Here is a 54,939-nt window from a genome sequence, read left to right as displayed (position 1 = left end):
GTCGACCTCGAGGACGCAGTGCCCGTCGGCGTCGACGGCGTCGCGGATCGCGGCGCCGGTCGCGTAGACCGGGCCGCCCTCGAGCCCGGTGCGGGTCACCATCGCGTCGCCGCGCGCCGGCCGGGCGGTGTGGCCGCGGACGCTCAGGGCCACGTGCTTGAGCGGAGTCCCCTCGAACCGCTCCGCGAACGTGCTCGTCCAGTCGACGCGCACCCCGACGTTCGCCGGCCGCAACGGTGTGACCGCCACGCCGCGCTCGGAGAACGGGCCGAGCCAGCCGCCGTCCGAGCCGAGCCGCGGCCACGACGCCCCGCCGAGCGCGAAGATCACCACGTCGGTCGTGACCTCGATCTCCGCCCCGTCGGCCCCGGTGAATCGCAGGCCACCGGGGTGCTCCGTCCAGCCGAGCCACCGGTGCCGCCGCTCGATCCGGACGCCGAGGTCGGCCAGGCGCGCCAGCCAGGCGCGGACCAGCGGGGTGGCGCGGAACGACCGCGGGAACACCCGCCCGCTCGACCCGACGAAGGTCGGCTCGCCCAGGCCGGCGCACCAGTCGCGCAGGTCCTGCGGGCCGAACACGTCGAGCATCGGCGCGAGGTGCTCGGCGGCGGCGCCGTACCGCGCCAGGAACGGGTCGCGATCCTCGGAGTGCGTGATGTTCAGTCCGCCGTGACCGGCCAGGAGGAACTTGCGGCCGGGCGAGGGCATCCGGTCGTAGACCGTGACCGTCACACCCTCGCGGGCCAGCACCTCGGCGGCGATCAGCCCCGCCGGCCCGCCGCCGATCACGGTGGCGGTGCTCATCGACCGGGCCGGGCCGAGCGGGCGGGGTGCACGCGCTGACGGTAGCCCACCCGGTCAGCCGCCGTGCTGCCCGGGACCTCTCGTCCGCTGCACCGTGAGCTCGTAGGTGACGTCGACGACGGTGTTCTGGGCCGGGTCGGCCGCCTCGATGACGCCTTCGATGTGGACGGTGTGCGCGCCCGGCCGCAGAGACCGCAGCGTCACGTAGTAGCCGGCGTCGACGCAGGGACCCAGGAGGAACGGGCCGTCGGGCAGACCCGGCACGCCGAGCGCGGCGAACAGGTTGTCGTCCGGCATCGGCACCGAGAAGAGGCGCGACTCCTCGTAGCGGAGCTCGCTGCGGCGCAGCACGGTGCCGTCCACCGTCACGCGCAGCCCCGTGGCCGCGTCCTTGAACCCCGCGACCTGGGCCCGCAGGTACTCCTCGGTCCGTTGCTCGGGCGGGTCGTCCGGGAACGCGAAGGCGCCGAGGTTCACCACGGGGAACACGACCTTCTTCCCGTACGGGATCGTGCACTCGCGGGTGACGGGGCCGACGAGCGAGCCGGCGAGGAACCAGGTCCGGCCGCGCTGCCCCTCGTCGCAGAACTCGCCGGTCGTGTCCGTCAGCGGGTTGGTCGCAGCCGGCTGCGCGAGGGCCCACTGCCAGAACTCGGCTCCCGTCGTGCCGTACCGGTGGTCGCTGCGGTCGTGGGCCAGGGCCGGGCCGGCGGGCGCGACGAGGGCGAGGAGCAGGAGCGCCAGGACCAGCACGCGTGCTCGGGTCCTGCGGGGTCGGTGCATGAGGAACGTCATCGTGTCCTCCCAGGCCACGTCGACGGGACCTGCGTCCGCCCAGCGTCGACCCGTTCCGCCGCGGTGGTCAACCCCCTAGCGTGGCTCCCAGCGCCGGAGGGAGACGACGATGTCCGAGCCGCCCGTGATCCCGTCCCCGGCCGTGCGCGCCCAGATCCTGGCCACGGAGCACTGGAGCCTGCTGGGTACACGCAGCACCCTGTGGTCCGAGGTGATGAGCCGGATCACCATCCACCTGACGGTCGTCTCGGCGTCGCTCGTGGTGCTGGCGCTCGTGGCGCAGACCTCCGGGTTCGGCACCCCGTTCCGGATCCTGTCGATCGGGCTCGCGTCGGTCGCGCTGATCCTCGGCACCCTGACGGCCGTCCGCGTGATGAACGCGAGCCACGACGACAGCGCCCTCATCCTCGGCATGAACCGCATCCGCGCGGCGTACGTGGCCCTCGACCCGGGCGTCGCCGAGTACCTGGTGACCTCGTGGGGCGACGACCGGGCCGGGCTGATGCGGACCTACACGATGGGCCTGCGCCGGTCGACGCTGAGCCACGTCATCGGGAGCACGTCGATGTTCGTGAACGTGGTGAACGCGCTGGTCGCCGGCACCCTGGGCGCTCTGGTCGCGAACGCGGCCGGAGCGTCTGCCGCGGTGACAGCCGTCGTCGGCTCCCTCTGCGGCCTGGCCTACCTCGGCGCGTGGATCGAGTACGGCCGTCGCACCTTCACCGACCCCGGCGCCGGCGTCACGAGGACTGGTTGATCCGGACCATGTTCCCGGACGGGTCCCGGAACGCGCAGTCACGCGGACCCCAGTCCTGCTGGATCGGCTCCTGGAGCACCTCGGCGCCGGACGAGCGCAGGGTCTCGAAGGTGGCATCGAGGTCGTCCGTGCTGAAGACGAGCATCGGCAGGACGCCCTTGGTGAGCAGCTCCTGCATCACGTCGCCGTCCGCCTGGGAGCGGCCGGCGTGCGGGTCGGACAGGACGATGCCGAGGCCGGGCTGGGCGTCGGTGCCGAGGGTCACCCAGCGGTGCTCGCCGGAGGACACGTCGTTCTGGACCTTGAGGCCGAGGGCGTCGCCGTAGAAGGCGATCGCTTCGTCGACGTCGTTGACGGTGACGTTGGTGTACTGGAGTGAGATCGTCATGGAGACGACGTTAGGACGCCGCCTCGGCGGGCGCTTCTCTGATCCTGCTCGATGTCCTGCTCGATCCGTCCCGAGCCGGCCGCGTGTGCGTCTTGACCACACAGGTGGGCATCGCCTTGACCGCCGCGTGCTCGTGCCGCCGGTAGGCCGTGGGGCTCTCGCCGACGATCTCGGTGAACCGCGAGCTGAACGAGCCGAGCGACGTACACCCGACCGCCATGCACGCGTCCGTGACGCTCATGCCCGCGCGCAGCAGCGCCATCGCGCGCTCGATCCGGCGGGTCATCAGGTAGCTGTAGGGCGTCTCGCCGTAGGCCGCACGGAACTGCCGGGAGAAGTGCGCGGGGGACATCAGCGCCTTCTGGGCCATGGTCGGGACGTCGAGCGGCTGGGCGTAGTCGCGGTCGATCAGGTCCCGGGCACGGCGCAGGTGAGCGAGGTTCTCCAGCTCCTGCGGGGTCATTTTCCGACCGTAGCATCAGGCTCCGACGGCGTCTCGGGGCTGTCGGACGGCTGCCGTCGGGCGATCGCGAGGACGTGCCGGCGCTCGAACGTGACCGCGTCGCCCGCGTGCAGCCCGCGCAGCTCGGCGGGGTCGGACCGCAGGCTCCCGACCAGCTCCTCGTCGCCGACGGCGGTGACACGAACCCAGACGCGCTCCTCGAGCCCGTCGCGCGGCACGACCACCAGCTTCACCGCGTCGCCGACCTCGAGGGCCGACGTCGCCTCGGCCCCGGGCACCCGGGCGTGCCGGTCGACCGCGTCGGCCAGGGTCCACGGGGTCGAGCGTCGGAACAGGTTCACGCCGGGAGCATAGGTCGGCTCACCCGCGCGGCAGGACGGTGAGGACGCGCACCAGGTGGTCGTGGAACTCGGTCATGAACGCGCGCAGGAACTCGGCGGTCGACGCGTCGTGGACCGCGCCGTCGGGGGTGAACACGTCGGGCGAGTAGTGGATGTACGCCTCCGGGGACGTCATCTGGCGCGCGTTGCAGAAGCTGAGCACCGCGCGCAGGCTCTGCTGGCCCACCGCGGTGCCGATCTGACCGATGGACGCACCGATGACCGCGGCCGGCATGTGGTCGAACGAGTTCTGCCCCCAGGGTCGCGACGCCCAGTCGATGGCGTTCTTCAGGGCGCCGGGGATGGACCGGTTGTACTCCGGGGACACGAACAGGACCGCGTCCACCGCGCCGATGGACGCCTTGAGGGCCGCGGCCTCGGGCGGGTAGTCCGCGTCGAAGTCCGGGCTGTACAGAGGCAGGTTGCCGATGGGGAGCTCGACGAACTCCAGGTCGTCCGGCGCGAGGCCGATGAGCGCCTTGGACAGGATCCGGTTGATGGACGTGGACGAGAGGCTTCCGACGAAGTAGCCGACCGTGTAGGTGCGAGCCATGGTGTGTGTTCCGTTCCCGGCGACCGTGCGGCCGTCGACGTCGACGAGTGCACGAACCTGACGCGCTCCACGCTACGTCCGCGGCGCTCTGAGTACATTGCGAGACGCAGGCGCTCCGGAGCCGATCCGAGGAACCACGATGGTCGTTCGTCGCAGGGCCGCACTGACCCTCGGTCTGCTCGCCGCGGTCGCGACCGCCGCCTGCACCCCGCCGGAGCCCGAGCTCGCCGGCGAGCACGTCGACGTCGTCGGGCTGTGGAGCGGCCCCGAGCACGACGCCTTCGCGACAGTCGCGTCCACCTGGGAGGACGACACGGGCGCGGTCGTCGACTGGCAGGGCTCGCAGGACATCGCCCGTGACCTGGCCACGCGCCTGGAGGCGGACGACCCGCCCGACCTCGCGGTCCTGCCGAACCCCGGCCTCCTGCACGACCTGGCCGACGAGGGGGCGCTGGTCCCGCTGGACGCCGACCAGTTCGACGAGGACTACTCACCCGCCTGGATCGACCTCGGCAGCGACGGCGGCGAGCTGTACGGGGTGTTCGCCAAGGTCTCGAGCAAGGCGACGATCTGGTACTCCCCCGACACCTTCGCGGCGGGCGGCTACGACGTCCCCCGGACGTGGGACGCCCTGACGTCGCTGGCCGACCAGATGGTCGCGGCGGGCGTCAGCCCGTTCTCGGTCGTCGCCCCCAGGGGCCCGGCCAGCGGCTGGGCGCTCACCGACTGGATCGCCCAGCTGGTGCTCGGCGCGTGCGGTCCGGAGCCGTACGACCGGTGGGTCGCCGCCGAGATCCCGTGGACCGACGCCTGCGTCCGCGGCGCGTTCGACCGGTTCACCGCGCTCGTCACCACCCCGGGGTACGTGCTGGGCGGCACCGAGGCGATCCTCACGACCAGCGACGCCGACGGGGTCCTGCCCCTGTACACCGACCCGCCGACGGCCCAGCTGTACTCCATGGCCTCGTTCGCCCAGGGGTTCATCACCGCGGCGTACCCGGACCTGGTCCCGGGCGACGGCTACGACTACTTCCCGTTCCCCGCGGTCGATCCCGGCAACGCGGGTGCGATCACGGTCGGCGGCGACGTCGTCGTGCTGATGACCGACACGCCCGCCGCCAGGTCGTTCCTCGCGTACCTCGCGGGCGCCGACGCGCAGACCGCCTGGGTGGAGCTCGGCGGCTACACGTCCGCCAACCGGAACGTCCCGCCGGACTCCTACGCCGATCCGGTCGCCCGCTCCCTCGCCGAGCAGCTCACGCAGGCGGCGGTCACCCGCTTCGGCGCCGGCGACCTCATGCCCGCGGAGGTGCAGCGTGCCTGGTGGGCGGGGATGCTCGAGCTCGTCGAGGACCCGACGACCCTGGACGCGCTGCTCACCACCCAGACGCAGCTCGCCGCCGAGGCACGGTGAACGGTCAGCCCGCCAGCGCCCGCACCGTCTCGATCGTGTCCGCCTCGGCCGCCGACTTGTCGTCCCGGTACCGGACCACCCGGGCGAAGCGCAGGGCGAGTCCACCCGCGTACCGGCTCGACCGCTGCAGCCCGTCGAACGCGATCTCGACCACCTGCTCCGGCCGCAGGTGCACCACCCAGTCGTTCAGGGCCGACGTCGCCAGCTCGGTGAACCGCTGCGTCTGCCACCGCAGCATCTCGTCGGTCATCCCCTTGAACGTCTTGCCCAGCATCACGAACCCGTCGCCGTCGCGGGCGCCGAGGTGGATGTTCGACAGCAGCCCGTGCCGGCGTCCGGACCCCCACTCGACCGCGAGCACGACGAGGTCGAGGGTGTTCCGCGGCTTGACCTTGATCCACGCGGCCCCGCGCCGGCCGGCCTCGTAGGGGGCGTCGGCCGCCTTGATGACGACGCCCTCCTGCCCGGCACGCACCGTGTCCGTGAAGTAGGCCCGGGCGACCTCGACGTCCTCGGTGACCGCCCTCTCCACCACGGAGGCACCCGCGACGGCGTCGAGCGCGTCGAGCCGGCGAAGCAGCGGGGCGTCGACCAGGTCGGCGCCGTCGACGTGCAGGCAGTCGAAGAAGAACGGGGTCAGCGTGACCGCGGCCGCTACGTCCGCGTCCTTGGAGGCCGAGCGCGCCGACGTCTCCTGGAACGGTCGCGGCCGACCGTCCGGACCGACCGCCAGGGCCTCCCCGTCCAGCACCAGCTCGGAGGCCGGCATGGCCCGCACCACCGCGACGATCTCCGGCACGCGGTCGGTGATCTCGTCGAGGCTCCGCGTGAACACCCGCACGTCGTCGCCCTGCCGGTGCACCTGGATGCGGATGCCGTCGAGCTTGCTGTCCACCACCACGGGTCCCGGACCGAGGCTCGCCCAGGCGCCGTCGACGTCCGGGGCGGACTGCGCCAGCATCGGCCGAACGGGCCGCCCGACCACGAGCGTGAACGCGGCGAGCGCCGCCGCCGGGTCCGCCGACGTGAGCGCGGCGACCGCGACCGGCTCGGTGTCCCCGGCCATCATCGCGGCCCGGCGCACCGCGTCCGGGGGCACGCCCGCAGCCTCGGCGACCGCGTCGAGCACCAGCGCGTCGAGCGACCCCTGCCGCAGCTCCCCGGAGACCAGCCCGCGCAGGAGCCGCTGCTCGTCGGGCGTGGCGGCCCCGAACAGCGCCGCCGCCTGCGCGCTCCGCGCGGTGCCCGAACCGGGTCCGACCAGCAGCGACATCGCCTCGAACGCCGCGTCGACCTGCGCGACCGTGAGGCTCGGGGCGTCAGCCGGATCCGGCAGCGAGGTCAGCGACCGCCAGCCGAGGCCGGTCCGTCGCTGCCGCAGCTGACCGCCCAGGTACCGCGACACGACGCCGACGTCCTCCGCCGGGGTGCGCCGCAGCAGGTCGACCAGCAGCGCACGCTTGGCCAGCCGCGACCGCGTGGTGGCCAGGGCGGACGAGGTCGTCGCGAGGTCGGCGAAGAGCATGTCGGCATCTTCCCGCCGGACACCGACACGCGCGCGTCGCGACTCAGGCGTCGATGCCGCCGTCGACGTACAGCCAGCGGCCGTCCTCGCGGACGAACCGGCTGGTCTCGTGCAGCCGGCCGCGCTGGCCGATCGCGGTGCCGTCCTCGAGCCGGTAGTGGGCGACGAACTCCACGGTGCCGGTGTCGTCCCACGGCCCGCCCGCGTCCGTGCGCAGGATGTCCAGCCGGCGCCACACCATGTTCACGTCGAGCTCCAGCTCGTCCGGCCGGGTGCTCGGGTGCCAGGTGGCCAGCAGGTAGTGCGTGGCCCGGGTGGCGAAGCCGGTGTAGCGCGAGCGCATGAGGGCCTCGGCCGTGGGTGCACGGCGCCCGTCGGAGAGGTACTGGCCGCAGCAGTCGCCGTACGTGTCACCGGACCCGCACGGACAGCGGTCGTCGTGGTCGCTCATCGGTCTCCCGCCTGGTCGTCCGGGCGAACCTAGCAACAGTTCCCCGGGCTCGCAGAGGCCGCCCAGGTCTTCCACGGCGGAGAGTGTGAGCAGACCGATTCGCTTCTCACGTTCCGGTCAGAGCCATAGTGCCGTACGGTTGTGCCTGTAGTCGCAGTGAATCGCTTGTCATGACGGCCAGGGAAACTTGGCAGGACGTTCTCGAGGACCACCTCGGAGACGGACGACGAACACCGTGAATACCGGTCCCGGTCACCCGGGAGTTGTCCATACCGCACGTGAGAGAAGAGAACATCATGCCTGTTGGCACCGTGAAGTGGTTCAACGCCGAGAAGGGCTTCGGCTTCATCGCCCCCGAGGACGGCGGACCCGACGTCTTCGCGCACTACAGCGCCATCACCACGAGCGGCTACCGCACGCTCGAGGAGAACCAGAAGGTCCAGTTCGAGGTCACGCAGGGCCCCAAGGGCCCGCAGGCGTCGAACATCACGCCTCTCTGAGCTGATCTGAGCTCATAGCTCCACAGCACGAGACCCCGGCCTTGTGGCCGGGGTCTCGTCGCATCATCACCGAGGCGCCCCCGATCCCAGCTCATCTCCGACCGCACTCGCGCCGCGCATCAATTTCGCACGACCGACAGGACGGACGCCATGAGCTCCTCGACGCTTACCCCCACACCGCCCAGGCCCCGCGACAGAGCCGTCAGCGACTTCACCGAGCTGACCCGCACGGTCCAGGCCGCCGGCCTGATGAAGCGCCGCCCCGCGCACTACGCCGTGCGGATCTCCGCCGCCGTGCTGGCCGTGCTGGGCCTGATCGCCACGATCATCCTGGTCGGTGACTCCTGGTGGCAGATCGCCGTCGCCTTCGCCGCCGCCGTGATCCTCACGCAGGTCGCGTTCCTCGGCCACGACGCCGCGCACCGCCAGATCTTCGCCAACGGGCACGCGAACAACTGGACCTCCCTCGTGCTCGCCGACCTGTTCGTCGGCTTGAGCTACGGCTGGTGGCAGCGCAAGCACACGCGCCACCACGCCAACCCGAACAAGATCGGCTACGACGGGGACATCGAGCTCGACGCCCTCGCGTTCACGCCCGAGCAGGTCGCGAAGCGCACGTCGAAGCTGGGGGTCTGGTACCTGAACCACCAGGGCTGGTTCTTCTTCCCGCTGCTCTTCCTCGAGGGCGTCGCCCTGCACGTGGCCGCCGTCCAGCGCCTGTCGTCGCGCGACAAGCTCGAGCACCGGGCCGCGGAGATCGTCATGATGACCATCCGCCTCGTCGGTGGCACCGCGCTCGTGTTCCTGTCGATGTCGTGGCCGATCGCCCTGGTGTTCCTGGCCGTGCAGATGGGCGTCTTCGGGTTCTACATGGGCGCCTCGTTCGCCCCGAACCACAAGGGCATGCCGCTGATCCCCAAGGACTCGCGCCTCGACTTCCTGCGCCGCCAGGTGCTGACCAGCCGGAACATCGGCGGCGGCAAGTGGGTCGACGTGCTCATGGGCGGGCTCAACCACCAGGTCGAGCACCACCTGTTCCCGTCGATGCCCCGCCCGTCGCTGCGCCGCGCCAAGCCGATCGTCCAGGCGTACTGCCGCGAGCACAACATCCCCTACGTGCAGGTGTCGCTGCCGCGCTCGTACTCCATCATCGTGAACTACCTGAACACGGTCGGTAAGCCGGACCGCGACCCGTTCAACTGCCCGATGACCGCGATGTACCGCGTCTGACGCTGGGCGCCACGAAGCCCCCGTCGCCCCGTGAGGGCGGCGGGGGCTTCGTCATGCAGAAGGGCGCCGGCCGGTAGTGACCCCGGCCGACGCCCTCGGGACCGCGCGTGCCCGCACGGTCCCCCGCGACGCTCAGTCGAGCATCGAGATCACCTGCTGCGCCTGGTACCCGAGGATCGCCCGAGCGGCCGGCGTGACCGTCGACAGGCGCGTGCGCGGCGTGAGCAGCTCGACGTACGCCGTCAGCGACTTCACGGCGAGCTTCTCGTTGCCGGCGTCGGCTGCCTTGTCGGCCACCTCCACCGCCGCGAGCAGACCCACGGCCGCCACGCCCTTCACCGCACCGGCGGCGATCTGCGCCTTGGTGGCGTCACGCAGGGCGTCGATGCTGCCGGGCGCGTAGAAGGACGCCACCGGCACCTTCGTGTAGTCCGTGTCCGAGGCCAGGTAGAAGCCCACGTACGACGGCTGGTTGTAGGTGGTCTGCTGGCGGGCCACCTCGACGCGGTACTGCGGGTCGTGCATGAGCGTGTACATCTTCGTGTGGCTCAGACCCGTGTTGGTGAACAGCCGGATGGCCGACGAGTCCTCGGTGCGGACCAGCAGCTCCTCGCGCGAGTCGCCCAGGACGTCCGCCACCAGAGACGGGTTGCCCTTGGTGCCGTTGTTGGAGCGTGTCCCCGTGGCCGTGAGCTGGCGGCCACGTGTCCAGTCGTCGATCGTGACGTCCGCCGCTGCGGAGCCGTTGACGATCTGCGTCGTGCCGTCGGGCAGCCACCGGATGCTCATGTTGGTACCGGGGATGGGGCCGGGGGTGACGACGCCCGCCGCCGAGTACAGCCCGAGCGAGTTGGTGCCGCCGGGCAGGCTCGCCCAGACCTCCAGCCCGCGCAGCGACGGGAGCACGTCTCCGACCATCGACCGACCGGTGTCCCTGCCGGAGTACACGCCGAAGAGCACCTGGCCGGACTTGGCGTCGCGCAGGGCCATGCCGTAGGGCGCGAAGGTGGCGCCCTCGTGCGCGGTGTAGATCTCCAGGCCCGGGCGATCGGGGTCGATGTCGGTCACGTGCATCGCGTCACCGTGGCCGAGACGGACCACCTCGCCGGGGTCGGCGCTGCCCGCGGGCAGGGTGTCGAACGACGAGTAGAGGACCGACCCGTCGTCGTCGATCGTCGCGGCGCCGTAGACGATCTCCTGCTTGCCGTCACCGTCGACGTCAGACGCGGACAGCGAGTGGAACCCCTGCGTCGTGATCTTCCCGTAGACGGGGTCGGTACCGTCGCGGCCGTGCGGGCCGTCGTTGAACGGGTTCGTCATCGGTACGTGGCCCGAGTCGACGTACCAGCGCTCCTTCAGCTTCTTGCCGTCCCAGTCGTAGGCGACCAGCGTGGTGCGCGTGTAGTACCCGCGGGCGAACACCGCCGAGGGCGTCTGCCCGTCCAGGTAGGCGACGCCGGCCAGGAAGCGGTCGACGCGGTTGCCGGGCTCGATGCGGGCCATGGCGTAGTCGCCCCACAGCAGACCGTCGTCACCTCGACCGGGCTTGTAGTCGATGGTCTGGAGCTCCTTGCCGGTCGCCCCCGCGAACACCGTGAGGTACTCGGGGCCGTCGACGATGAAGCCCTCGAAGTTGCGCAGCAGGTTGCGGGCGCTGCGCGCGGGCGCGTAGACGTCGATGAAGTAGTCGGCCAGCGCCGTGGCGTCCTCCTGCGACAGCGGGTACGCGTACTGCGGCGCGATCCCGAGCGCGGCCTCGACGGTCGACGGCCAGTGCCCGGCGACGACCTCCGGGTGGCTGCTCCAGCCCTGCAGCATGGTGACCAGGTGGTCGACGTACCCCTGCTTGCTCAGGCGGTAGTCCGTGGCGTCGGTGACACCGGCGGCGCGGTCGCGCTGGGGCAGCGTCACGAACTTCTCGCTGACCACCGACCCGTCGGCCGCGTACTGCGTGATCCTGCTGCCGGGGGCCGTCTTCATCATCAGCTCGGCCTTGCCGTCACCGTCGTAGTCGTAGACGGGGAACTGCGTGTAGTGCGCGCCGGCCCGGATGTTCACGCCCAGGTCGATGCGCCACAGCTGCGTGCCGTCCTGCTCGTACGCGTCGACGAAGACGTTGCCGGTGTAGCCGACCTGGCTGACGTCCTTCGAGTTCGACGGGTCCCACTTGACGATGTACTCGTACTGCCCGTCGCCGTCGACGTCGCCGACGGACATGTCGTTGGCCGAGTACGTGTACGCCTCGCCCACGGGGGTCACCCCGTCGGCCGGCTTGTTCAGCGGGATGTCGAGGCTCGGCTGCGCCCACGGCGTCGCCTCGGCGCCGTCGACCTCGGCCCCGTCGACGACGGCGGAGACCCGGTAGCGCGACGTCGCGGTGCCGGCGGGGTCGACGAAGTTGGTGGAGTCGGAGACCGTGCCCAGCCTCGTGCCGTCGCGGTAGACCGCGAAGTCGGGGCCTGTCAGGCCGGTCGCCGTGGCGCCGGTGACCTCCGTGGCGAGCAGGCGCCAGGACAGGAACACGCCCTCGCCCGTGACTGCCGCGACGAGCCCGCGGTCGAGGCGCTCGAGGGTCAGCCCGTCGGGACCCTTGGTCGGACCGTGCCCGAGCGTCCCGGTCGCCGGCGCGGCGGTCGCGGGGGCGGCCGTCAGCGTCCCGACCAGCAGCACCGAGCCGGCGAGCAGCGCGGTGCCGGTGATCGTTCGTCCTCGTCGTGGCAGAAGACTCATCGTTGAATCCTTTCAATCGGCTAGGCGTCCCCCGCGGTGATGGCGTGCTCACAAGGAGGGAAGTCGGGGGCGCCTTTGACCCCGACCGCCCACGACCGTATCGCCTGGTTCACCCGAGTCAACCCGGTCTGCGACATTCGCAGGAATCCGTCGTCGGGAGCGCTCCCGACGACGGAAAACGCTATCCGATCGCGCCGCGGCGCACGCCCCGCCGACAGCTCCCCGGAGAGGTCACCCGCCGGGTGGGCACGGGCGACCTGCCCGTCACCTAGACTCCCAACCGTGATCTTCAAGGCGGTGGGCGAGGGCAGGCCCTACCCGGACCACGGGCTCGAGACAGCCAAGCAGTGGGCCGAGGTTCCGCCGCGCCAGGTGAGGCTCGACGAGCTGGTGACGACCAAGCGCACGCTCGACCTCGATGCGCTGCTCGCGGAGGACTCGACGTTCTACGGCGACCTGTTCGCGCACGTGGTCCAGTACCGCGGCGTCATGTACCTGGAGGACGGGCTCCACCGGGCCGTCCGGGCCGCGCTCCACCAGCGCGCGCTGCTCCACGCACGGGTCCTGGTGGTCAAGTGACGGAGCAGGACCGCGGCCGCCAGCTGCGTCGGCGGCACATGCACGAGCGTCAGGCCGTGATCTTCGGCGTCCTGCTGGCCGCACTGGCTCTGGCGGGCCTGGGCGCCGCGGCGGTGTTCACCGGCAGCCTCGACCTGCCGGTGTTCGCGCGCGAGTTCGCCGCCGAGCCCTCCCCGACCGCCACGCAGGCCCCGTACCCGTGCCCGCCGGCCGGCGCGCTGCCGGTGCCCACCAACCAGGTGAACCTCAAGGTCTACAACGCGACCACCCGCGTGGGCCTCGCCGGGGCCACCGCGGCGAGCCTCGGCGAACGCGGTTTCATCATCGCGCTCACCGAGAACGCCCCCGCCACGTACGACGGCAAGGCGCGCATCATCTTCGGCACGGCCGGCGTGGCCCAGGCGTACACGCTCGCGGCGCACGTCGACGGGGCGGTGCTCGTCCTCGACGCCCGCCTCGACCCCACCGTCGACCTGGCGCTGGGCGCCGAGTTCGCCGAGCTCAACCCCCTCGAGAGCGTGCTCCTCGACCCCGCCGTCCCGCTCGTCGCCCCGGAGGGCTGCACGCCGTTCGACCAGGTCGTCGCCCCTGCGGCCCCGGCCGTGACGGAGACCCCCGCCGCCGGCTGATCGTGCGGGCTTCCTGTCGCCGTGCCACCGTGGAGCCATGACCGCGGTCGCCGACCGCGTACGACGTGGGAGGTCGACGATGACCGAGTCCAGCTACGGCCCCGATCCGGTCCCGGAGACGGCCCCGGAGGCCCCGCCGGCGCCCGACGACGCCGAGTCGGCGGACGCGTACCTCGACGCCACGCGCCCGGCGGTGTTCCCGGTCGCCGGATCCACCACCGGCACGGTCCCGCCGCCGCTGGATCCGGGTCGGACCCCCTGAACTCGTCGCGAACAGCACCACCCCGGCCTCGACGCGCGGGCTAGCCTGGGGGCCCTGCCTCGTCGCCGGCTCCCCACGGGCCCCGCTCCCCGGAGGTCGCGCTGCTCCGCCGACTGCTGCACTCCCCGACGGCCGTCTGGGTCGCCTTCATCCTCGTGCACGGGTGGCTGGCGCTGGTCGGGCTCGTGCTCATCCCCCAGGAAGCCTTCTGGGACCTGGACCTGTACCGCTACTGGATGTGGCTCGGCCTGCACGACGGGCAGTGGCCGGTGCTCTCGGGCACCTGGGTCTACCCCGTCGGCGCCGTCGTGCCGATGCTCGTCGCCGCACTGGGCGGGACCGGCGGCGGGTCCTCGTACGCCGACGTGTGGGCGCTGCTCGTCACCCTGCTCGACGCGGCCGCGCTGGCGGTGCTGCTCCAGGTCCGCCGCCCGGGCCTGCCTCGCAGTGGCGCCACGACCGTCGGCGCGTGGTGGTGGCTCGCGTTCCTGCTGCTGCTCGGCCCGGTCGCGATGGGCCGGCTCGACGCCGTCATCGCTCCCGTCGTCGTCGTCGCCCTGACCCTCGCGCTCAACCACCCCCGCATCACGTCGGCCCTCCTCACCGCCGCCGCCTGGGTCAAGGTCGCCCCGGGCGCGCTGCTCATCGCGGTGTTCGTGGCGGTACGCCGGCCGTGGCGCAGCGTGGTCGTCCCGGCCGCGGTGGTCAGCGTGGTGGTGGTCGGGACGGTGGCGGCCCTCGGCGGGCTGCCCCACGTGCTGTCGTTCCTCACCGAGCAGGACCAGCGCGGGCTGCAGATCGAGGCACCCGGCGCCACGCCCTGGCTGATCACCGCGCTCTGGGCGCCGTCCGTCACCCGGGTGCTCAACGAGCCGCTGGTCACCTGGGAGCTCCACGGGCCCGGCACGCAGGCGGCCGCGGACGTCCTCGGCGCCCTCTTCTTCCTCGCGCTCGGCGCGGCGACGCTGCTGCTCTGGTGGCGTCGCGAGCAGCTGGGTGACCGGCTGTGGTCCGGCGGGATCGTGCGCACCGAGCTGCTGGTGCGGGGTGCCCTGCTCCTGACACTCGCCATGATCGTGTTCAACAAGGTCGGCTCGCCGCAGTACATGGGATGGCTGGCGCCACCGGTCGCGGTCGCGCTGGCCCTACGGCTGCCCGGCTGGCGGACCACCGCGTGGCTCGCCCTCGGCATCGCCGGTGCGACGCAGGTGGTGTTCCCGTGGTTCTACGACGGGGTGGTCCTCGGCAGCCCCGCGGTGACGCTCGTGCTGGCCGCGCGCAACATCGCCCTCGTCGTGCTGCTCGTGCACACCGTGATCTCGCTGGTCGGGCCGCTGCCCGACGATCAGCCGGACGCTCTGCGCCGCCAGGACCGGATCACGAGCGCCAGCCCCGCCGCGTAGCCGACCCCGAGCACACCGAGGTACGGGACATAGAACCGCCGCAGGACCGGGTGTGCGATCGCAGCCGCCCCGCCGATCCCGGCACCCATGGCCAGCGCCCGCGCGCCCCGCGCGCCCGCGGTGTGCACCGCGAGCGGGATCCGCGGGACGCCCGCGTCACCGGCCGCCGCGGCGTAGAGCTTGACCGGCACGCCGTTGGCTGCCTGCTTCCACACGCCCCGCGCACCGGCCGCCATGTGCTCCGCCGCCGCCGCGCGCATGCTCGCGGTGGTCAGGGGGGCCGGTGGGCGCAGCCCGCGCCGGGTCAGCTCGGAGGTGACCAGCACGCCCGCCACCGACCCGGCCGTCAGCCACCCGATGGCCGGCAGGATCCGACGCGGGTTCGCGACGCCCACGACCGCCAGGTACATCTCCATGGTCACGGGCCAGCTGATCCCCTCGGCGAACCCCCACGCGGCGGCGCCCGCCATCCCGGCCTTCCCGTCCATCGCGCGGTGCAGCACCTGCCACGTGCGGGACTCGGACCACGTCGCCGGCCCTTCGGCCAGCAGCGCCTCGAGCTGGTGGACCACCGGGGACATGTCGTCGTCGACGAGGTCCTCCGGCTGGATCGGGTGACCGAGCCGCACCTCCACAGGGCCGGGGTGCAGGCGGCCGCCCTTCGGCAGCAGGTCGTGGGTGCCGACGATGGCGACCGGCAGGATCGGGACGTCGAACTCGCGGGCGATCCGGACCGCACCGCTGCGCAGCTCGCCCAGCCGGCCGTCCGTGCTGCGCGTGCCCTCGGGGAACACCAGCAGGCTGGAGCCGGCGCCCAGCACCGCCTGAGCGCCCTCCACGAGCCCCGCGTAGCCCCCGCCACCCTTGCGGTGCACCGGGACGGCGCCGATGGCGAGCTTGAGCCCCAGGCGCATCCAGGCCTTGTCGAACCAGTAGTCCTCGGCCGCGACGACCACGGGCTTGTACGGCGCGGGGAACGCGGCGATCAGGGCCGGGGTGTCGGCGTGCGAGCTGTGGTTGGCGACGATGACCATCGCCTCGTACGGCGCCGCCCCGCGCACCTTGTACCCGCCGACCAGGTGGAAGACGTTGCGCCAGAACGTGTGCCGGGCGGCGCCCGCGAGGTTGAACCCGGGCGGCAGGCCGACCCGGCGGCGAGCGGTCATGCGAGCACCGCCGCGAGCGGGAGCACCAGCAGCAGGGAGTCGACGCGGTCCAGCAGGCCGCCGAAGCCGGGCAGCCATGCCCCAGCGTCCTTCACCCCGGCGCGGCGCTTCACCATCGACTCCAACAGGTCTCCTCCGACGCTCCCGAGCAGCACGGCGACGTACAGGCCTGGCGAGGCGGAATCGAGCACGACCAGCACGATCGCTGCCCCGACGGCGGCTCCGACCATACCTCCGACGGTCTTGTTCGGACTGAGCCGGGAGAGTGGTCGTCGCGCCCACGCGAACCGGCGCAGGCCGGTCCCGCCGCACCAGGCCGCGATGTCGGTGGCCGCCGCGGCGAAGCACAGCAGGTACGCGTCGCTGCCGACGAGCACCAGGTTGGCCAGCGACCAGCACAGCCAGATCGACCCGAAGGCGGTGAGCGTCGCGCGCTCGAGCCCGCGCTCCGAGTCCCCGGTCAGCAGGGCCGGGACCGCGCAGAGCAGCGCCACCAAGGGCACCAGGGCGAGCAGGTCCGGGGCCAGCCACGCCGCCATCGGATACGCGACGGCGAGCACCAGCAGCAGGATCGTCTCCGCGCGGGGCAGGCGGACCATCGCGGCGAACTCGCGCACCGCCTGCAGGGCCAGCAGCGCGGCGAGGACCGCGGTCGGGCCCGGTCCGAGCCACATCGGGATCCCGATCACCGGCAGGATCAGCGCCCACGTGGTCCAGCGGCGGCGGAGCTCCGGCTTGCCCGAGAGGAACACCGGGATCGCGGCGACCGCCAGGATCACCACGCTGACCGTCAGCAGCCAGACGGCCCGCCCCTCCAGGTCGAGGTGCCAGGCGGCCAGGCTCAGGTGGAGCTCGAGGTCCGGGATCACGCGAGGGCCCGGCGCAGCTGCCGCAGCCGCGTCGAGGCGGTGGCCAGCGACAACCCGACCGTGACCGCCAGCAGGAGCGGGGACAGCCCGGGCATGGCCACCATGAGCACCACCGCGAGGCACCGCTCCGTCTTGCCGAACGGTCCGCCGTTGAGCCGCGGCGCGCCGGCTCCCGCGCCGGCCAGCGACACGAACGTGGGCAGGGTCGCGACGACGGCGGCGACGAGCACGAACCCGACCGCCGCACCGCCCTGCAGCCGCCCGAGCAGCACGGCGAGGCCCGCGAACATGAGCAGGTCGCTGATCCGGTCGCCGAGCTCGTTGACCACGAAGCCCCACGGCCGGGAGACCCCGCGCGCCCGGGCGACCGCGCCGTCGAGGTTGGCGCCCGCCAGCCGCCCGGCGAGCAGCAGGAGCACCAGGGGCCACGAGCCGAGCGCGATCGCGACGCCGGCGACCGCGGCGCTGAGCACACCGAGCCACGTGAAGACGTCCGGGGACACGTCCCGGTCGACGGCCCACCGGACGATGCCGTCGAGTCGTCGGGTGTACCAGGGCTTGAGTGCGTACAGGCCGCGCATGCCGGGACCCTAGCGGGCCTCAGCCCAGCTGCGACGCCACCTCCGAGGCCACGAGCTCCAGGTGGTCCAGGTCGTGCAGGTCCAGCACCTGCAGGTACACGCGCGTCACGCCGAGCTCGCGGTAGGACCCGATCCGGTCGACCACGGCGGTCGGCGTCCCGGCGAACCCGACGGCCCGCACCTCGGACACGTCGCGCCCGATCGCGGCCGCGCGGCGTGCCACCTCGGCGTCGTCGCGACCCGCGCACAGCACCTGCGCCACGGAGAAGACGAGGGTCGAGGGGTCCCGGCCGGCCTCCTCGCAGGCCGCCCGGACGGTCGCGACGCGACCCTCCACGTCGGCGGGCGCGGGGAACGACATGTTGAACTCGGCGGCGTACTTGGCGGCCAGCGCGGGCGTCCGCTTCGGACCGCTCCCGCCGACGATGATCGGGACGGGCGACTGGACGGGCTTCGGCAGCGCCGGTGAGTGCTTGAGCGTGTAGTGCTCACCCGCGAAGTCGTAGTGCTCCCCGGCCGGTGTGCTCCACAGGCCGGTGATGACCTCGAGCTGCTCCGTCAGCAGGCCGAACCGCTTCTCGGGGAACGGGATCCCGTACGCGGCGTGCTCCTGCGCGAACCAGCCGGCGCCCAGACCGAGCTCCACCCGGCCGCCCGACATCTGGTCCACCTGCGCCACCTGGATGGCGAGCACGCCGGGGTGCCGGAAGGTGGCCGACGAGACGAGGGTGCCCAGCCGGATGCGGCTGGTCTCGCGGGCCAGCCCCGCGAGCGTGGTCCACGAGTCCGTGGGACCGGGCTGGGCATCGCCGTCACCCATCCGCAGGTAGTGGTCGGAGCGGAAGAAGGCGTCGAAGCCGAGCTCCTCCGTGGCCTTGGCCACCGCCAGCTGGTCGTCGTAAGAAGCCCCCTGCTGGGGCTCGGTGAAGATGCGCAGATCCATGCGGACCACCCTCACACAGTCGCCGCGTGACAGCGCACCGTGCGACGGTGGGGCGGTGAACGCTGGATTCCCCGTCATCGCGCCCGGCCGCCATCCCGCCGACGAGCCGTTCGCCGTCGCCGACTGGCGGCGACGCGTGGCCGAGATCTACGCCGACGTCCGCCGGCTGTCGTCCGACGACCCCGCCGCAGCGCACGCCACCTGGGTCCAGCGTCGCGACGAGCTGCTGGCCGAGCACCCGGCGTCCCCGCTCGACGCCGCGACGAAGGCGTCGTTCGAGGGCCTCGACATCCCGCACTACGACGCGGCCTACCGGTTCGAGTGCGAGATCCGCCCCGCACCCGCCCAGCGACTGGACGTGAGCACCGGGACCGACGGCGTGGTGCCGTTCGAGCGGATCGCCGACGTGGAGGTGGGCGACCTGGGGACCCTGGCGGTCTGGCGGTTGCGCGGGTACGCCGGCGGACTCTTCGTGCCCGTGAAGGACGCGTCGCCCGACACGTACGGCGGCGGTCGGTACCTGCTGGACACCATCAAGGGGGCGGATCTCGGCATGGCGGGAACACGGCTCGTGGTCGATCTGAACTTCGCGTACAACCCGTCCTGCGCCTACGACCCCGCGTGGACCTGCCCGCTGGCCACCCGCGCCAACACGCTGGCCGCGGAGGTCCCCGTGGGCGAGCGGGTGTTCGCATGAGCGCCCTGACCTCGATGTGGGCGTGGGACAACCCCGTCCCGCGGTCCGTCGACGCCCGCGGCCGCGACTACGCGCCCGCCGAACCCGCCGCGCTCGTCGCCTTCTGCCAGGAGCGCGCCCTCCAGCGCGTCTTCCTCTCCGCACCGTGGGCCGCCGACGAGGGGCCGGTGGGCGACTGGTTCGGCGCCGCGACCACCGCGCTGCAGACGGCCGGGGTTGCCGTCGGCCCGCTCGGCGGCGACCCCGGGTGGCTCGGGGAGCCGTCGCTCGCGGTGACCTGGGCGCTGACTGCCCTGCGATCCGGGCCGAGCGACAGCCTCCAGCTCGACGTCGAGCCGTGGGCGACGCCCACCTGGTCCACCGACCGCGACCGGCTCTGCGCGCAGTGGTTCACCCTGCTGGACGGCGTGCTGGCGGCGCTGCCGGCCGGCGTCGGGCTGGGCGTCGACACGCCGTGGTGGCTGGCGCACGAGGCGTGGGAGGGCGGCACGCTGCTCGACGCCGTCCTCGCACGCGCCTCGCGGGTGGGTGTCGTCGCGTTCAGCGACCACGCGCAGGGGCCGGACGGGATCGTGGCGCTCGCGGCCCCCGCGGTCGTCGCTGCGTCGTCGGCCGGACTGCCGTTCACCGTCGGGGTCGAGACGGACACCGCCGAGGTGGCGGGGGGCGCGCAGTACACGTTCATCGACGAGGGCCCCGTGGTGCTCGAGGCGGAGACCGCGCTGGTCGCCGACGCGTTCGGCACGCTCCCCGGCTACGAGGGCGTGACCGTCGAGCACCACCGCACCTGGCGCGCACTGCTGGGGCTGGACTGACCGGCATGTCTGTTTTCCCAGGTCACGGCCGTGTTGCGGTTCTTGCTGGGTGCCGGGTGATCGTTACCTGAACGGCGCGGTCGCGTGACCGTGCCGTGCTGGTCTCCGTCCTCGCGGACCGCGACGCTTCAGTCCTCGATCACTGGAGGCACTGATGCGCGGTCGGTCATTCACTCGGACACAGGCGTCCACCCGCGTGGTTGCCGCCGTGGCTGCGGTCGCTCTCCTGGGCGCCCTCGGTGCCTGCAGCTCGGACGGATCGAGCGACCCCTCCTACGACCAGGGCATCGCCTACGACGACTCCGTCGCCCCTGAGGACTGGCGCCAGGTCCCGGTGGACGAGCAGGAGGAGTACGACGACTCCCCGGAGCAGCCGTTCCAGGACGTGACGACGAGTCCGCTGTCGACGTTCGCCTCGGACGTCGACACCGCGTCCTACAGCAACCTGCGCCGCCAGCTGCGCCAGGGCGTCGCGCCGGAGGGGGTGCGGATCGAGGAGCTGGTCAACTACTTCGACTACGACTACCCGACCCCTGGGCCCGGCGCGGTGGACCCGTTCACCGTCACGACGCAGATCGCGGACGCGCCCTGGGCGCCCGACCACCAGCTGGCGATGATCGGCGTGCAGGCCACGGCCGCGAAGGCCACCAGCCGGGGCAACAACATCGTCTTCCTGCTCGACGTGTCCGGCTCGATGGACGAGCCGAACAAGCTCCCGTTGCTCGCCGACTCGTTCGAGCTGCTGGTGGAGCAGCTCGACGAGGACGACACCGTCTCGATCGTGACCTACGCCGGCAGCGAGCAGGTGCTCGCCGACTCGCTGCGCGGCGACCAGCGCGGCGAGCTGGTGCGGATCCTGCGCGAGCTGCAGGCCGGCGGGTCGACCGGTGGTGCGGCGGGCCTGCAGACCGCGTACGAGCTGGCGACGAAGAACTTCGTCGAGGGCGGCAACAACCGGGTCGTCCTGGCCACCGACGGCGACTTCAACGTCGGCCCGTCCACCCCGGAGCAGCTCACCGACCTGATCGAGGAGCACGCCCGGTCAGGCGTCTACATCTCGGTGCTCGGCTTCGGGATGGGCAACCTCAAGGACAACACGATGGAGGCCATCGCCGACCACGGGAACGGCAACTACGCGTACATCGACACCCTCGACGAGGCGCGCAAGGTCCTGGTGGACGAGTTCGACTCGACGATGTTCGTCGTCGCCCAGGACCTCAAGGTCCAGGTCGAGCTCAACCCGGCCACCGTGGCCGAGTACCGGCTGCTGGGCTACGACAACCGCCGGCTGGAGGACGAGGAGTTCGACGACGACACCAAGGACGCCGGCGACGTCGGCGCCGGGCACGCGGTCACCGCGTTCTACGAGCTGGTCCCGGCTCGGGGCGAGCAGCTCGACGACGACCTGGACTACCAGGACACCGAAGCCGGGAGCTCCAGCGACTTCCTGACCGTGCACGTGCGCTACAAGAGCCCGGGCGCCGCCACCAGCACCGAGGTCGTCTTCCCCGCCGGAGCCAGCGCCTACGACGCCAGCCCCACGGCCGACTTCCGGTTCGCGTCCGCCGTCGTCGAGTTCGGCCTCGCGGTGACCGACTCGCGGTACGCCGACGACGCCAACCCCACCCGGGCACGCGAACGCGCCCAGGCCGCCCTCGGCGACGACCCCTACGGTCTGCGGTCGGAGTTCGTCACCCTGATCGACACCTACCGGGAGATCACCGGCTGAACGCCGTCGGTCGGACCTGGCAGGCCGGGCACCAGTACAGCTTGCGCGCGGCCATCTCCTCCACGACCACCGGGGTGCCGCTGACCAGGCACGGCAGCCCGGTGCGGTGGTACACCCAGTGCCGCAGGGTGGTGTCCGTGACGGACTGTTCGCGCTCCGCGGCCGACAGGTCACCGCGCGTCAGGATGTAGCCCGCCTCGATCCCGTCGGCCAGCAGGACGGCCCAGTCGTCCCACAGCGCGCGAGCCACCTCGCGCGGCACGTGGCGGCCGGGGGTGTGCGGGTCGAGGCGGGCGCGGAACAGGAGCTCGGCGCGGTAGATGTTGCCGATGCCGGCGACCACCGTCTGGTCCATGAGCAGCTGGCCCACCGCGACGTTCCGGGAGGTCAGCCGGTCCACCACGACCTCCCTGGCGGCGGCCAGGTCGTCGGTGGACGCCGGGTCCGGTCCGAGCCGCTCGATCGCCGCCGCCGCCCCGCCCGGGTCGAGCACCTCGCACGCCGACGGACCCCGCAGGTCGGCGACCGTCGCGTCGCTCGCCAGCCGAACGCGGACCTGACCGACCGGGTGCGGCGGGAACGCCACCAGCCCGCCCTCGTCGGCCGGACCCTCCCGCTCGTCCTCGCCCATCCGCACGGCCCGTCGCAGCCGCGGCGCGCCCATGCTGCCCGCGGCGAAGCCGCCGGGTGTCAGCGGGGTCAGCGACCCGTGGAAGTCCCACGCGCCGTACAGGCCCAGGTGCACGCGCAGCACGTCACCGGCCTCGAACGTGCAGAACAGCTGCTTGCCCACGGCGTCCGCGGACACCATGACCTGCCCGCTGATCCGCGCGGCGCCGGCCGCGAACCGGCCCTGTGGCGAGGTCACGGTCAGTCGCCGGCCGACGAGGTCCTGCGAGAGCTGACGGGCGATGCGGTGGACGGTATGACCTTCGGGCACCCTCCGAAGGCTAGGCGACCCGCAGGCGCTCCGCCGCGATGGCAGCCTGCGCCGCAGCCCCGGCAGCCACCGCTGCGCTCTTCTCGTCCTCCTCGCGCTCGAGCATCTGCTGCTGGGCCAGCGCGGCCGACTCGAGCACGGCGGTGATCTCGTCGCCGATGAGCTCGTGCCGCTCGAGGAGTGCGTCCCGCAGCGCCTCGACCAGGTGGCGGTGGCGGGACAGCAGGCGGCGGACCGTGCTGCGGGCGTCGTCGAGGACGGCCTCCAGCTGGGCGCGGGCCTGCGCGTCGCTGAGCACCGCCGAGACCAGGTCGTGCGGCGTCGCGGCGAACGAGATGAGCGACCCCGTCATGCCGGCCGCGCCCACCATCTGCGCGGCGGTGCGGGTCGCCGACGCGAGGTCCCCGGCAGGACCGGTGCTCGTCTGGCCGAAGAACAGCTCCTCGGCCACCCAGCCGCCCATGGCGATCTGCACGAGCGCGCGCAGGTCGTAGTGCGAGTGCGTCCAGACCTCCTCGCAGTCGCCGTGCGCGAGCAGGCCGAGCGCGTCGCCGCGACGGATGATCGTGAGCACCTCGAGCGTGCGGTTGGGTGCGGCGAGCCAGGCGGTGACCGCGTGGCCGGCCTCGTGGGTGGCGATGAGCCGCTCCTCGGCCTCCGTGTACCGGACGGGCTGGCCGATGCCGACCATCTCCGTGATCCGGGCGTGCTCGATGTCCGCGTACGTCATGGCCATCGAGCCGCGGCGCAGCGCGTTGACCAGCGCCTCGTCCAGCAGGTGCTCGATCATCACCGGCGTCCACCCGTTCGTCGCGGCCGCGAGCCGGTCGCGCAGGGTCGTGTCCTCCAGCTCGGAGTCAGTGGACCGGCGTGCCAGGAAGTGGTCGACGAGCGCCCGGCGACCGACCGCGTCGGGAGTCGCGAAGGTGAGCCGGCGGTCGAAGCGCCCCGGACGCAGCAGGGCCGGGTCGAGGGAGTCGGCGCGGTTGGTGGCCGCGATGAGCAGGATCGGAGCCTTGACCGGCTTGCGCTGGCGCATCTGGCGGGCCGCCGGGAGCAGCAGGTTGGCGCGGGCGATGAACCAGTTGACGAACTTGTCGGACGTCGTGGGCTCGTCGAACGACTGCATCTGCACGAGCAGCTCGTTGACCACGCCGCCCGTCCCCTCGCTGATCACGGCGTTGGTCACCACGTGCGGGACGCGGAAGGCGTCGAACGGGCCCGTGGCCACCGCGGCGGCCGACATGCCGCCGCGCCGGATCGCGATCGCGTCGATCTCCTCGATGAACCCGATCGCGCCGCCCTCCGTGCGGGCCGCCTTGCGCAGCGCCTTGAAGTACGCGCGGATCTTCTTGGCGGTGGCGCCGTAGTACATCGACTGGAACGAGGTCGCCGAGACGAACAGGAACGGCACACCCGCCTCGGCCGCCATCGCCTTGGCGGTCATCGTCTTGCCCGTGCCCGGCAGCCCCTCGAACAGCAGGCCGCGGCGCGGCGTGCCACCCATCTGCTCGGCGAACTGCTTGTGCGTCTGGAACAGGTCGATCGAGCGGCGGACGTCCTCCTTGACGGGGTCGATGCCGATGACGTCGTCCAGCCGCACGTCCACCTGCTCGGGCCGGTAGACCACGTGCGGGGAGCGGGCGCTGCCCAGCTGCGTACCGACGAGGAGCAGCAGCAGCGCCCCGAAGAACAGCACCGGGACGAGGATCAGCGGGTCGATCTGCGGCATCGGGGGGACCAGCGGCCGGTTGAGCAGCGCGCTGCCGATGACGTACACCTCGATGGCGATGACGAACGCGGCGAAGCGGTACACGCGCTTGCGGCGGACCCGGTCGCGCTCGAGTGCGATGTCGTGCGCGCCCCGTCGGATGGGGGAGACGATCTCGTCGGCCACAGGCATGCCTTTCCCTCGGCGCCTGGGTTCAGACGACGCTGCGTCGCGGGAGGTGCGATCCGCCCATCGTCAGCCCGACCGGGTGAGTCGGCAAGATCGGACATATCGGACCACCCGAACGGTCCAACGCTCACCCGTCCGTGCGCAGGGTCCTCCGGAGCGCCTCGACCTCGACGGCGCCGAGACCGAGACCGTCCGACAGGTACCCCTCGAACGACCCGAAACGCTCGCGCACGAGGGCCAGCGCGGTGTCCAGGTACTCGGGCCGCACCTCGAGCAGCGGGCGCAGGTCGTCCGGGTTCCCGCCGGCGTCGCCCACCTGCTGGAGCAGCGGCGCGTACGTGGTGCGGACCGCGGGCCCGACCGCGAGGTACTCCTCCATCGCGCCCTCCTCGTCGACCCCCGCGGCCAGCAGCAGGACGGTCGTCGCCCAGCCGGTGCGGTCCTTGCCCGCGGTGCAGTGGAACAGGACGGCGCGGCGCTCGGCGTCGATCACCGCGCGGACCAGTCCCGCGTACGCCTGCCGGGCAGCCTCGCCGACCACGAGACGTCGGTAGACGGCGAGCATCTGGCCGGCCAGGTCGAGGTCCGCGAGGGCGTCGATCCCGCCGCTCGCCAGCACGGCGGGGAGCTGCGCCGCGGCGCCGCCGGGCAGGTCCGCGAGCGCGTCGAGCACCCGCAGCTGCGCGCCCGCGGGCAGCTGGTCGGGGCGGCTCGACCGCTCCGCCTCGGTGCGCAGGTCCACCACGGTCCGGATCCGCAGCCCCGCCAGCACCGCGTCCGTGCCGACGGACGGGTCCGCCAGCTCGGCCGAGCGGAACGCGACCCCCGTCGCGACCGTCCCACCGTCCGCGGTGGCACGACCTCCGAGGTCGCGCAGGTTGGTGACGGCGGGTGAGAGCAGGACGTGCGGGTCGGCGGCCACGCGCCTCAGGATGCCGAACCGTGGCGCAGCCGTGCCACCTGCACCAGCAGGTAGTCGCGCTCGGCCAGGCTGGTGGTCCCGCGCGCGGCCAGGAGCAGCTGGTCGGCGGCCTCGCCCGGTCGGCCCGCCCGCTCCAGCAGGTGGCCGCGGACGGCAGCGAGCCGGTGGTGCCCGGGGAGCCGGTCGTCGAGCGTGGCCAGCAGCGCGAGCCCGGCGTCGGGACCCTGGACCATGGCGAGCGCGACCGCGCGGTTGAGCGTGACCATCGGGTTGCCCGTGACGCGCTCGAGCAGCGCGTAGAGGGCCAGCAGCTGCGGCCAGTCCGTGGCGTCGGTGCTCGGCGCCTCGTCGTGCAGCGCGGCGATCGCGGCCTGCAGCTGGTACTCCCCCACCGCCCCGCGCGCCAGCGCGTCCTCGAGGAGCGCGATCCCCTCGTCGACCATCGCCCGGTCCCAGAGCCCGCGGTCCTGGTCGGTCAACGAGACCAGCTCACCGCGCGGACCCGTGCGGGCGGGACGGCGGGCGTCGGTGAGCAGGACGAGCGCGAGCAGGCCCGCCACCTCGGGATCCTCGGGCAGGCCGGCGTGCAGGGTGCGGGTCAGGCGCAACGCCTCGGAGGCGAGGTCGGCGCGGGCCACCGACGAGCCCGTCGTGCTCGCGTAGCCCTCGTTGAACATCAGGTAGAGCACGCGCAGCACCGCTCGGAGCCGGGCGGGGTAGTCCTCGGGCGACGGCATCCGGAACGGTCCGTCCAGCTCCCGCAGGGCCCGGCGCGCCCGGCTGAGCCGCTGCGCCATCGTCGCCTCCGGCACCAGGAACGCCCTGGCGATCTCCGCGGTGGTCAGCCCGCCGAGCGAGCGGAGGGTGAGCGCGACGGCCGACGAGGGGCTGAGCGCGGGGTGGCAGCAGCCGAACAGCAGCAGGAGCGAGTCGTCGGTCTCGAACACGTCCCCCGCGTCGACGGCCTCCATGGTGCCGACGAGCTCCTCCCGACGGCGCCGCGCCTCCTCGCTGCGGTACCGGTCGACCAGCTTGTTCTGCCCGACGACCACCAGCCACGCCCGCGGGTTGTCGGGCACGCCCTGCTCCGGCCACTGCGTCGTCGCGGCCAGCAGTGCGTCCTGCAGGGCGTCCTGCGCGTCCGCGAGGTCCCCCGACCGGCGGACCAGCACGCCGAGGACCTGCGGCGCCAGCTCGCGCAGCAGGTCCTCGAGGGGCGGGTCACTCGACAGGAGCGGGCGCCTCCATCAGGGCACGGACCTCGAACACCTGCTGCATCGGCGCACCCCCGGGTCCGGGCGCCGCCGACGCCGTCGCCGCGATCGCGATCGCGCGGGCCTCGTCCTCGACGTCGACCGTCCAGTAGCCGGCGAGGAACTCCTTCGACTCCGGGAACGGCCCGTCGGTGACCACGGGGTCGGACACACCGTCGCTCCGCACGAGCTTCGCGGTGGCCGGCCACGCGAGACCCTGCCCGTCCACGAACTCGCCGCGGGCCACCAGCTCGGCGCCGAGGTCGTGCTGGAACTGGATGTGCCGCTGCACGTCCTCGGGAGCCCACTCGTCGATCGGGGGCACGCCCTCGACGAAGTAGTTCATGAGCAGCATGTACTTCACGGTGTGCACTCCGTCTCTCGGGGCCCGGCGGGCCCGCTCGTGGAGAGGTCGGAGCCGGGCGCGGGTTCTCGACATGCATCCTGTCGGGGATCCGGCGCCGGCGACAGGTGCCGACTTGGCCGATGGGCTCGGCGGGGCGCACGATGGCTCGGACGACGGGGGCACGGGTGGTTCGCACGACGATCGCGGCTCTGACCGCGCTGGCGGTCCTGGCACTGGCCGGGGCGTGCGCGGACGCGCCCGAGGCAGGTCCTCCCGCTGCGGTGGTCGTCGCCGAGCCCGTCGCCGTCGACAAGGCGTCCCCGCCGGCCGTCCCCGCGCCGCCCGCCGCCGACCTCGCCGCCCTGCCGGTCGTCGACCTCCTGCACGTGGTCCCCGGCCTGCCCGGCACCGACGGGCTCCCCCAGCGCGCCAACGACGACCCGGCGCTCGGTCGCTGGCAGACCGCGGTCGTCGTCCGCGACACCGCGGCCCGCGCCGCTCCGGCCGGGACCCCCGTCGGCGTCGTCCCCGCCCTGACCCTCGAGGTCCGCACCACGCTCCCGGTCATCGACCAGCGCGGTCGCTGGTTGCGCGTGATGGTGGCCACCCGCTCCGCCCTGCCCAGCCAGGACGTCGCGCAGGTCAACGGCCGCAGCGTGTGGATCGACGCAGGCGACACCGAGGCCGCCGGCACCGACTGGACCATCGCGGTCGACGTGGCCGCGCAGACCATCACGGTCGACGACGGTACGACGACGCACGTGCTGCCGGTGAAGGCGACCGGCGCCCCGGCGACCCCGACCCCGCACGTCCCGGCGTTCCTGCTGGGCACCCGCTGGCTCGAGCCCGGCACCACCACCCCGCGCGTGCTGCTGCTGTCGACGCAGAGCGAGACGATCGACCACTACGACAAGCCGACCGGCACGGCGGTGACCGCGATCCACACCACCACCCTGCGCGGCACGGGTGCGGTGTCCAACGGCTGCGTCCGGGTGAGCGACGAGGTGCTCGACCTGGTGTGGCAGGCGCCCGCCGGGACGGTCGTCACGACCGTCGGCTGACCGTTCGACGAGCGCGCTGCGCGCGGCGCACCTAGCCTCCGGGGATGCGACCGCTGCCCCTCCTCCGCCGCCGTGCGCTCCTGCGCGCTGCCGCGTTCGGGGTCGCGTTCACGGTCCCGGTGGCGGTGCTCGCCTACGTCGTGCGCGCCGAGGTGGACGACGTCCTGCGCCTCGACCAGCACGCCATCGCGGCGGCGACCGACTTCACGCGCGCCCACCCGGAGCTCCAGCAGGCGCTGATCGTGTGGCAGCAGGCGTTCCAGGCGAAGTGGGTCAACCTCGTCGCGACCCTGGTCTGCGTGTGGGTGTGGCGGCGGCACGGGATGACCACCCGCGCGCTGTGGGCGTTCCTCACGGTGATGGCCGCCTGGACGCTGCAGCTGGGCGCGAAGGGGCTGGTGCAGCGGGCGCGGCCGGTCGTGGAGGACGCCCTGGAGCACGCCCCCGGGTCGAGCTTCCCGTCCGGCCACGCGACGAACACCGCGGCCGTCGCCCTGACCCTGACCCTGCTGGTGTGGCCGCTGCTCGGCCGGCGCGGACGCGTCGTCGTCCCGGTGGTCGCCGCCACCGCCACCGTGCTCACGGGCCTCGACCGCGTGATGCTCGGCGTGCACTACCCCTCCGACGTCGTCGCAGGGTTCGCGCTCGGGACGGCCCTCGCGGGGGCGTCCTATCTGGGCTACAGCGGCTGGTCCGTGACGCCCCCCGACCAGGAGACGTGATGCACACCTTCCTGCACCGCTACGAGCTGGACTCCTCGGCCCCCACCCGCAAGGAGGCCTGGCGCGACTTCGCCGTCCGCGTCCTGCTGCCCGCCGTGGGCCTGTGGGTGCTCATCGTCGGCGTCGGGTTCCTCATCACCGGGCCCCTGGACAACCTGCCGGGCGAGGCCGCCGTCAACGAGTGGTTCGTGGCGCAGCGCACCGAGACGCTCGACGCCGTCACCGCGGTCCTGTCCGCCATCGGCACCACCGAGTTCATCATCGGCGCGTGCGTGCTGTTCGTGGTCCTGTTCTGGTGGCGCACCAAGCAGTGGTGGGTGGCGATCATCCCCCCGCAGGCCATCGCCGTGCAGGCCCTCGTGTTCATGACGGCCGCCCTGGTGGTCGGCCGCGAGCGCCCCGACGTGGAGAAGCTCGACGAGTCGCCGCCCACCTCCAGCTACCCCAGCGGTCACACGGGTGCGTCGACCGCGTTCTACGTCGTGCTCGCCATGCTGGCCCAGCGCATCGGCAACCGGGCGCTGCGCATCGTCGTGACGATCGTCTGCCTGCTGATCCCGATCGCCGTCGGCACGGCCCGGCTCTACCGCGGGATGCACAGCCTGACGGACGTGACCATGGGGTTCGTCAACGGCCTCGTGTGCGCGTTCCTCGCGTGGAACTACCTGCGCCGGGACACCTCCGGAGCCGCCGCCGGGGCGTCCTCGCCGGACCGGAGCCTCAGCCACCGCTGAGCTGGTCACCCGGTCAGGTCGCGCCGGTGAACTCGACGTCGTCGGTCGCGAAGGAGCCGGTCACGGGGTGCGCCGCCTCGAACAGGCAGTAGCCGTGCGGGGTGTCGTGGTCGTTCGGGTCCGGCATGGCGGACCAGGAGATCCCGAGCTCCATGAAGCCGGGGATCGGGTCCGTCTTCGCCCAGCAGTCCTCCTCGGCGATGATCCGGTCGACGTCGGGGGCCGCCTCGTGCAGGTACATCACCTCCGTGAGGTGCGGCGTGGTGCACGGCACGACGACCGCGTCCGAGAGGTCCGGCTGCGCCGCCCTGCCCTCGATGCAGTCGCCCTCCCGCAGGTCGGCCCGCAGGAGGAAGTACGGTCGCCCGCCGCTCTCGTCGACCGGCCCCACCCAGTCGGGGTTGCCCGGGTGGTCGACCGACTTGTCGGGGACGACGCGTTCCGGTGGCCCGGTCGGTGTCGGGGTCGGGTCTCCCCCGGCGCCCCCACGCAGCGCCGCGCAGCCGGTCGTGGCCGCGAGGACGAGGACCACGAGCAGCGCGCTGGTCCGACGACGTCCGGTCTGCATCACGGCACCGTAGCGGTGCAGGGGCCTCGTTGGGCCTCCGATGTCACACGTGGGCACCGGTCGGTGTCTCCATGTCATGACCACCACCAGGACCCGAATCCCCCCGACAGACGTGACCGGCGCCTACGGAGCGCTCGTGAAGCTCGCGGCCCGCAGGATGCTCGGCCACGTGCCCGACTCCCTGGGCGTGCTGTGGCACCACCAGAGGGTCATGAAGGACACCATGGGCGTCGGGCGCAAGGTCGACGGCTGGCGCGAGCTCGACCGGGACCTCGCGTCATACGCGGCCATGGCGGCGGCCGCCACGGTCGGCTGCACCTTCTGCCTCGACCTCAACTACTTCCTGGCGCACAACCACGGGCTCGACGAGGCGAAGGTCCGGGAGGTGCCGCGCTGGCGGGAGTCGTCGGTGTTCACCCCGCGGGAACGCCGGGTCATGGAGTACGCGGAGGCGGCGAGCCAGACGCCGCCCGCCGTCACCGACGAGCTGTCGGACGCGCTCCTGGCCGAGCTCGGGCCGGCCGCGCTCGTGGAGCTCGCTGCCCGGGTGGCGTTCATGAACATGTCGGCGCGCATGAACCTCGCGCTCGGCATCCACTCCGAGGAGTTCGCCGCGGCGTGCGGCCTCCCGCCGCTCGCCGTCCGGTCCACCGTCCAGGGCGCCCCGTAGGCTCGCGCAGGTGGCCAGCCTCGACGAGGACCCGTTCGTCGTCCACCGGAACCTGCTCTTCACGGTCGCGTACCAGCTGCTGGGCTCGGCCGGTGACGCCGAGGACGTGCTGCAGGAGTCCTGGCTCCGCTGGTCCTCGGTCGACCGGTCGGAGATCCGCGACCCGCGCGCCTACCTCGTCCGCGTCGTGACGCGGCAGTCGCTCAACCACCTGCGCACCGTGTCGCGGCGCCGCGAGGACTACGTCGGCGAGTGGCTCCCGGAGCCGCTGCTGACCAGTCCCGACGTGGCCGACGACGTCGAGCTCGCGGAGAGCCTCTCGATGGCGATGCTCACCGTGCTGGAGACCCTCGGGCCGGCCGAGCGCGTGGTCTTCGTGCTGCACGAGGTGTTCGACGTGCCGTACGACGAGATCGCGGAGACCGTCGGGAAGACACCTGCGGCGGTCCGGCAGATCGCGCACCGCGCGAAGGGTCACGTCTCCGCGCGGCGTCCCCGGGTGCGCGTGGTGCGCTCCGAGCACGAGGACGTCGTGGAACGGCTGGTCACCGCCCTCAACACCGGCGACCTCGCCGGGCTCATGGACGTCCTCGCGCCCGACGTGGTCGCGGTCGCCGACGGCGGCGGGAAGGCCCGCGGGGCGGCGACCCGGCCGATCGTCGGCGCCGACAAGCTGGCGCGGTACCTCGTGGGAGGGATGGCGAAGGCAGGGGCCGGGCTGCGCGCTGCGGCGACCTGGGTCAACGGTCAGCCCGCGATCCGGATGGAGCTGGACGGGCATCTCCTCGGCGTGGCGAGCATCACCGTCGCCGACGGACGCGTGACGCAGGTCTACTCGATCGCCAATCCCGACAAGCTCACCAGGCTTGACCACGTGGCGGCGCTGAGCCGGTGACGGGCCGGTTCAGGACGGCACCGGTGCTCGCAGACCCAGCGACCGCAGCTCGAGCGACGCGAGCGCGCGGACGACCTCGGGGTCCCGACGCCGCCACGCGTTCGCCGGGTCGTCGCTCACGCCGGCGAGCGCGCGGACCGGCTGTGTCGCGAGCGCGCGGAGGGCGAACAGGTCCAGGTCGGCTGCCGAGTCCAGGATGCGCGTGGCTGCACGTGCGCGGCTGACGAACCGGCCGCGGGAGAACAGCCAGACCGCGACGACGAGCAGGATCGGGACCGCGGCGATCGTGAGCCCGAGCAGCAGCGCCAGCTGGTGGGCCCCCTGCTGCACCTCGACGCCCGCCTGCGCGATCGAGTCCGCGGCGCCACCGGCCGCGGTGAACGGGGCGCGTGCGTCGTCGCCGACGAGCGGGACACGCGCGACGGTGTCTCCGGCCGAGGTCAGGCTCTCCGAGAGCGAGGACCCGGCGTCCTCGAGGGTGCGTCCGGGCGCGGCGAGCCTGCCGACGACCTCGTGCACCCACAGCCCGGCACGGACCCACAGGACGACCCATCCGATGACGAGGACGTCGGCGACGAGCTGGCGCGCACGGCGCCACGGGGTCTGCGCGTAGAGGGTCACGCGGACATCCTGACGTGCGGGGGCACCGGGGGTCTCAGGGATCGCGGGCGATCCGCCCTTCGGGGACTCGCTCGAGCTGCGCCCAGCCACGCCACCCGCGTTCCTCGAGGATCGCCAGCAGCTGTCGAGCGACCGGCGTGGACTCGGTCATGGCTGCGTCCAGCAGGGCCGCGAACGGGTCCGAGGCATCGGCGTCGCCGATCTCCACCTCGCCGCTCTGGACAGCGCGGATGCGGAGGTCCTCGACGATGTCGGCGAGCTCGACGACTCGCGGATCGTCGGCCGACCACTCCGGCACCGAGCTGAGGAGGAGATAGAGCCGGGTCATGTCCGGGTCCTCGTCCAGCTGGCGGTTCTTCTCGGCCACCACGGACTCGATGTCGTGCGGGATCTGCGGGGCGAGCATGATCCACGCATCCCGTTCGAGCTCGATGTAGGCCTCGCCGACGCCGAGCCCGCGCAGCCGGTCCAGGTACTCGACGACGACCTGGGGAAGGGCCAGGTGATCGCCGGCAGCGAGCTGGGCGATCCGCTTGCGGTTGCTCTGGAGGCGACGGATGTCGGCGCTCAAGGCCTTGTCGATCGCCTCGACTGCTCGGGCGAACTCGTCGGGGCCGGCGACGAGGAGCTCCTGCACTCGAGCGAGCGGCACGCCCGCATCCGCCAGAACGCGGATCCGGATCAGTCGCACGACGGCGGCTGCGTCGTAGCTGCGGTAGCCGGAGCGGTCGCGTGCGGGCTCGGGGAGCAGGCCGATCTGGTGATAGTGCCGGACCGTGCGCACCGTCACCCCGGCGTAGGAGGCCAGCTGACTGATCGTGAGCATGGCTTCAGACTGCCTCAGCCGGCGACGCCGCGGACCGCCTCGGCGACCGCGTGGAAGTCCTTGCGGAGGATCGCGCCGTGAGTGCTCGCGACCTTGGCGTGGATCGTGATGTGCGGGTTGCGTTCGGCCACCGCGGGCACGCTGGCGCGGATCTTCTCCTGCCCATCCCCCGTGCTGCCGAACGACGTCCCGGACGCGAGGACATACCGGGTCGGCACGGTGATTCCGTCCATCACCGGACCGAGCTCCCGTTCACGCGCGAGCCTGCCGACGTCGATGTTGCACTCGGCCATCTCCAGGGCGGACATCCGCGGCGTCAGTCCCGTCACGCGGAGCGGCACCGTCAGCCAGTGCAGGCGACGGAAGACCGTACGGATCCCCTGCTCCATCTCGTCCGTGAGCCAGTCGTGCGGCTGTGCCCCATCCACCAGCACAGCGCCGATCGTCCGGTCCGGATGGCGGCTCGCCCAGTGTGCGGCGACGAAGGCGCCGTACGACCACCCGACCACCAGCGCTCGGTCGACACCTCGAGCGTCCAGCACGACAGCGACATCGCGGACGGCGGACTCGAACGAGTAGTCCGCCGAACGTCCGGACCGGCGCCCACGGGCCCGCTCGTCGTAGGTGATGTGCCGCCAGTCCGGCCCGAGCTCGGCGATGACCCGCCGCCAGTAGCCCTGGGTCGCGAACTGGCCGTTGAGGTAGATCACCGGCGTTCCGGACCCACCCGAGTCCGAGACGGCCAGGGCAGTGTCGTCGACCGGCACCATGCCGGTCCAGGTGGGCGTCGAGGTCGTCCTGCTCATGGCGTCTCCGTTCCGTTCTGCACCGTGTGATCCAGCGTGCAGGGGTGACGCAGCGTCAGGGTCAAGCCTCATGTGGCGATGCGAGCGGGAACGACGAAGGGCCCCACAGCCGCACGATCATGCGGGTGGGGGCCCTTCGACTGGCGGTAGCGGTGGGATTTGAACCCACGGTGGACTTTCACCCACACACGCTTTCGAGGCGTGCTCCTTAGGCCGCTCGGACACGCTACCTCGGGGAGAACGGTACCTGGTCGGGAGCCTCTCCCACGAATCCGCGATCGGTCCGTCGTACCGTGGTCCGGTGAGCACCGCGCACGACGCCGTCCCGATGACCGCCGGATCCCTGGCGGACGTCGTCGAGGTGCTCGCGGGCCACCGCCTGGCGGTCCTCACGGGCGCGGGAGTCTCGACGGACTCCGGCATCCCCGACTACCGCGGCCCCGACTCCCCGCCGCGCACCCCGATGACGTTCCAGCAGTTCACGTCCGACGAGGCCTTCCGCCGGCATTACTGGGCCCGCAACCACGTCGGCTGGCGGCACGTGCACCGGACGATGCCGAACGCCGGCCACCGCGCGCTGGCCGCCCTGGAGCACCGCGGGGTGGTCACCGGGCTGATCACGCAGAACGTGGACCTGCTGCACGAGGCGGCGGGATCTCGGCACGTGATCGACCTGCACGGCCGGTACGACCGGGTGCGGTGCCTGTCCTGCGGCACGGTGATCTCCCGCGCGGAGCTCGCCGACCGGCTGGACACGCTCAACCCCGGGTTCACCGCGGCCGTCGCGGACATCGAGATCGCCCCGGACGCCGATGCCGTCATCGAGCAGACCAGCGGGTTCGTCGTCGCGGCCTGCAGCGCCTGTGGCGGGATGCTCAAGCCGGACATCGTCTACTTCGGGGAGAACGTGCCGCGCGAGCGGGTGGAGCGGGCGTACGCGCTGGTCGACGGGGCTGATGCCCTGCTCGTGGCCGGGTCGTCGCTCAGCGTGCAGTCCGGGCTGCGGTTCGTGCGGCACGCGGCCCAGACCGGCAAGCCGGTGGTCGTCGTGAACCGGGGTGCGACGCGCGGCGACAAGTACGCGGCGGTGACGCTCGACGCGGGGACCTCGGAGACGCTGACCGACCTGGCCGAGACCCTGCCGACGCCCGCTCAGTCCCGCTGAGCCTCGAAGAACCGCTGCAGCAGCAGCCCGCACTCCTCGGCCCGCACGCCGCCGACCACCTCGACCCGGTGGTTCAGCCGCCGGTCGCGCACCACGTCCCACTGCGACCCGCACGCCCCCGCCTTCGGGTCCCACGCGCCGAGCACCAGCCGCGGGATCCGCGCCAGCACCGTGGCGCCCGCGCACATGAGGCACGGCTCCAGGGTGACGACGAGCGTGCAGTCGTCCAGCCGCCACCGCCCGAGCGTCTCGGACGCGGCCCGCAGGGCCAGGATCTCCGCGTGCCCCGTCGGGTCCGCCCGTGCCTCGCGCACGTTGCGCCCGCGGCCGACGACGTCGCCGGTCGGCCCGAGGACCACGGCACCCACCGGGACGTCCCCGGTGAGCACCGCCCGGCGCGCCTCGTCGAGCGCGAGTCCCATCGCCCAGGCGTCGGCCGTCTGCTCCGGACGGCGGGGCTCGATCATGGAGGCATCATGGCGCACGCGACGCCGGTAGGTTGTGCCCATGCGCCTGCACGTCGCGGACCACCCCCTGGTCGCCCACAAGCTCACCGTCCTGCGCGACGTCCGAACCGCGTCGCCCACCTTCCGGCTCCTGGTCGACGAGCTGGTCACGCTCCTCGCCTACGAGGCGACCCGGGAGGTGCACGTCGAGTCCGTCGACATCGTCACCCCGGTCACCTCCACCACGGGCGTCAAGCTGGCCGACCCGCGCCCGCTCGTCGTGCCGATCCTGCGCGCCGGGCTGGGCATGCTCGACGGCATGACGCGCCTGCTGCCCACCGCCGAGGTCGGCTTCCTGGGCATGCAGCGCGACGAGGAGACCCTCGAGGCGATCACCTACGCCAACCGGCTCCCGGACGACCTGTCGGGCCGCCAGTGCTTCCTGCTCGACCCCATGCTGGCCACCGGCGGCACCCTGGTCGCCGCCATCGACTTCCTGCTGGCGCGCGGCGCCCGCGACGTCACCGCGGTGTGCCTGCTGGCCGCGCCCGAGGGCCTGGCCGTCGTCGAGCAGGCGGTCGGCGACCGGGCCGACGTGTCGATCGTCGTCGCGGCCGTCGACGAGCGCCTGAACGACAAGGCGTACATCGTCCCCGGCCTCGGGGACGCGGGCGACCGGCTGTACGGCGTCGTCTGAGCTGTCCCGCCCTGACTGTCCACGCCCTGGGATACCGACGAATCCCCCTTGGTGACGACGAGCGGGCGTGCGACAGTCGCCTCATGACCACGTCTGCGCTGCGCCTCGTCGCCGCGTATCCGTGCGCGTGTCCTCGGTCCTGATCGCCCAGGCCCTGACCCCCAGCGCGGCCCACCAGCCGCGCGCCGCGCACCCGGAGACGTCCCATGGCACTGCCCACCCCGCTGCCCCGCCCCCAACCCGGGCTGCTCCTGTACGTGAGCCTGCCCGAGGGGAGCGGCCGCGCGCCCGGTGACCTCGCCGAGGTGGCCGAGGTGCTGCGCGAGTTCGCCACCGAGATGCTGCCGGGCGCCGACACCTACACCGCCCTCTCGCTGGCGCCGGCCGGCTCCGACGACGTGCACCGCCTGGGCGACCGGCTCAGCCACCTGCGGCTCCTCGACGTCCTCGCCGACGCCGGGGACACCGGCTGACGGCCCTCCGGTCGCAGGTCGGGGCACCTGTCCTTACCGTGGAGGGCATGCGCATCGCGATCGCTGGGGGCCACGGTCAGATCGCGCGACTCCTGTCCCGCGAGCTCACCGCACGGGGGGACGTCCCTGTCGCGCTGGTCCGGCAGCTCGCGCACGTCGACGACGTCACCGCGGACGGTGCCGAGGCGGTGGTCCTGGACCTGGAGCGCGCGAACGCGCTGGACGTGGCCGAGGCCATCGCCGGTGCGGACGCGGTGGTGTTCGCCGCGGGGGCCGGACCGGGCAGTGGAGCCGCCCGCAAGGACACCGTGGACCGCGCGGCGGTCGCGCTGCTGGCCGACGGAGCCGAGCAGGCGGGAGTGCGCCGCTACGTCCTCGTCTCGTCGATGGGGGCCGGTGCCCCGCCGCCGGCAGGGACCGACGAGGTGTTCGCCGCGTACCTCGTCGCCAAGCGCGCCGCCGAGATCGACCTGCGGATGCGGGACCTCGACTGGACGATCCTGCGCCCCGGCGCGCTCACGAACGAGCGTCCGACGGGTGCGGTGCTCCTCGACTCGTCCGTCCCGCGCGGCTCCGTCACCCGGGCCGACGTGGCTGCCGTGCTGGTGGCCCTCCTGCACGAGACACGCTCGGCGGGGCTGACCCTGGAGCTGGTCGGGGGCGTCGTCCCCGTCGACGCGGCCGTGTCCGCCGTCACCGGGAGCTAGGCCCGGGCGCGAATCCGCTCAGCCGACCGTCGACGGAGGCGCGGCCCGCAGCGTGATCGCGCCGATGAGGTACTGGTCTCCGGTCGTCGTGGCGGTCAACGAGCTGACGTCGCACGCGAGCGTCACCTCGCGGAACCCCTTGGCGTCGGTGCCCAGCGAGTTGGGGGCACGCCAGCCGGTCGCGGTGGAGTCGAACGCGTTGCCGCTCGAGCCGTTCGCCGGAACGAGCGGGTGCGCGCTGCTCACGCATGTGTCCCCGAGCACGAGCCGGTCTCCGCTGCTGGTGCGGTCGCCCTCCCACGCCACGACGCCGATCCGGGCGGTGCTGCCCGCCTCGGCGGCGAACTCGAACGCGGCCGCCGCACCCGACGTCCCGATCCACTTGCCGCCGTCGTACACCGTCACCGAGGCGTCCGAACCGGCGTCGGAGTAGACGACGACCATCGACCAGCCGGCGTAGTAGGTCCGGTCCTTGTCGGTGGCGGTCTTGCTGACGGCCACGTCCGCGACCGACCAGTCGCCCGCACCCCCGATCTGGACCAGGTGCGTCACGTCCGCGAACGACTGGTAGTACTGCCGGCTCGCGTTGTCGGTGGGCTGGGCGATCACCGTCCCGGTGACGTCCGTGTACGTCCCTCCGGGTCCGCGCAGCCGGGCGGACTCCAGCGAGTCGCTGAACTTGTCGTGCTCGCCCACGTTGGCCGACCAGTACAGCCCCGCGAAGACGATCTCTCGGCCGGCCGGAACCGCGAGTCGCGCGGTCGACGACACCGGCACCTTCGTGCGCGGGGTCTTCGGGGCCGGCGGCGCCTCGTCGAGCGGCACCATGGTGAGCGAGTTGTTGTCGCGGTCGCCCTTGGTGAGTGCGGAGACGCACTCCGGCGCGGCCGGGTTGCAGGACAGCAGCGGTGCACCGATCTCGGTCACGTCCGCGTGCGCGAACGTGCCGCGGACGGTGAGACCGCCCGACGCGGTCTGGACGGGCTGGTCGGCCTGGACCTCGGCAGCACCGGCCGCCGTGACCGCGACCGAGGCGTCGCCCTTCGCGCTCCCGGCCCACGTGACGCCGACCAGGACCTGCTCGGAGGTGCCCGCCTTGACCAGCCCGAGCTCGCAGGTCACCGTGCGACGGTTCGGCGACGCGGTGCACCGGTCGGTCTGCGCGCCCGCCGCGTCGAGGGCCGCCTTGAGGTGCACGGGCAGGCTCAGCGTGGCGACGGTCGCGGCGGCGTCCGCACCCGTGGCCGACACGGTGAACCGTGCCGTCCCGGTGCCGTCCGGCCGCAGCAGCACCACCGGGTCCTCGCCGCCGAGGGCGAGGACGGGTCCCGTCACGGCGACCGCGACGACGTAGGGCTCGGGCGCGTCGGCGTCGGGCGCCTGCACAGACACGGTGATGACGCCGCCCACCGGGAACGCGCCGGGGACGGCACGGAGCTGGACGGGCAGGTCCAGCGTGGCGCCGGGGTCGATGCGTGCCGTGGTGCAGACGACGGTCGGACCCGTGCCCGCGGGGCACCGCCACGCGCCGGCGGTGATCGCCGGGGAGGCGAAGTCGAGCGTGCTCGGCCGCCACAGCGTGACCTGGACGCCCTCGGCCGGCAGGTCGCCGGTGTTCGAGACGCTCAGCGGCACGGTGCTCGGCGCGCCGAGGGCGACGATCGAGGCTCGGGGGCCGCTGACAGCCAGCGCCGCTGGCCGCTGCAGCGTGAACGGCACGGTCAGGGTCTCCGACGACAGTCGACCGCTCGGAGCCAGCTGAAGCACCAGCGAGCGCTCCGTCACGACCTCCGGCGCAGCCGCGGTCAGGTGCAGCGCGAGCGGGACGTCGGTGCGCGGGCCGACGGCGCTCGGTCGGCAGGTCATCGGTCGCGTGCCGCTGCAGCTCCAGGGCGAGCCGGGTGCCGCGGCGGCCGTGACGCCGGTCGGCAGGAACGCGGACACGGACGCCGCGCCCGCGGGGATCTCGGTGCCGCCCACGTTGGCCACCGGGAGGTCCAGCTGCCGGGTCCGTCCGGTCACCAAGGGGATCGTGGGGGGCGCGGTGCGCAGCGTCAGCCGGGCGGGCGACGCGGTGATGACCAGCCGGATCGGTGGCGCGACATACTCGATGCCGGCGCCGAGGACGCGCAGACCGATCTCGCCGTCCGACCGGTCGAACGACTCGTCGATGGACACGCGCAGCGGAAGGACCGACGTCGACCGCGCCGGCAGGGCGTCGAGGGTGCACCGCGCCAGGTTGGTCCCGTCCCCGACCACGCACACCCAGCCCGCGGACGCCGTCACGGCGAACCGCCCGGCGGAGAGCCCGGAGAAGGCAGCGGCCGCGACGCCGTCGAGCTCGACGCCGGCCGGCAGCGTCACCTCGGCCACGAGGTCCGTCGCCGCGGTGCCGCCGTTGTTGCGGACGACGACGGCGAGCTCCTGGCCGCCCAGACCTGCCTCGAGCGCCAGCCCGCCGGAGGGCAGCTCGACCGCCACGTCGGCGGGGGTCGGTTCCTCGGGGTCAGCGGGATCCACGGGATCCGTCGTGTCCGCCGGGGCAGCCGAGCCGGTGGAGGCCGCGGACGCCGCGGTCAGATCGCCTTCGGGTTCTTGCACGTCCTCGTCGAGGATGATCTCGTCCGGAAGCAGCTCCGTGGGCTCGGGCGTCGGGATGTCCGTCGGCTGCGGTGCGGGCACGACGGCACCGGCGGAGGCCGACGGTGTGGGCGCCGGGGTGCTCGGGCTGGCGCTCGGAGAGGTCGTCGCCGTGGCCGTGCTGCCGTCCGGCGAGCTGAGCAGCGTGGCCACGCTGATGGCCGCCACGGCCGCGAGCGCGACGCTGCCGGCGGTGATCGCGGCGGCACCGAGCGGGATCGAGGCCAGGAACGCCGCCACACCCCCGGCCGCGGCCGCACCGCCCGCCGTGCCGGCCCCGACCACGCCGACCGCCCCGGTCGCCGCTGCACCGACCCCGGCCGTCCCCGCCGAACCGGCCGCCGCAGCGCCGCCGCCACCGGCTGCACCGCCGGCACCCGCAGCACCTGCACCCCCGGCACCCGCCCCGCCGGCACCCGCCCCGCCGGCAGCGGCAGCGGCCGCTCCCGCGGCGAGGCCTCCGCCGACGGGCAGGAGCACACCGAGGGCGCCCAGCCCGACCAGTCCCAGCACCAGCGGCGCGATGACCGCGCGCATGCCGTGGTTGACGTCACCGAGCTCGAGCAGCAGCCCGCGACAGGTCCCGCAGTCCTCGAGGTGCGCCTGCACCTGGGTGGTCTCGCGCGTGCCGAGCCCGCCCCGGACGTAGGCGCCGAGCTTGCCCGCGACCGCGCGGCACCCCTCGTCGAGCGGGTCCTGGAGGTGCTGCTGCAGGTATGCCTGACGCAGTCCCTCGCGCGCGCGGTAGGCGAGGGCGGCGACGCCGTTGGCGGTCAGACCGAGGATGGGGGCGATCTCCGCGGGAGACAGGCCCTCGACCTCGGTGTGCCAGAGCACGGCCTGCCAGCGCTCGGGCAGCGTGTGGAACGCGCGCGCGACGACGCCACGCTCGAACCCGGCCAGCGCCGGCTCCTCCGCGGTGCTCGCCCACGCGGTGCCGGCCTCGAGGACCGCGAGGTCGTCGGTCGGCTGCACGCGACGGGCCTTCTCGCGGCGCACCGCAGCCACGCGCCGGACCACGGTGAACAGGTAGGCACGGAACGCGGACTCGGGGCCGCTGCCGCGCTCGAGGGCGCCGAAGACGGCGGTGAAGGAGTCGGCGACGACGTCGTCGGCATCGGCCGAGGAGTCCGTGTACTGCCGCGCGACCACCCAGGCAGCGCCCGCGTGCCGCTCGTAGAGCGCGCCGATGGCGGCCGTGTCACCCGCGCGCGCGGAGAGGATCAGCTCCGCGTCCGCCGTGATACCGCCGTCCAGCTGCGTGCGTGCTGACACGAACAGCTCCTATCAGCTTTCAACGTCCGACCGCACAGACTGCCATATGCCTCGTTTCTACATAAGCGGAGAGAATCCCGGCGGGTGAAAAACTCGCCGACCCGCGTCACACCCGACAGGTGTCGGCCTCTCATCCAGCGTGACGATGATGAACTCGGGGTCGAACAACGCTGCCCTGCCGGACGTCTCGGGAGCTGTCCCGACGGACGCCCTGCCCACGGCAGTCAGAGAACGCTGGCGCGACGAGAGCGTGCGGTCCGTGTGGCTGCGGCCGTCGGACTGGTACCACCCGGCGGTCGACGCGCTGGCCACGGCCGTGCTCGCCGCCGGCGACCCCGTCGCTGCCGCCGAGGAGCTGGGCCGCGCCCGCGGCTACGACGGTGTCGGCATCGGAGAGACCGTCGACGACCTGGCCTGCCTGTACCGCACCCTCGGCGCCGCCGACCCGCCGATGGCCGTCCTGCGCGCCCTGTGCGAGGGCTGGGCCGACGCCCAGGCCGGGGCGATCGCGTTCGGCACCGCGCTCGACCCCGAGTCGGGCCTGCCGAGCCGTCAGTACCTCGCCATCCGGCTGGCCGAGACGTACCGCGACGCGGCGCTGCCCACCCAGCGCGCCCGGACCACCGCGGATCTCGGCCATCACCTCGTGCTCATCGACGTCGCCGCCGGGGACGTCGACCCGTTCACCCGGGCCGCACGGTCGGCGGCGGTCGGTGCCGCGATGACCACCACCTACGGCGAGGGTCACCCGATGGCGACGTTGGGCGGAGGCGTCTTCGCCGTGCTCGCGCGTGCCGACGAGGACCCGCACCCCCCGCTCGAGGCGCTGCACCTGGAGATCGCCCGCCGCTGCGAGCTGCTCGAGCTCCGGACGTCCACCCGCCAGCCGGTCCGGGTCTGGATCGAGCCCCTGCCGGCCACCCACGAGCAGGCTCTGCAGACGCTGGACCGGATCTCGCGGCCCTGACCTGCACATCCTGACGGGTGTCCAGCAGGTAAAGCGCAGGTCAGGGACTTCTTGGTACAGCAGTAGGGACATCTCGGACGAATGCGTCTACCGTCGATCCATGAACTCCGCAGGACTTGCTCCGAGCGGCCCTACGACGCCTTCAGAACGAAGGGCATCGGACGCCGCTGAGAACCACCCGCAGAACCCCGCACCCGACTTCCCGACGCAGCCGGATCGTCGGTCCGCCGGCGCTGGCACGCACCACCTGCCCGCGGTCGACCCGGCTCTGGCCGGCTCCGGCGAGCCCGGCCCCGTCCTCGCCGCCGGCGCGGCCGCCGACGTGTTCGCGCTCGACGAGCACACCGTGCTCCGCCGCTACCGCTCCGGCCGCGACGCCTCCGCAGAGGTGCGCCTGCTCCAGCACGTCGTCGCGCACGGCTTCCCGGCCCCCGCGATCCTGCAGGCGAGCGGCCCCGACCTCGTGATGGAGCGCCTGCACGGACCGACCCTGCTCCAGGCCTTGACCGCCGGAGAGGTCTCGCTCTCCGACGCGGCGGGGATCCTCACGGACCTGCACTCGCGGCTGCACGCCATCGCCCCGCCGCACGGCTGGGAGCACAGCGAGCCCGCCTCGTGGCCCGTGGTCACGTCCGGCCCGGCGATCGTCCACCTGGACCTCCACCCCGCGAACGTGATCCTCACGGAGAGCCACGGGCCCGCGGTCATCGACTGGACCAACGCGCGCACCGGCACGGCCGAGCTGGACGTCTCCCTGACCGCGCTGATCGTCGCCGAGGTGGCCGTCGACGCGGGCGGCGTGTACTCGCAGGCCGCCCGCGCGTTCCTGGCGGCGTTCCTGCAGGCGACCGACCTGGATCCACTGGAGGCGCTCGACGAGGCTGCCGCCGTGCGCGCGCTGGACCCGTCGCTGGTCCCGGGCGAGCGGGAGCTGGTGCCCGCCGCGGCGGTGCTCATCCGGAACCTGGTCGAGGTCGCCGCGCACCCCTGACCCCTGGACACGACGGCGGCCGCCCGGTCAGCTGGGCGGCCGTCGTCGTGTCTGGAGCGTCAGCGTGGGCTGAACGTGAGGCAGTCCGCCTCCTCGTGCCCGGCTCCGACGCGGATCGACTCCGCGGAGCACTCGAGCGACGAGTTGTGGACGCACTCGGCACGCTGGCACGCGCCCACGTGCGTGATGACCTTGTCGAGCCCGCCCTTGGTGCCCAGCGGGAAGAACGTCGTGCACTGCGCGTCGCCCGTGGCGCCACCGATGTTCACGGCGGCCGCGTGGCAGTGCGAGTGGTCGTTGTACGAACAGCCGGCGACCGAGCACTCGGCGACAGCGGGCATGTCCATCAGGGTGCTCATGTCGACCTCCGTGGGGGTGGGGACCTGCGCGTTCCTTCGACGGTAGACCCGTTCCGCGCACCCTGCCTAGGAAGGTAGGACTGCCTTACCCGCAGGTCAGGGCACTGATCCCCTCACCAGGGACCGCGGGAGCGTCGCCGTACGGCGGTCCACACGAGGAGGCCGACCACCAGCACACCCATCGCGACCAGCATCAACGCCGCCGGCAGCGCCGAGGGCACGGCGACGGCGAGCACGACACCGCCGACGACGAACACGACGCAGAAGACGAGCGCGAGGACGAGCTGCCCGATCGCCAGCGCGGTGAGCACCCCGCGCGTGGTCCGGCCGACGACCTCATACCCCGCCCGGCCCGCCGCGCTCTGCATGCCGGGTGCAGTCGACCCGACGCCCGGACCCTCCATCCAGCCCGGCGCCGACGCGTCGGGGCCGGGCCGGGCCACGAGCGTCTCGACCAGCAGCTGCTCGCCGATCCCCGCGGCCGCGCCCAGGACGCCACCCCGCGACCGCAGCTGGTACAGCGCCTCGACCGCCGCCTGCTCGTCGCCACGGATCTGCACGTCCCCGCCGGAACGCCCGGCCCGCACGTGGTCGGCGAGCGCCTCGGCCAGCGGCGAACCGGCGTAGCGGCTGTCCGTGATCGGCGGGAAGGCGTGGGTGATCGGCTCGCTCGGGCCGTAGAACGTGATGGGCCCGAACGCGTCGGTGACCTCCTGGCCGAGCACGGGCTTGCCGGGCGCCCGGCCGGGCTGGACGTGCTCCGTCCACCGGGTCCCGTCCCACCAGCGCAGGTAGCCGTCCCGCTGCGGGTCGGGGTACCAGCTCGGTGCGACTGCGTCCACGGGGACTCCAGGGCTCAGGGGCTCCCGACGACGAACGGCCGGTTCCCCAGGGGAATCGGCCGGTCGTGGTGCCGAGTTGAGCATCGGGTCGCAGGGCCTTGTGCTCGCACGATGACTCAGGACCTCGCCGTGCGTCGCCTCGAGAGGGCTGCGACCGCGCCTCTCACGACGGCGCCGAGCCCGGAGAGGACGAGGACGAACCCGACGGCAGGGAAGACGGCCAGCTCCAGCGCGGTGCCCGTCTCGTCCGGCACCCGCGCCTCGCCGTCACCCGGGCTCGCCGTCGTGTAGATGACGCGCGTCTCCGCGCCGATGGCCGGGCACGTGCTCCGGGCATAGTCGGCCCGCGCGGCGTAGACGGCACCGTCGACGACGAACTCGGCCTCGACCGAGCACATCCGACCGCCGTCGTCGCTGGTCGACAGGTGCAGGTCGACCACCGTCCCCTGCATCGAGGCCTCACCGACGCCCACCTGCGTCGCGACGATCTGCGGGACGCCGCTCAGCCCGATCAGGAGGAACGGGATCCCGATCAGGAGGTTGGGGATCGCGAGGAGGTCCCCGACGCGCACGGGCCTGCGGCTCCTGACGGTTCTGCCGACCTGCCGGGCGTCGGCGTCGATCTGACCGGACGGGCGAGGACCAGCCGCCGGGGCCGGCCACGAGACGGGGACGGACGTCGGGGTCGCGTCGACGTCTCCCGGGGCGCCGTACGCGTACCGCGCGGACCCCAGCAGCGGGACACCGGTGCGACCGGTCTGCTCGGCTTCCGCGCCGGCCCGGGGTTGCGGGATCCACAGCTCGGGAGTCGTCGGCGCGTCCTCGATCGAGGGCCGGACCTCGTCGGTCCAGCGCAGACCGTCCCACCAGCGGAGCGTGCCGACCGCGTCCGGGCTGGGGAACCACCCCGCCGGTGCTCCCGTCACATCTGCTCCCTCGGCACGTCGTTCGGGCACGGTGCGCGCCGCCGAGAACAGGATCGGCCCGATCGGACGGCGAGTTGAGCCGACGGGACCGGGAACGGTCGAACGGCTCCTCACCGGTTGCGGCCGGTCCCGGACGGCAGTCGAATGCCGTCAGGGGGGAACCCATCCCGAGGAGGAGCACCATGGACGTGACCGGCTGGATCATCGTCGCCATCGTCGTCGTGCTGGTGATCGTGGCAGCAGTCATGCTCAGCCGTCAGCGCGGCAACCGTCGCGCCGAGGCCGAGCGGGCCAAGGCCCAGAAGATTCGCGAGCAGGCCGCCCTCGACCAGGTCGAGGTCCAGCGGCGGGAGGCCGAGGCCGCACGCCTGGACGCGCAGGCGCGCCTCGCCCAGGCGGAGGCCGACGCCCGTGCCGCCGACGCGGCCGCGCTGCAGAACGAGGCACGGGCGCGCAGCGCGGAGGCCACCGGCGCGCGCTCCGAGCTCGACGACCGCCTCAGCACCGCGGACCGCATCGACCCCGACGTGGCGACAGAGCAGCCCAGCACCGCACGCGGGGTCGACCCCGCCGTGCCGGCCGAGCAGCCGCGCACCGACCCGCGCGTCTGATCCGGAACGACCGAACGGCCGACCCCCGAGGGGGTCGGCCGTTCGCGTGCGTGGGGCGACGGGGTCAGAAGTCCCAGTCGTCGTCCTCGGTGTTCACGGCCTTGCCGATCACGTACGAGGAGCCCGAGCCGGAGAAGAAGTCGTGGTTCTCGTCGGCGTTCGGGGACAGGGCCGACAGGATCGCCGGGTTGACGTCGGTCTCGTCGCGCGGGAACAGCGCCTCGTAGCCCAGGTTCATCAGGGCCTTGTTGGCGTTGTAGCGCAGGAACTTCTTGACGTCCTCCGTCAGGCCGACGCCGTCGTAGAGGTCCTGCGTGTACTCCACCTCGTTGTCGTACAGCTCGAAGAGGAGCTCGAAGGTGTAGTCCTTCATCTCCGCCTTCTCGGCCGCCGACAGCTTCTCGAGGCCCTTCTGGTACTTGTAGCCGATGTAGTACCCGTGCACGGCCTCGTCGCGGATGATCAGGCGGATCAGGTCGGCCGTGTTGGTGAGCTTGGCGCGGCTGGACCAGTACATGGGCAGGTAGAAGCCCGAGTAGAACAGGAACGACTCCAGCAGCGTGCTGGCCACCTTGCGCTTCAGGGGCGAGTCGCCGCGGTAGTACTCCATGACGATCTCGGCCTTGCGCTGGAGGTTCGCGTTCTCCTCCGACCAGCGGAACGCCTCGTCGATCTCCTTGGTGGAGCACAGCGTCGAGAAGATCGAGCTGTAGGACTTGGCGTGCACCGACTCCATGAACGCGATGTTCGTGTAGACGGCCTCCTCGTGCGGCGTGATCGCGTCGGGGATGAGCGAGACGGCGCCGACCGTGCCCTGGATCGTGTCCAGCAGGGTCAGGCCGGTGAAGACGCGCATGGTGAGCGTCTTCTCCTCCTCCGTCAGCGTGGCCCACGACTGCACGTCGTTGGACACCGGGACCTTCTCCGGCAGCCAGAAGTTGCCGACCAGGCGGTCCCAGACGTCGGCGTCCTTGTCGTCGTCCAGCCGGTTCCAGTTGATGGCCGAGACGCGGCTGACGAGCTTGAGCTTCTCGCTCATCGCAGTGCTTCCTTCGTGGTCAGGACGGGGGTCAGAGCATGCACGAGACGCAACCCTCGACTTCCGTGCCCTCCAGCGCGAGCTGGCGCAGTCGGATGTAGTAGATCGTCTTGATGCCCTTGCGCCAGGCGTAGATCTGGGCCTTGTTCAGGTCACGGGTGGTGGCCGTGTCCTTGAAGAACAGGGTCAGCGAGAGGCCCTGGTCGACGTGCTGCGTGGCCTCGGCGTAGGTGTCGATGACCTTCTCGTAGCCGATCTCGTACGCGTCCTGGTAGTACTCCAGGTTGTCGTTGGTCATGAAGGGCGCCGGGTAGTAGACGCGCCCGATCTTGCCCTCCTTGCGGATCTCGATCTTCGACGCGATCGGGTGGATCGAGCTCGTCGAGTGGTTGATGTACGAGATCGAGCCCGTCGGCGGCACGGCCTGCAGGTTCTGGTTGTAGATGCCGTGCTCCTTGACCAGCTCGGCCAGGTCGGCCCAGTCCTGCTGCGTCGGGATGCGCACGCCGGCCTCGGCGAACAGCGCCTCGATGCGAGCGGTCTTCGGCTTCCACTCCTTGGCGATGTACTTCTCGAAGTACTCGCCGGTCGCGTACTTGGAGTCCTCGAAGCCGTAGAACTTCTGCTTCCGCTCCTGCGCGAGCAGGTTCGACGCACGGATCGCGTGGTACGCCACCGTGTAGAAGTAGATGTTGGTGAAGTCGAGGCCCTCGTCGGACCCGTAGAAGATGCGCTCACGGGCGAGGTAGCCGTGCAGGTTCATCTGGCCGAGGCCGATGGCGTGGCCGCCGGCGTTGGCGCGCTTGATGGACGGGACCGACTCGATGTCCGTCTGGTCGGAGACGCCGGTCAGGGCGCGGATGGCGACCTCGACCGACTTGCCGAAGTCGGGCGAGTCCATCGACAGGGCGATGTTCATCGAGCCGAGGTTGCAGGAGATGTCCCGGCCGACCGTCTTGTACGAGAGGTCCTCGTTGTACTCCGACGGGGTCGAGACCTGCAGGATCTCCGAGCACAGGTTCGAGTGCGTGATCTTGCCGGCGATCGGGTTGGCCCGGTTCACCGTGTCCTCGAACATGACGTACGGGTAGCCGGACTCGAACTGCAGCTCCGCCAGCGTCTGGAAGAACTCGCGGGCGCTGATCTTGGTCTTCTTGATCCGCCCGTCGTCGACCATCTCGTAGTACTTCTCGGTGACGTTGATGTCCGCGAACGGCATCCCGTAGACGCGCTCGACGTCGTACGGCGAGAACAGGTACATCGGCTCGTTCTTCTTGGCCAGCTCGAACGTGATGTCCGGGATGACGACGCCCAGCGAGAGGGTCTTGATGCGGATCTTCTCGTCGGCGTTCTCGCGCTTGGTGTCGAGGAACCGGAAGATGTCCGGGTGGTGTGCGTGCAGGTACACCGCGCCGGCACCCTGACGAGCACCGAGCTGGTTGGCGTACGAGAAGGAGTCTTCGAGCAGCTTCATCACGGGGATGACGCCGGAGCTCTGGTTCTCGATGTGCTTGATGGGCGCGCCGTGCTCGCGGATGTTGCTGAGCAGCAGGGCCACGCCGCCGCCGCGCTTGGACAGCTGCAGGGCGGAGTTGATGCCGCGCGCGATCGACTCCATGTTGTCCTCGATGCGCAGCAGGAAGCAGGAGACGGGCTCACCGCGCTGCGCCTTGCCGAGGTTGAGGAACGTGGGCGTGGCCGGCTGGAAACGACCGGACACGATCTCGTCGACCAGGGAGATGGCGAAGTCCTGGTTCCCCTCGGCGAGGGCGAGGGCGACCATGCAGACCCGGTCCTCGAAGCGCTCGAGGTACCGCTTCCCGTCGAACGTCTTCAGCGTGTACGACGTGTAGTACTTGAACGCGCCGAGGAACGTCTGGAAGCGGAACTTCTTGGAGTACGCGTACTCGAAGAGCGTCTTGATGAACGTCCGGTCGTACTGCCCCAGCACCTCGGGGTCGTAGTACTTGTTCTCGACCAGGTAGTCGAGCTTCTCGTTGAGGTCGTGGAAGAAGACCGTGTTCTGGTTGACGTGCTGCAGGAAGTACTGCCGCGCCGCCTCACGGTCCTTGTCGAACTGGATCTCACCGTTCGCGCCATAGAGGTTCAGCATGGCGTTGAGGGCGTGGTAATCCAGTCCCGAGAGCTCTACGCGGGTATCTGCGACTGTCGTTGCCAAAATCTTCCCAATCCCTCGCGGACGGCTGTGACGTCCTCTTGCGTTCCCATGAGCTCGAACCCGTACAGGTAGGGGACGTGGCACTTGGCCGCGATGATGTCCCCCGCGATGCAGTAGGCCTCGCCGAAGTTCGTGTTGCCGGCCGCGATGACTCCGCGGATCAGCGCACGGTTGTCCTCGTCGTTGAGGAACTTGATGACCTGCCGGGGTACTGCTCCACCCTCGTTCCCTCCGCCGTACGTCGGCACGATCAGCACGTACGGCTCGGAGACGCGCAGGAACGGGTCCGACGGCCGGAGCGGGATGCGCTCGGCCGGCAGACGGAGCTTCTGCACGAAGCGGTGGGTGTTGTCCGAGGCGGAGGAGAAGTAGATCAGGGAGCTCATCGGTCGGTTCCCCTCAGCTCGGGTCGTGCGGTGGTGCGGGCGCGAAAAGACCCGCCGGATCGGCGCGGTGTCGAGACCGGCGCCGATCCGGGGAGCTCGTCAGGCGACGGCGGCCAGGCGGTCGGCCAGCGCCTTGATGCGGTCCGGGCGGTAGCCCGACCAGTGCTCGCCGTCGACGATCACGACGGGGGCCTGGAGGTGACCGAGCGACATGACGTAGTCACGCGCGTCGGCGTCCTCGCTGATGTCGACGACCGTGTACTCGGCGTCGAGCTTGTCGAGCGCGCGGTAGGTCGCGTTGCACTGCACGCACGCCGGCTTGCTGTAGACCGTGATCGTCATGGTGGGCTCCCCGTGTGGTCTGTCTGCGGCACGCTCCCCCCGGAGCGTTCGCGAAGCTTTTTCCTGAAGTTGAAGGGCCCGTCTCCGGGCCGGACGAGGTGCTGAGCCTGACGAGAAGGTTCTGCACTGCGTCGTGACTAGACACTACACCTAGGGGTCCCACACGCAATGGACCACTAGGGGTTGTAGTGACAAGCGTGTCATTCTTCACCCTGTGGAGAAGTTCCAGGCTACCGCCGACCACTGACACGGCCCCCGACCAGCGTCTTCGCAGGGCCGTGCACAGGCGTCCACAGGCACCCGTTCGGTGCCCACAGGTCGGTCCACACGGCAGTCCACACCCGACCCGTCCGATTCGCCCGGAACGCCCGGCACGACACGCCAGAGACGGATTTGGCGACCTGCACCAGACCGGGGCGTGTCGGCCGTGAGGGATGCTGTTCGCGTGCAGATCACGACGCTCGGAGGGCTCGCCGTCGACGGCCGGGCCGTCCGCGGCGACCGCCTCGCGGCGCTCGTCGGCGCCCTGCTCGACGCCCGCGGCCGCGCGGTGTCGTCGGTCGCGCTCGTCGAGGTCGTGTGGGAGGGCCTCCCGCCCGACGACGCCGCCGGCGCCGTGCAGGCCCTCGTGTCGCGCGCCCGCCGCCTCGGCTTCCCGGTCGAGGCCGCGCCCGGCGGCTACCGGCTGCCCACCGACGGGCTGCAGATCGACGTCGACGACGCCGAGTCCCGTCTGACGCGCGCCCGGACCGCGCTGCAGGCGGGGGACGCAGCGCAGGCGCGGGACCTGGCGCGCGAGGCACGCACGCTCCTCCCGGCGGTCCCGGACCTCGCGGACCCGGCGACCACCCGCCTGCTCGGCGGCGTCGTCTCCGTCCTGGCCGAGGCGGGGCTGGCCCTCGCCGAGGTGGACGGCGTGGCCGACGACCTGCGCCGGCTCGCCCTGCGCACCCCGCCGGACGAGCCGCTCGTGGCCCTCCTGGTCCGGGTGCTCGCGGCGCAGGGTCGCGACGCCGAGGCGCTCGAGGTCGTCGACCGGGTGCGGACCGAGCTCGCGGACCGCTACGGCACCGACCCGTCGCCCGTCGTCGCGCAGGCACACCTCGCGCTGCTGCGGGGCGAGCTGGGCGCGGCCGCTCCCCGGGTCGTCGCGGCGCTCCCGCCGGCCTGGCGCCGCGCGGCGACCCCGTTGGTCGGTCGTGACGGGGACATCGCCCAGGTGGAGGAGGAGCTCCGCACGTCGGCGCTGGTCACCGTCGTGGCCACGGGCGGGGCGGGCAAGACGCGCCTGGCAGGCGAGGTGGCCCGCCGCGCGGTCGGGGCCGGTCGACCCGTCCGCGTGGTCGAGCTGGCCGGTCTGCGCGCACCCGCCGAGGTGCTGCCCGCGGTGCTGGTAGCGATCGGCGGGTCCGACACGACCGCGACCCGGACCGACGTGCCCGCCGAGCGCCGCCTCCTCTCCCCCGAGGACCGCCTGCGGCTCGCTGCGGCGGACCTCGACGGGCTGCTGGTGCTCGACAACTGCGAGCACGTGCTCGACGCGGCGGCCGTCGTCGTCGGCGACCTGCTGGCCGTCGCGTCGCCCGACGTCGCGGTGCTGGCGACGAGCCGCGCGCCGCTCGGCCTCGTGGGCGAGTCCGTGCACCGCCTGCTGGCCCTTCCCGACGCCGACGCCCTGGAGCTGCTGGAGTCCCGAGCGCGCGCCGGACGGGCGACCGTCGGCTGGGAGCCCGAGCGGGCGCGCGAGCTGTGCCACCGTCTGGACAACCTGCCGCTGGCGCTCGAGCTGGCCGCCGCCCGGCTGCGGGCGATGACGGTCGAGGACGTGCTCGTCGGCCTGAGCGACCGGTTCGCGCTCCTGGACGACGCGCTCCGGGGCCTGCCGGAACGGCACGCGAGCCTGTGGGCGATGGTCGACTGGAGCCGCGAGCTGCTCGACCCGCCGGACCGCGACCTGTTCCAGCGGCTCGCGGTCATCCCCGCCCCGTTCACCGCCGAGACCGCCGTCGCCGTCGCGGGTGCGCCCGCGCCCGCCGTCCGGCGGGGCCTGGCCACCCTGGTCGAGCAGTCGCTGCTGACGCTCGACGAGCACGACGGCGCGCCCGCGCGCTACCGGATGCTCGAGACCGTCCGGGAGTACGGAGAGGCACGGCTGGACGCCTCCGGCAGGCGTGTGGACGCGATGACGGGGCTGGTGCGCTGGTCGGCCGCCGAGTCCGTGCGGCTCTCCGCGGGCTTCGTCGGCTCCGCCCAGATAGGCGCGTTCGACGAGTGCGCCGCCGAGCAGGAGACGTTCCTCGCCGCCCTGCGCTGGGCCGTCGAGCACGACGATCCCGTGGGCGCGGTCGACATCACCGCCGCCCTGTTCCACCTGTGGAGCGTGCGCGGCCTGCACCTCGAGGTCATCGAGTGGGGGCAGCGGGTGCTCCTCGCCGACGACCCCGCCGCCCGCCGCGCCTCCCCGATCTACCAGGGGATCGCGTCCGGCCGCCCGCTGCCCGACGCCGACCGTCTGGCGGCGACCTGCCTGTTCTCCTCGGTGAACGCCGGCGTCACCGTCTCCCAGCGGCTGGTGGCGCTCGGCGGGCGGGCCCTGCGGCTGCTGACCGCCGAGCGCCCCTCCGAGGTGTCCCCCCGCTTCGCCGCGCTCGTCGCCACCATGCCGGCGCTCGCCTCGACCGACACGTCCGTCACCTACGCCGCCGCTGAGCGCCTGGCGGCCGACGACGACGGCTTCCTGCACGGTCTCGGGCTGTTCATGCGAGCCGCCGCGCGGGAGAACGCCGGCGACCCGGAGACGTCCAGCGCCGACGCGCGCGCGGCCTACCGGGCGTTCGAGTCGATCGGCGACCACTGGGGCATGGGCATGGCCGCGCAGGGCGTCGGGCAGTGGCAGAGCGCTCGCGGGGAACCGGACGCGCAGGACTGGCTGATCCGCAGCCTGCGCCACCTCGAGCTGGTCGGGGCGATGCAGGACGTGCGGAGCATCCGGGTGATGCTCGACGTGCAGCGCGCGCTCGGCGGGGACGACGACGCGCTGACGCGGCTCCGTGAGGTGACGACGTCGACGCAGGTGGACGACGGCGACGCCGCCCAGGCGCTGCTCGGGCTCGCGCACGTCGCCTGCCGGGCCGGGCGTGCCCAGGAAGCGCTCGACAGCGCGGAGGCCGCAGCGGCGATCGTGGCCTCGATGACCGTGACCGTGCCCCAGGTGCGCATCGCGTTCCGCGTGGCCACCGCCGTGGTGCACCTGCGGGTGGCCGCCATGCAGCCGTCGTCCGCGGACGCGTCGGTGGCCACGGCGGTCGAGCTCATCACCGTCGCCGCGCCCGAGGCCCGGGTCACCACCGACATGCCGGTGCTGGGGTCGTTCGGGCTCGGGGTCGCCGAGCTGGCGGCCCACCGCGGCGACACCGAGCTCGCCCGCGAGCTGTGGGCGGCGGGCGTCCGGCTCGGGGCCAACCTCGTGATGATGTTCCAGCTGGAGATCGAGGGACCGCTGGCCGCTGCCCTCGGCGACGACGACGACCGCGAGCGCCTGCTGGCCTCGTGGCGCGAACGGTCGTCGGCGGCCGCGGCCGACCGGGTCCGGGAGCTGACCGCCGACCTCGGCTGAGGTGGGGCGCTCCCGGACCCGGTCGTCGTCAGACCTTGCGGCGGTAGGCCCGCATGGCCAGCGGCAGGAACACCGCGACCAGCCCGACGCACCAGGCCAGCGTCCAGTAGACGCTCTCGCCCATCGGCGTGCCGAGGAACAGTCCGCGCATCGCGGCGACCAGGTGGGTCAGCGGGTTCCACGCGACGAACGTCTGCATCCAGCTGGGCAGCGTGCCCGCCGGGACGAACACGTTCGACGCGAAGCTCAGCGGCATGATGATCAGGAACATGATGCCCTGCACGGCGCCGGAGGTCCGGACCTTCATGCCGACGAACACCGACACCCAGGACAGGGACAGGGCGAACACCACGGCGAGCAGGCAGCCCGCGACGGCGCTCAGCGGGTCGGTGAGGATCCGGAAGCCCATCAGGTAGCCGATGCCGAGCGTCATCACCGTGACGATGACGTACCGGACCACGTCACCCAGCACCGCACCGATCAGGGGCGCGGACCGCGGGATGGGCAGCGACTTGAACCGGTCGAAGATCCCCTTCTCCAGGTCGGTGTTGAGGTTCACGCCGATGGCGATCGCGCCGGTCGCGATGGTCTGCGCGAGGATGCCCGGCAGCAGGAACTGCAGGTAGGCGTGGGTGTCACCCGCCACCGCACCGCCGAAGATGTAGACGAAGATCACCAGGAAGATCGCCGGCTGGAGCGTGACGTCGATCAGCGCCTCGGGCGTCCGCCACGTCTTGATCAGGCTCCGCTTGGCCAGCGACAGCGAGTGCCGGACCAGCGGGAACGGCTTGCGGACGACCGCGGCGGCCGAGGTGGGGACTGCGCGCGGGGAACGGTGCTCGGTGAGCGTGGTCATCAGGCCACCTCCTTCGTGATGGTGGTGTCGTCCTCGGAGGCCGTGCGGCCGGTGAGCGAGAAGAACACCTCGTCCAGGCTGGGCAGGTGCAGGGACAGCTCGGTGACGCCGATGCCGGCGCTCGCCAGCCGGGACACCGTGGCGGTCAGGGCGGAGTCGTCTCGCACGGGGACCGCGAGGACGCCCTTGCGGATCTCCTCGGGCGCCGACCCGGAGGTCACCTGACCGAGGATGGTCGCGGCCTCCGCCATGCGGGTCAGGTCCGACGGACGGACCTCGAGGGTCTGGCCGCCGACGATCCGCTTGAGGCCCTCGGGGGTGTCGTGCGCGATGACCCGACCGTGGTCGATGACCGTGATCTCGTCGGCCAGCGCGTCCGCCTCCTCCAGGTACTGGGTGGTCAGCAGGACGGTCGACCCGTCGGTGACCAGCGAGCGGACCACGTCCCACATGTCCTCGCGCTTGGCGGGGTCCAGGCCGGTGGTCGGCTCGTCG

57 protein-coding genes and 1 tRNA gene (2 of these 58 cut by a window edge) are annotated in these 54,939 nt (G+C 72.5%); 24 read left to right on the top strand and 34 right to left on the bottom strand.

The features are described 5' to 3' along the window. Both ASD18_RS05160 and ASD18_RS05155 read right to left on the bottom strand, forming a co-directional pair. Positions 1-804, bottom strand: the 5' portion of a protein-coding gene (locus ASD18_RS05160) for a TIGR03862 family flavoprotein (protein WP_056087597.1). Its footprint begins 441 nt before the window's first position; the window shows 804 of its 1,245 coding nt (coding positions 1-804); it begins with the start codon at positions 802-804; its stop codon lies beyond the left edge, outside the window. Between the two features lie 54 nt (positions 805-858). Then, entirely contained in the window at positions 859-1,617 is a 759-nt protein-coding gene (locus ASD18_RS05155) for a hypothetical protein (protein ID WP_056087593.1), read from the bottom strand. Between the two features lie 91 nt (positions 1,618-1,708). Between ASD18_RS05155 and ASD18_RS05150 the strand changes: the two genes are divergently transcribed. Next, positions 1,709-2,356 carry a hypothetical protein gene (locus tag ASD18_RS05150; protein ID WP_056087589.1) on the top strand — a complete coding sequence of 216 codons (648 nt, stop codon included), beginning with the start codon at positions 1,709-1,711 and terminating at the stop codon, positions 2,354-2,356. On the opposite strand, the gene ASD18_RS05145 is transcribed toward ASD18_RS05150, so the two are convergent. From ASD18_RS05145 to ASD18_RS05130, 4 genes are read right to left on the bottom strand one after another with little or no spacing between them, the layout of a single operon-like run. Further along, positions 2,340-2,744 carry a VOC family protein gene (locus ASD18_RS05145; RefSeq protein WP_056087586.1) on the bottom strand — a complete coding sequence of 135 codons (405 nt, stop codon included), beginning with the start codon at positions 2,742-2,744 and terminating at the stop codon, positions 2,340-2,342. The two genes, ASD18_RS05150 and ASD18_RS05145, sit on opposite strands and share 17 nt — an antisense overlap. Positions 2,745-2,754: 10 nt before the next feature. Then, on the bottom strand, positions 2,755-3,207 hold the full coding sequence (locus ASD18_RS05140; protein ID WP_056087582.1) for a helix-turn-helix transcriptional regulator: 453 nt from the start codon (positions 3,205-3,207) through the stop codon (positions 2,755-2,757). Further along, positions 3,204-3,548: a hypothetical protein gene (locus ASD18_RS05135; RefSeq protein WP_056087580.1), complete on the bottom strand. Its 345-nt coding sequence runs from the start codon at positions 3,546-3,548 to the stop codon at positions 3,204-3,206. Before ASD18_RS05135 ends, ASD18_RS05140 begins: the two co-directional genes overlap by 4 nt. A gap of 19 nt (positions 3,549-3,567) precedes the next feature. Then, a complete protein-coding gene (locus tag ASD18_RS05130; protein WP_056087575.1) occupies positions 3,568-4,140 on the bottom strand; it encodes an NADPH-dependent FMN reductase in 573 nt (190 codons plus the stop codon). A gap of 139 nt (positions 4,141-4,279) precedes the next feature. Between ASD18_RS05130 and ASD18_RS05125 the strand changes: the two genes are divergently transcribed. Next, positions 4,280-5,554, top strand: a complete 1,275-nt coding sequence (locus ASD18_RS05125) for an ABC transporter substrate-binding protein (protein WP_056087572.1) — start codon at positions 4,280-4,282, stop codon at positions 5,552-5,554. A 4-nt stretch (positions 5,555-5,558) separates the two neighbouring features. On the opposite strand, the gene ASD18_RS05120 is transcribed toward ASD18_RS05125, so the two are convergent. Both ASD18_RS05120 and ASD18_RS05115 read right to left on the bottom strand, forming a co-directional pair. After that, complete coding sequence (locus ASD18_RS05120; RefSeq protein WP_056087568.1) at positions 5,559-7,079, bottom strand: ATP-dependent DNA ligase; 1,521 nt, start codon at positions 7,077-7,079, stop codon at positions 5,559-5,561. A gap of 43 nt (positions 7,080-7,122) precedes the next feature. Next, entirely contained in the window at positions 7,123-7,530 is a 408-nt protein-coding gene (locus ASD18_RS05115; protein WP_056087564.1) for a YchJ family protein, read from the bottom strand. Between the two features lie 296 nt (positions 7,531-7,826). On the opposite strand from ASD18_RS05115, the gene ASD18_RS05110 reads away from it, so the two are divergent. Both ASD18_RS05110 and ASD18_RS05105 read left to right on the top strand, forming a co-directional pair. Beyond that, positions 7,827-8,030: a cold-shock protein gene (locus tag ASD18_RS05110; RefSeq protein ID WP_028049733.1), complete on the top strand. Its 204-nt coding sequence runs from the start codon at positions 7,827-7,829 to the stop codon at positions 8,028-8,030. A 150-nt stretch (positions 8,031-8,180) separates the two neighbouring features. After that, positions 8,181-9,260 (top strand): acyl-CoA desaturase, encoded by a 1,080-nt coding sequence (locus ASD18_RS05105; protein ID WP_056087561.1) that lies wholly within the window; start codon positions 8,181-8,183, stop codon positions 9,258-9,260. 132 nt (positions 9,261-9,392) lie between these two features. Here the strand turns inward: ASD18_RS05105 and ASD18_RS05100 are convergent, their stop codons facing one another. Beyond that, positions 9,393-11,990 (bottom strand): rhamnogalacturonan lyase, encoded by a 2,598-nt coding sequence (locus ASD18_RS05100; RefSeq protein WP_056087558.1) that lies wholly within the window; start codon positions 11,988-11,990, stop codon positions 9,393-9,395. Positions 11,991-12,272: 282 nt separating this feature from the next. Here ASD18_RS05100 and ASD18_RS05095 point away from each other — a divergent pair, with 282 nt between their 5' ends. From ASD18_RS05095 to ASD18_RS05080, 4 genes are all read left to right on the top strand, one after another. Then, positions 12,273-12,569, top strand: a complete 297-nt coding sequence (locus ASD18_RS05095) for a type II toxin-antitoxin system VapB family antitoxin (RefSeq protein ID WP_056087555.1) — start codon at positions 12,273-12,275, stop codon at positions 12,567-12,569. Continuing rightward, complete coding sequence (locus ASD18_RS05090; protein ID WP_056087551.1) at positions 12,566-13,198, top strand: LytR C-terminal domain-containing protein; 633 nt, start codon at positions 12,566-12,568, stop codon at positions 13,196-13,198. Before ASD18_RS05095 ends, ASD18_RS05090 begins: the two co-directional genes overlap by 4 nt. Positions 13,199-13,277: 79 nt before the next feature. Further along, positions 13,278-13,460 carry a hypothetical protein gene (locus ASD18_RS05085; protein ID WP_056087548.1) on the top strand — a complete coding sequence of 61 codons (183 nt, stop codon included), beginning with the start codon at positions 13,278-13,280 and terminating at the stop codon, positions 13,458-13,460. Positions 13,461-13,615: 155 nt separating this feature from the next. Continuing rightward, positions 13,616-14,863, top strand: coding sequence for a glycosyltransferase 87 family protein (locus tag ASD18_RS05080; RefSeq protein WP_056087546.1), 1,248 nt, complete (start codon positions 13,616-13,618; stop codon positions 14,861-14,863). Here the strand turns inward: ASD18_RS05080 and ASD18_RS05075 are convergent. The 4 genes from ASD18_RS05075 to ASD18_RS05060 are packed head-to-tail and all read right to left on the bottom strand — an operon-like array spanning position 14,806 to position 18,422. Then, on the bottom strand, positions 14,806-16,029 hold the full coding sequence (locus ASD18_RS05075) for a 1-acyl-sn-glycerol-3-phosphate acyltransferase (protein WP_056087543.1): 1,224 nt from the start codon (positions 16,027-16,029) through the stop codon (positions 14,806-14,808). The two genes, ASD18_RS05080 and ASD18_RS05075, sit on opposite strands and share 58 nt — an antisense overlap. Then, a complete protein-coding gene (locus ASD18_RS05070; RefSeq protein ID WP_056087540.1) occupies positions 16,026-16,898 on the bottom strand; it encodes a phosphatidate cytidylyltransferase in 873 nt (290 codons plus the stop codon). Before ASD18_RS05070 ends, ASD18_RS05075 begins: the two co-directional genes overlap by 4 nt. Continuing rightward, a complete protein-coding gene (locus ASD18_RS05065; protein ID WP_056087537.1) occupies positions 16,895-17,479 on the bottom strand; it encodes a CDP-alcohol phosphatidyltransferase family protein in 585 nt (194 codons plus the stop codon). Before ASD18_RS05065 ends, ASD18_RS05070 begins: the two co-directional genes overlap by 4 nt. Positions 17,480-17,498: 19 nt before the next feature. Continuing rightward, positions 17,499-18,422, bottom strand: a complete 924-nt coding sequence (locus ASD18_RS05060) for an LLM class F420-dependent oxidoreductase (RefSeq protein ID WP_056087534.1) — start codon at positions 18,420-18,422, stop codon at positions 17,499-17,501. 55 nt (positions 18,423-18,477) lie between these two features. On the opposite strand from ASD18_RS05060, the gene ASD18_RS05055 reads away from it, so the two are divergent. From ASD18_RS05055 to ASD18_RS05045, 3 genes are all read left to right on the top strand, one after another. Then, positions 18,478-19,119: a DUF1684 domain-containing protein gene (locus ASD18_RS05055; protein WP_235522268.1), complete on the top strand. Its 642-nt coding sequence runs from the start codon at positions 18,478-18,480 to the stop codon at positions 19,117-19,119. Beyond that, positions 19,116-19,934, top strand: a complete 819-nt coding sequence (locus ASD18_RS05050; protein ID WP_056087530.1) for a hypothetical protein — start codon at positions 19,116-19,118, stop codon at positions 19,932-19,934. Before ASD18_RS05055 ends, ASD18_RS05050 begins: the two co-directional genes overlap by 4 nt. A 208-nt stretch (positions 19,935-20,142) precedes the next feature. Continuing rightward, on the top strand, positions 20,143-21,663 hold the full coding sequence (locus ASD18_RS05045) for a von Willebrand factor type A domain-containing protein (RefSeq protein ID WP_235522267.1): 1,521 nt from the start codon (positions 20,143-20,145) through the stop codon (positions 21,661-21,663). Here the strand turns inward: ASD18_RS05045 and ASD18_RS05040 are convergent. The 5 genes from ASD18_RS05040 to ASD18_RS05020 form a co-directional block, all read right to left on the bottom strand. Beyond that, positions 21,653-22,603 (bottom strand): Fpg/Nei family DNA glycosylase, encoded by a 951-nt coding sequence (locus tag ASD18_RS05040; protein ID WP_056087524.1) that lies wholly within the window; start codon positions 22,601-22,603, stop codon positions 21,653-21,655. The two genes, ASD18_RS05045 and ASD18_RS05040, sit on opposite strands and share 11 nt — an antisense overlap. Positions 22,604-22,613: 10 nt before the next feature. Continuing rightward, positions 22,614-24,506 carry an AAA family ATPase gene (locus ASD18_RS05035; protein ID WP_082573544.1) on the bottom strand — a complete coding sequence of 631 codons (1,893 nt, stop codon included), beginning with the start codon at positions 24,504-24,506 and terminating at the stop codon, positions 22,614-22,616. Between the two features lie 124 nt (positions 24,507-24,630). Then, the gene (locus ASD18_RS05030; protein ID WP_056087519.1) at positions 24,631-25,425 is read right to left on the bottom strand and encodes a tyrosine-protein phosphatase; all 795 of its coding nucleotides are present in this window, start codon (positions 25,423-25,425) and stop codon (positions 24,631-24,633) included. A gap of 5 nt (positions 25,426-25,430) precedes the next feature. Continuing rightward, positions 25,431-26,627 carry an RNA polymerase sigma factor gene (locus tag ASD18_RS05025; RefSeq protein WP_369817277.1) on the bottom strand — a complete coding sequence of 399 codons (1,197 nt, stop codon included), beginning with the start codon at positions 26,625-26,627 and terminating at the stop codon, positions 25,431-25,433. Positions 26,628-26,646: 19 nt separating this feature from the next. Beyond that, positions 26,647-27,033 (bottom strand): YciI family protein, encoded by a 387-nt coding sequence (locus ASD18_RS05020; protein ID WP_156387976.1) that lies wholly within the window; start codon positions 27,031-27,033, stop codon positions 26,647-26,649. 176 nt (positions 27,034-27,209) lie between these two features. Between ASD18_RS05020 and ASD18_RS05015 the strand changes: the two genes are divergently transcribed. Genes ASD18_RS05015 through ASD18_RS05005 form a run of 3 tightly spaced genes read left to right on the top strand, consistent with a single transcriptional unit; the run spans position 27,210 to position 29,541 of the window. Then, on the top strand, positions 27,210-28,085 hold the full coding sequence (locus ASD18_RS05015) for a L,D-transpeptidase (RefSeq protein ID WP_156387899.1): 876 nt from the start codon (positions 27,210-27,212) through the stop codon (positions 28,083-28,085). A gap of 44 nt (positions 28,086-28,129) precedes the next feature. Next, complete coding sequence (locus tag ASD18_RS05010; RefSeq protein ID WP_056087513.1) at positions 28,130-28,807, top strand: phosphatase PAP2 family protein; 678 nt, start codon at positions 28,130-28,132, stop codon at positions 28,805-28,807. Then, positions 28,807-29,541 (top strand): phosphatase PAP2 family protein, encoded by a 735-nt coding sequence (locus tag ASD18_RS05005; protein ID WP_056087510.1) that lies wholly within the window; start codon positions 28,807-28,809, stop codon positions 29,539-29,541. The genes ASD18_RS05010 and ASD18_RS05005 overlap by 1 nt, the downstream gene beginning before the upstream one ends. 13 nt (positions 29,542-29,554) lie before the next feature. Here ASD18_RS05005 and ASD18_RS05000 read toward each other — a convergent pair whose 3' ends face one another. Continuing rightward, positions 29,555-30,109 (bottom strand): hypothetical protein, encoded by a 555-nt coding sequence (locus ASD18_RS05000; RefSeq protein ID WP_056087506.1) that lies wholly within the window; start codon positions 30,107-30,109, stop codon positions 29,555-29,557. A gap of 76 nt (positions 30,110-30,185) precedes the next feature. Between ASD18_RS05000 and ASD18_RS04995 the strand changes: the two genes are divergently transcribed. After that, entirely contained in the window at positions 30,186-30,779 is a 594-nt protein-coding gene (locus tag ASD18_RS04995) for a carboxymuconolactone decarboxylase family protein (RefSeq protein WP_056087503.1), read from the top strand. Positions 30,780-30,789: 10 nt separating this feature from the next. Continuing rightward, on the top strand, positions 30,790-31,674 hold the full coding sequence (locus tag ASD18_RS04990) for an RNA polymerase sigma-70 factor (RefSeq protein ID WP_056087500.1): 885 nt from the start codon (positions 30,790-30,792) through the stop codon (positions 31,672-31,674). A 9-nt stretch (positions 31,675-31,683) separates the two neighbouring features. Here ASD18_RS04990 and ASD18_RS04985 read toward each other — a convergent pair whose 3' ends face one another. The 4 genes from ASD18_RS04985 to ASD18_RS04970 form a co-directional block, all read right to left on the bottom strand. Next, positions 31,684-32,295: a hypothetical protein gene (locus ASD18_RS04985; protein WP_056087497.1), complete on the bottom strand. Its 612-nt coding sequence runs from the start codon at positions 32,293-32,295 to the stop codon at positions 31,684-31,686. Between the two features lie 34 nt (positions 32,296-32,329). Then, positions 32,330-33,121 carry a MerR family transcriptional regulator gene (locus tag ASD18_RS04980; protein WP_056087494.1) on the bottom strand — a complete coding sequence of 264 codons (792 nt, stop codon included), beginning with the start codon at positions 33,119-33,121 and terminating at the stop codon, positions 32,330-32,332. A 14-nt stretch (positions 33,122-33,135) separates the two neighbouring features. After that, positions 33,136-33,927, bottom strand: a complete 792-nt coding sequence (locus ASD18_RS04975; protein WP_056087491.1) for an alpha/beta fold hydrolase — start codon at positions 33,925-33,927, stop codon at positions 33,136-33,138. A gap of 141 nt (positions 33,928-34,068) precedes the next feature. Beyond that, positions 34,069-34,158 (bottom strand) — tRNA-Ser (locus ASD18_RS04970). A gap of 97 nt (positions 34,159-34,255) precedes the next feature. Here ASD18_RS04970 and ASD18_RS04965 point away from each other — a divergent pair. Beyond that, positions 34,256-35,092 carry an NAD-dependent protein deacetylase gene (locus ASD18_RS04965; RefSeq protein ID WP_082573903.1) on the top strand — a complete coding sequence of 279 codons (837 nt, stop codon included), beginning with the start codon at positions 34,256-34,258 and terminating at the stop codon, positions 35,090-35,092. On the opposite strand, the gene ASD18_RS04960 is transcribed toward ASD18_RS04965, so the two are convergent. Further along, positions 35,080-35,559 carry a nucleoside deaminase gene (locus ASD18_RS04960; protein WP_235522265.1) on the bottom strand — a complete coding sequence of 160 codons (480 nt, stop codon included), beginning with the start codon at positions 35,557-35,559 and terminating at the stop codon, positions 35,080-35,082. The two genes, ASD18_RS04965 and ASD18_RS04960, sit on opposite strands and share 13 nt — an antisense overlap. A gap of 40 nt (positions 35,560-35,599) precedes the next feature. Between ASD18_RS04960 and upp the strand changes: the two genes are divergently transcribed. From upp to ASD18_RS04945, 3 genes are all read left to right on the top strand, one after another. Next, a complete protein-coding gene (upp, locus tag ASD18_RS04955; protein ID WP_056087484.1) occupies positions 35,600-36,235 on the top strand; it encodes a uracil phosphoribosyltransferase in 636 nt (211 codons plus the stop codon). 206 nt (positions 36,236-36,441) lie between these two features. Further along, positions 36,442-36,708, top strand: a complete 267-nt coding sequence (locus ASD18_RS04950; RefSeq protein WP_056087481.1) for a hypothetical protein — start codon at positions 36,442-36,444, stop codon at positions 36,706-36,708. Between the two features lie 47 nt (positions 36,709-36,755). Beyond that, on the top strand, positions 36,756-37,415 hold the full coding sequence (locus ASD18_RS04945) for an SDR family oxidoreductase (protein ID WP_056091590.1): 660 nt from the start codon (positions 36,756-36,758) through the stop codon (positions 37,413-37,415). An 18-nt stretch (positions 37,416-37,433) separates the two neighbouring features. On the opposite strand, the gene ASD18_RS21295 is transcribed toward ASD18_RS04945, so the two are convergent. Next, complete coding sequence (locus ASD18_RS21295) at positions 37,434-41,330, bottom strand: sigma-70 family RNA polymerase sigma factor (RefSeq protein WP_056087478.1); 3,897 nt, start codon at positions 41,328-41,330, stop codon at positions 37,434-37,436. A gap of 145 nt (positions 41,331-41,475) precedes the next feature. On the opposite strand from ASD18_RS21295, the gene ASD18_RS04935 reads away from it, so the two are divergent. Both ASD18_RS04935 and ASD18_RS04930 read left to right on the top strand, forming a co-directional pair. Further along, positions 41,476-42,297, top strand: a complete 822-nt coding sequence (locus ASD18_RS04935; protein WP_235522366.1) for a hypothetical protein — start codon at positions 41,476-41,478, stop codon at positions 42,295-42,297. A gap of 100 nt (positions 42,298-42,397) precedes the next feature. Further along, positions 42,398-43,288, top strand: a complete 891-nt coding sequence (locus tag ASD18_RS04930) for a phosphotransferase (RefSeq protein WP_082573543.1) — start codon at positions 42,398-42,400, stop codon at positions 43,286-43,288. 59 nt (positions 43,289-43,347) lie between these two features. Here the strand turns inward: ASD18_RS04930 and ASD18_RS04925 are convergent, their stop codons facing one another. The 3 genes from ASD18_RS04925 to ASD18_RS20985 all read right to left on the bottom strand — a co-directional run bounded on the left by ASD18_RS04925 (position 43,348) and on the right by ASD18_RS20985 (position 45,415). After that, a complete protein-coding gene (locus ASD18_RS04925; RefSeq protein WP_056087472.1) occupies positions 43,348-43,647 on the bottom strand; it encodes a DUF1540 domain-containing protein in 300 nt (99 codons plus the stop codon). Positions 43,648-43,760: 113 nt separating this feature from the next. Then, the gene (locus ASD18_RS21290; RefSeq protein ID WP_056087470.1) at positions 43,761-44,489 is read right to left on the bottom strand and encodes a DUF2510 domain-containing protein; all 729 of its coding nucleotides are present in this window, start codon (positions 44,487-44,489) and stop codon (positions 43,761-43,763) included. 116 nt (positions 44,490-44,605) lie between these two features. Next, positions 44,606-45,415: a DUF2510 domain-containing protein gene (locus ASD18_RS20985; protein WP_056087467.1), complete on the bottom strand. Its 810-nt coding sequence runs from the start codon at positions 45,413-45,415 to the stop codon at positions 44,606-44,608. A 182-nt stretch (positions 45,416-45,597) separates the two neighbouring features. Here ASD18_RS20985 and ASD18_RS04910 point away from each other — a divergent pair, with 182 nt between their 5' ends. Further along, complete coding sequence (locus tag ASD18_RS04910; RefSeq protein ID WP_056087464.1) at positions 45,598-46,026, top strand: hypothetical protein; 429 nt, start codon at positions 45,598-45,600, stop codon at positions 46,024-46,026. A gap of 64 nt (positions 46,027-46,090) precedes the next feature. Here ASD18_RS04910 and nrdF read toward each other — a convergent pair whose 3' ends face one another. The 4 genes from nrdF to nrdH form a co-directional block, all read right to left on the bottom strand. Further along, positions 46,091-47,065 carry a class 1b ribonucleoside-diphosphate reductase subunit beta gene (gene nrdF, locus ASD18_RS04905; RefSeq protein WP_056087461.1) on the bottom strand — a complete coding sequence of 325 codons (975 nt, stop codon included), beginning with the start codon at positions 47,063-47,065 and terminating at the stop codon, positions 46,091-46,093. 31 nt (positions 47,066-47,096) lie between these two features. Continuing rightward, the gene (gene nrdE / locus ASD18_RS04900; RefSeq protein ID WP_056087457.1) at positions 47,097-49,244 is read right to left on the bottom strand and encodes a class 1b ribonucleoside-diphosphate reductase subunit alpha; all 2,148 of its coding nucleotides are present in this window, start codon (positions 49,242-49,244) and stop codon (positions 47,097-47,099) included. Beyond that, a complete protein-coding gene (gene nrdI, locus ASD18_RS04895) occupies positions 49,214-49,630 on the bottom strand; it encodes a class Ib ribonucleoside-diphosphate reductase assembly flavoprotein NrdI (RefSeq protein WP_056087453.1) in 417 nt (138 codons plus the stop codon). The genes nrdE and nrdI overlap by 31 nt, the downstream gene beginning before the upstream one ends. A 99-nt stretch (positions 49,631-49,729) precedes the next feature. Beyond that, on the bottom strand, positions 49,730-49,972 hold the full coding sequence (nrdH, locus tag ASD18_RS04890) for a glutaredoxin-like protein NrdH (RefSeq protein ID WP_056087450.1): 243 nt from the start codon (positions 49,970-49,972) through the stop codon (positions 49,730-49,732). A 445-nt stretch (positions 49,973-50,417) separates the two neighbouring features. Between nrdH and ASD18_RS04885 the strand changes: the two genes are divergently transcribed. Then, entirely contained in the window at positions 50,418-53,588 is a 3,171-nt protein-coding gene (locus tag ASD18_RS04885; RefSeq protein ID WP_056087447.1) for a BTAD domain-containing putative transcriptional regulator, read from the top strand. A gap of 28 nt (positions 53,589-53,616) precedes the next feature. On the opposite strand, the gene ASD18_RS04880 is transcribed toward ASD18_RS04885, so the two are convergent. After that, entirely contained in the window at positions 53,617-54,444 is an 828-nt protein-coding gene (locus ASD18_RS04880; protein WP_056087445.1) for an ABC transporter permease, read from the bottom strand. Continuing rightward, positions 54,444-54,939, bottom strand: partial view of an ATP-binding cassette domain-containing protein gene (locus ASD18_RS04875; protein ID WP_056087442.1) — the 3' portion only. 482 nt of this gene lie beyond the right edge of the window; 496 of the gene's 978 nt are visible here — the last part of the coding sequence; the start codon falls outside the window, past its right edge; it ends in the stop codon at positions 54,444-54,446. The genes ASD18_RS04880 and ASD18_RS04875 overlap by 1 nt, the downstream gene beginning before the upstream one ends.

It is taken from the genome of Cellulomonas sp. Root137 (assembly GCF_001426725.1).
In the GTDB taxonomy this organism is placed as follows: Bacteria; Actinomycetota; Actinomycetes; order Actinomycetales; family Cellulomonadaceae; genus Cellulomonas.
The sequence above is the reverse complement of the archived record's forward strand: the minus strand, read 5'-3'. Positions and strand labels throughout refer to the sequence as shown.

Bases quoted from the DNA above. Each gene is read 5' to 3' on its own strand.
- ASD18_RS05150 (WP_056087589.1), top strand. From the start codon at position 1,709: ATGTCCGAGCCGCCCGTGATCCCGTCCCCGGCCGTGCGCGCCCAGATC.
- ASD18_RS05145 (WP_056087586.1), bottom strand. From the start codon at position 2,744: ATGACGATCTCACTCCAGTACACCAACGTCACCGTCAACGACGTCGAC.
- ASD18_RS05140 (WP_056087582.1), bottom strand. From the start codon at position 3,207: ATGACCCCGCAGGAGCTGGAGAACCTCGCTCACCTGCGCCGTGCCCGG.
- ASD18_RS05130 (WP_056087575.1), bottom strand. From the start codon at position 4,140: ATGGCTCGCACCTACACGGTCGGCTACTTCGTCGGAAGCCTCTCGTCC.
- ASD18_RS05125 (WP_056087572.1), top strand. From the start codon at position 4,280: ATGGTCGTTCGTCGCAGGGCCGCACTGACCCTCGGTCTGCTCGCCGCG.
- ASD18_RS05120 (WP_056087568.1), bottom strand. From the start codon at position 7,079: ATGCTCTTCGCCGACCTCGCGACGACCTCGTCCGCCCTGGCCACCACG.
- ASD18_RS05115 (WP_056087564.1), bottom strand. From the start codon at position 7,530: ATGAGCGACCACGACGACCGCTGTCCGTGCGGGTCCGGTGACACGTAC.
- ASD18_RS05110 (WP_028049733.1), top strand. From the start codon at position 7,827: ATGCCTGTTGGCACCGTGAAGTGGTTCAACGCCGAGAAGGGCTTCGGC.
- ASD18_RS05105 (WP_056087561.1), top strand. From the start codon at position 8,181: ATGAGCTCCTCGACGCTTACCCCCACACCGCCCAGGCCCCGCGACAGA.
- ASD18_RS05100 (WP_056087558.1), bottom strand. From the start codon at position 11,990: ATGAGTCTTCTGCCACGACGAGGACGAACGATCACCGGCACCGCGCTG.
- ASD18_RS05085 (WP_056087548.1), top strand. From the start codon at position 13,278: ATGACCGAGTCCAGCTACGGCCCCGATCCGGTCCCGGAGACGGCCCCG.
- ASD18_RS05075 (WP_056087543.1), bottom strand. From the start codon at position 16,029: ATGACCGCTCGCCGCCGGGTCGGCCTGCCGCCCGGGTTCAACCTCGCG.
- ASD18_RS05065 (WP_056087537.1), bottom strand. From the start codon at position 17,479: ATGCGCGGCCTGTACGCACTCAAGCCCTGGTACACCCGACGACTCGAC.
- ASD18_RS05060 (WP_056087534.1), bottom strand. From the start codon at position 18,422: ATGGATCTGCGCATCTTCACCGAGCCCCAGCAGGGGGCTTCTTACGAC.
- ASD18_RS05050 (WP_056087530.1), top strand. From the start codon at position 19,116: ATGAGCGCCCTGACCTCGATGTGGGCGTGGGACAACCCCGTCCCGCGG.
- ASD18_RS05035 (WP_082573544.1), bottom strand. From the start codon at position 24,506: ATGCCTGTGGCCGACGAGATCGTCTCCCCCATCCGACGGGGCGCGCAC.
- ASD18_RS05020 (WP_156387976.1), bottom strand. From the start codon at position 27,033: ATGCTGCTCATGAACTACTTCGTCGAGGGCGTGCCCCCGATCGACGAG.
- ASD18_RS05010 (WP_056087513.1), top strand. From the start codon at position 28,130: ATGCGACCGCTGCCCCTCCTCCGCCGCCGTGCGCTCCTGCGCGCTGCC.
- ASD18_RS05005 (WP_056087510.1), top strand. From the start codon at position 28,807: ATGCACACCTTCCTGCACCGCTACGAGCTGGACTCCTCGGCCCCCACC.
- ASD18_RS05000 (WP_056087506.1), bottom strand. From the start codon at position 30,109: ATGCAGACCGGACGTCGTCGGACCAGCGCGCTGCTCGTGGTCCTCGTC.
- ASD18_RS04995 (WP_056087503.1), top strand. From the start codon at position 30,186: ATGACCACCACCAGGACCCGAATCCCCCCGACAGACGTGACCGGCGCC.
- ASD18_RS04980 (WP_056087494.1), bottom strand. From the start codon at position 33,121: ATGCTCACGATCAGTCAGCTGGCCTCCTACGCCGGGGTGACGGTGCGC.
- ASD18_RS04975 (WP_056087491.1), bottom strand. From the start codon at position 33,927: ATGAGCAGGACGACCTCGACGCCCACCTGGACCGGCATGGTGCCGGTC.
- ASD18_RS04965 (WP_082573903.1), top strand. From the start codon at position 34,256: ATGACCGCCGGATCCCTGGCGGACGTCGTCGAGGTGCTCGCGGGCCAC.
- ASD18_RS04960 (WP_235522265.1), bottom strand. From the start codon at position 35,559: ATGATCGAGCCCCGCCGTCCGGAGCAGACGGCCGACGCCTGGGCGATG.
- upp (WP_056087484.1), top strand. From the start codon at position 35,600: ATGCGCCTGCACGTCGCGGACCACCCCCTGGTCGCCCACAAGCTCACC.
- ASD18_RS04950 (WP_056087481.1), top strand. From the start codon at position 36,442: ATGGCACTGCCCACCCCGCTGCCCCGCCCCCAACCCGGGCTGCTCCTG.
- ASD18_RS04945 (WP_056091590.1), top strand. From the start codon at position 36,756: ATGCGCATCGCGATCGCTGGGGGCCACGGTCAGATCGCGCGACTCCTG.
- ASD18_RS04935 (WP_235522366.1), top strand. From the start codon at position 41,476: ATGATGAACTCGGGGTCGAACAACGCTGCCCTGCCGGACGTCTCGGGA.
- ASD18_RS04930 (WP_082573543.1), top strand. From the start codon at position 42,398: ATGAACTCCGCAGGACTTGCTCCGAGCGGCCCTACGACGCCTTCAGAA.
- ASD18_RS04925 (WP_056087472.1), bottom strand. From the start codon at position 43,647: ATGAGCACCCTGATGGACATGCCCGCTGTCGCCGAGTGCTCGGTCGCC.
- ASD18_RS04910 (WP_056087464.1), top strand. From the start codon at position 45,598: ATGGACGTGACCGGCTGGATCATCGTCGCCATCGTCGTCGTGCTGGTG.
- nrdF (WP_056087461.1), bottom strand. From the start codon at position 47,065: ATGAGCGAGAAGCTCAAGCTCGTCAGCCGCGTCTCGGCCATCAACTGG.
- nrdI (WP_056087453.1), bottom strand. From the start codon at position 49,630: ATGAGCTCCCTGATCTACTTCTCCTCCGCCTCGGACAACACCCACCGC.
- nrdH (WP_056087450.1), bottom strand. From the start codon at position 49,972: ATGACGATCACGGTCTACAGCAAGCCGGCGTGCGTGCAGTGCAACGCG.
- ASD18_RS04880 (WP_056087445.1), bottom strand. From the start codon at position 54,444: ATGACCACGCTCACCGAGCACCGTTCCCCGCGCGCAGTCCCCACCTCG.